Below are 57,671 nucleotides of genomic sequence, written 5' to 3'. Positions count from 1 at the left end.
CTTTGGGCTGCTCGGCGTCTACGGAGGATTGCTCGCGGCGGGTATGGAATTCAATGTCTATGGCCAGATTGGTCTGGTTACGCTGGTTGGCTTGTCTGCTAAGAACGCCATTCTGATCGTTGAGTACGCAAAGCTGCATTACGAGCAGAAGGGGTACTCGCTGGTCGACGCCGCCCTGGAGGCTGCCAGGTTGCGCCTGCGCCCAATCCTGATGACATCCTTCGCCTTTATCCTTGGCGTGATACCACTGATGATTGCGACGGGCGCCGGGAGTGCTTCGAAGAACTCCGTCGGGTTGGTGGTTTTTAGTGGTATGTTGGCTGCCACCCTGATGGGCGTGTTCTTTGTTCCGGCATTCTATGTGCTGATTCAGTCCCTGTCTGAGCGGCTTGGCGGTGGTAAGAAGGCGCAACAGAGTGAGGTAACGGAGCAATGATTCGGTTCACTATGACAGCAGTTCTGCTGGCTCTGCTCGGCGGTTGTACCCTGGGGCCAGATTACAGCCGGCCAGAGAATGAGGCACAGCGAACCGACTTTCGTGTCTCCCTGCCAGCACAGCAAGCCGAGTCTTTCGCCAACAGCGCCTGGTTTGAACTTTTCAATGACCCGTACCTGGAAACGCTGGTACACACGGCGCTGAATGGGAATCCGGACCTGGGCATTGCGCTGGCGCGCATCGAGGAGGCCAGGGCCCGTACCACCGTCACCCGATCGGCCTTTGGGCCCAACATCCGCGCCGGGATGGATACCAACCCCATGCCCGGCGGCGAAAGCAACGACGCTACCTTTAATGCAGGTCTTGGCTTTGCCTGGGAGTTGGACATCTTCGGCAAGATTCGGCGCGCCGATGAGGCGGCCCAGGCCAGGCTGCTGGCTACTGAAGACGGTGCGCGGGCGGTCATGTCCACATTGGTTGTCAGTGTGGCCAGTACCTGGTATTCGCTGCTGGAGCTGGATGAGGAGGTGCGTATTCTGGAACGGACAGCGGCCAGCCAGGAGCAGTCGCTGCAACTGGTGCGATCGCAGTTGCATAGTGGGGTCAGTTCGCGGGCTGAGGAGCAGCAGGCAATTGCCCAGCTTGCCTCGACCCGCGCCCGCTTGCCCGTCGCGCGGCAGGCGGTTGTCGACGCGGAAAATACGCTGTCTATTCTGTTGGGCCAAGGGCCTCGTGACTTTCTCGATCGCCCGCGTGGACTACCGGTGGAGCGCGTCGACGCCAGTGGACTCGCGTTGGGCCTACCGGTCGAGTTGCTCGAACAGCGCCCCGATGTGCGCCAGGCAGAGCACCAGTTGCACGCGGCAACAGCCACGGTGGGTGTGGCGGTGGCCAATCGCTTCCCTTTTCCGACGATTGGGCTTTCCGGCTTCTTCGGACGTTATGCCGTAGATTTTGGCGATATTGATAGTCGCTCAGCCTCAACTAACTTTTCCGGCTGGGGCCCCTACGTGGACATGCCCATCATTGACTGGGGCGCCGCCAGGGGTAACGAGGAGGTTGCCCGGGCGGGTATGCAGCAGGCCCTGATGGTCTATCGCAGTACTATCCTGCGGGCTTTAAAGGAAGTGTCAGATAGTGTGCATGCCTTTGAATACGCCGCCGAGGTCATCGATGCCAATACCGTGTTCAAGACCGCAGCCGGCAGCAGTCTGCAACTGCAGCGGGAGCGCTTCAGCAACGGGCTTGTGGGCTATCTGGATGTGCTGGATGCCGAGCGGCAGCTGCTGCTGGCCGAGCAGAATCTGGTCCGTTCACAGCTGCAGCGTTTGCAGGCCTACCTGGACATATACCGTGCGTTGGGTGGTGGCTGGTCGGACAGCGAACTGGCGGCCATTGCGGATGCTCGGTCGGCCAATGCTAGCTAGGGCGGGGGTATTTGCGTGTCTGTGACGCGATCTTCAGGCGCCAACGCCGGTTCCGATGGTGAGCTTGTGGCCTGCCCCGAATGCGATGCGCTGGTGCATTTATTCTCGACGGCAGCGCAATGCAAGCAGTGTTGCCCACGCTGCCATCATACGCTGAGCATCAGTGGCAAAGATCGGCTAAAGCTGGCCTTGCCGCTGGGCATTTGTGCTGCACTGTTGATGCTGCTTTCGTTGTACTTCCCTTTCATGTCGTTCGAGCGAGCCGGTGTCGCGAATCAGATGACGCTGCTGCAAACGGCGTGGGCACTGTTTACCGATGGCAGTGTATTGCTGGCCGGGCTGGTGTTGGTTTTCATTGTGATCTCGCCAATGGTGCTGGTCGCTTGCGTGTTGTTGATTTCGCTGACGCTCTATACGGGTCGCTTTGCCCAATTGTCCATGCTTGCCGCCAATCTGCTGTATTCGCTCACCAGTTGGAGCATGGTAGAAGTCTTTATCATCGGGGTTTTCGTCAGCCTGGTGAAGATCGCCGGTATGGCGACGGTGGAACTGGGTGTGTCGCTGTGGTCCTATCTCGCACTGTCATTTGCGCTGGTTGGGGCTATTTCCTCACTCGATAAGGTCAGCGTGTGGCAGCAGCTGGCCCGGCATGGACGCTTGCCCTGATGGCCATCCGAACTGCCAGAGAGGCGGGTTTGGTTGGCTGTATGACCTGTCACAAGCTCAATGACGCCGCATGCACAAACTGCAGCCGTTGTGGCCGCACTTTGATCTCGCGCACTCACAATGCGTTGCAGCGCACCTATGCCTTGACCCTTGTTGCGAGCATTCTTTATATACCGGCCAATGTGTTGCCGATCACCTATACCGTTTACCTCGGTAGCAGCGGGCCAAGTACGATTTTTGGCGGGGTTGTCACGTTGTGGCAAATGGGGTCGATTGGTATTGCACTGGTGATTGTTATTGCCAGTGTCTTTGTTCCGGTGGCCAAGCTGGGCATTATGTTTTACCTCTGTGAAATGGTGCGGCAGGGCAATGTACGTAATCCCCATCAGGCGGCTCGTCTCTATCGCCTTACGGAATTCATCGGGCGCTGGTCGATGATAGACGTCTTTGTGGTCGCCATACTGGTAGCGCTGGTTAAGCTCGGCAATATCATTTCTTTCTATCCGGGGCCCGCGGCGTTGAGCTTCGCCGGTGTGGTGATCGTTACCATGATCGCCGCAGAGCAGTTCGACCCTCGATTACTGTGGGATATCAGCAAGGAATAAGGTTGTGGATGAACTTACCGCCGAAATAAAGCCCATCCGTAAAATCAGTATGATCTGGCTGCTGCCAGTGCTGGTAGCCATCATCGGTAGCTGGGTGATGTTCCAGTACTACAGCTCCCAGGGGCCGTTGGTTGAAATTTCGCTGACGACCGCCGAAGGTCTGGAGGCTGGTCGCACGCGTGTCAGGGCGCTGAGCGTGGATATTGGGGTTGTCGAGGATATTCAGCTGGAAGAGAACCTTGAGGGGGTCCGTGTCACCGCTCGCCTTTCCCCGGATACGCAGCATTTGCTGGATGCGCAGACGCAATTCTGGGTGGTTAGACCTCGCATCAGCGCCGATGGCGTGAGCGGTTTGGGTACATTGCTATCGGGGGCCTATATCGAGTTGTATCCCGGAAAATCAGGTACGTTCAAGCGGCGTTTTCGGGGTCTGGATCAGGCACCCAATGCGCGCCCGGGTGTGGCCGGTGTTCGTGTTCAACTGCAAGGAGGCTCCGCTGCATCACTTACCGCAGGTGCGCCGGTACTGTACAAGGGCCTCAAGGTGGGCCAGGTTGAGTCCGTCGGTTTGTCTGATGACTTTGAAGAATCATTGGTCTGGGCCTTTGTCGAGCGTCCATTTGATCAGCTGCTCAACCGTAGTACGCGGTTCTGGAATGCCAGTGGTATCGATATATCGGCCACCGCGAACGGTGTGCAGATAAATACCCAGTCGCTGGCGTCGCTGGTGGCGGGTGGCATTTCATTTTCGACGCCGGAGAACCAGGCCGGCCTAGAGCCGGTTGAGCCCGGGCAGCGCTTTCGTTTGTACGGTACACAGCGCGAAGCAGAGGAACAACCCTATGAACTGGCCGCCAGCTATGTGCTGCAGTTTCATCGCTCAATCCGTGGCCTGAGTGTTGGCGCGCCGGTGGAGTACCGGGGGATTCGTATCGGCACCGTGGAAGCCATTCTTGTGGGTGAACTTGCTGAGTTGACGCCGACGCAGCATGCGGTGCCCGTGGTGATACGCATCGAGCCGGGACGTGTCGGCCTGCCGGATTCGCAGGAATCCGTGGCTCGGGTCCGTGACATGATTGAGGCAGCTGTGCGAGAGCACGGGATGCGCGCCAGCCTGCAGTCAGGTAGCTTGCTTACTGGCGAGCAATTGGTAGCGGTAGATTACTACGATACCGGCGAGGTCGCAGTGGTGGGCAGATACCAACAGTACGACACGCTGCCCACGGTGGATAGCGGATTGGAGCGTATTGAGAAGCAGGTGTCGGAGCTGCTGTCCAAGTTCAACAGCCTGCCATTGCAGGAAACCGTTGCTGAGGGTCGCCAGTCTCTGGCCTCGCTCACCGCCACCCTGGACTCCCTCAATGCACTGCTCGGCAGTGAGGCGACGGGGCGTGTGCCGCAGCAACTGGTGCAGACGCTGCAATCGATCGAAGCAGCGGCTGACACCTACGGCGCAGGCTCCGACATTGAGCGTGAAGTGGGTCGGGTATTGCAGCAGTTGGATGCGACCTTGCGCGAATATCAAGCCCTGGCGAATACCCTGGAGGAGCAGCCCAGCGCCCTGATCCTGCCGGTTAATCGTGCCAATGATCCTCAACCCAAGGCGAACCCCTGATCATGAAAACTGTCCTGGTATCCGGAATCCGCGTAATGATGCTGGCCCTTGCCTGCGTCGTAATGATTGGCTGCTCATCGGCGCCTGCACCAGAAAAGCATTACTATCTGCTGCGTACGCCTGATAGCTTGCGCACCGGCGATGGACAGGCTGGTGCGCAAGTCGGGAAGGTGGTTGTTCCCGCTTATTTGCGTTCGGCACAGCTGGCGGTAAAAGTATCCGAGACCGAGATTCGTCCTGCCAACTTTCACCTGTGGGCTGAGCCTGCCCCGGAGGCTATTGAACGCTTTTTCCGTTTGCGGCTGGCTGCGGCGCATGCCGATGTTGAGCCAACAGCGTGGCCTCGGGTCGATATTGATATTGTTGAGCTACTGGGAAACCTGCAAGGAGAGGTTCACCTGACGGCGATGTACACCTTCTATGAGGGCGCAAAGTCACTGGGCCCGCCACGGCTTTATACTGACACTGTTCGCCAGAGCCGAGACGGCTATGCAGGCCTGGTAGAGGCGCACAATCAACTTCTCGAACGGCTGGCAGTGGAAATATCAGCCAGTATTCCCGGCTCATAGCCGCCGGACGCCTCGTTGGCATTAAAAAATCGACCAGATAGTCAGGTGTGCGACATAATGTAAACTGCACAGTATAGTATATTTCTGTCTGATGAATCGCCAACACAGTATCAGGAGATATCTATGACTACTTTTCAGCAGACAGCCAGTGAAAACCGCCAATTGACCTTGGCATCTCGTCCCCAGGGTGCCCCGTCCGCCGCCAACTTCGAACTGGTGCGCGGCGATATCCCGGATATTCAGGCAGGTGAAGTACTGTTGCGAACCGTGTACCTGAGCCTTGACCCTTACATGCGCGGCCGCATGGATGCCCGGGACTCCTATGCCGAACCGGTGGCGCTGGGAGACACAATGATAGGCGGCACTGTCAATCGTGTGGTGCGCTCCAACAACCCGGGCTTTTCCGAGGGTGATTGGGTGTTGAGTTATGTCGTCGGGTGGCAGGACTACGGTGTTTCTGATGGCAGTGACCTGGTGAAGCTGGACCCCTCCGTCGCGGCTGTGTCCCATGCCCTGGGAGTGCTGGGAATGCCGGGCTTCACTGCCTATATGGGCCTGCTTGATATTGGCCAGCCCAAGGCAGGAGAAACCCTTGTGGTCGCGGCGGCAAGCGGTGCTGTCGGCGGTGTTGTTGCACAAATCGGGCGAATTCTGGGGCTGAATGTGGTGGCGATTGCAGGCGGCAGCGAGAAATGTGCGCATGTGCGCGACACGCTGAATATTCCAGTCTGCCTTGATCACACCGCGGCAGATTTTCCGCAGCAATTGGCGGCCGCCTGTCCGGCGGGGATCGACATCTATTTTGAGAACGTGGGTGGTCGGGTCTTCGATGCAGTGCTGCCGCTACTCAATACCTGTGCCCGGATTCCGCTGTGCGGCCTGATCTCACAGTACAACGACGACTCTCTTCCGCCGGGCCCCGACCGCCTGGGAGCCTTGATGATGGCCTTTCAGATCAAGCGGATCACAGTGAAGGGGTTTATCATTTTTGATGACTACGGTGATCGTTATCCTGAGTTTGCGGCCCAGATGGCCGAATGGGTGGCCGAGGGAAAGATCCAGTATCGTGAGCAAATTATCGACGGTCTGGAATCTGCTCCGAATGGACTGGCGGATCTTCTGGAGGGCAGGAATTTCGGCAAGTTGGTGGTGCAAGTGGGTAAGGAAGTGCTTCCCGGTTAACGTACCGGTGCTGGCGGCGGGGCGTGTGTCGATGCGTTTGGCGCAGCTAGGCTTGTCCTAGCCTGACCGTCGCCGAACCGATGGGGAACGAGTCAAGTTGGAAAGAGCCGAGTGGGCGGGTTATCGCCCACTTGAGCTCGTTGATGCGGGTTATTTTGCCCGTTTGTCAGCTACCCCTCAGGTAGTGCTTGCGCAGCAGCGCGATTTTCGCCTCGTCCAGACCCAACACCTCATCGTAGTAGCGCTCTAGCGTGCCGTACTGGGCGCGAATGCTGTCCAGGGTGGCCTGGATGTAGCTGGCGTTGGTGGCGCGCAGGGCCGGCTGTTCCAGCAGCTCGCGGGGATAGGCTTTGGACTTGATCGAGTCGCCCTGAAACTGCAGCGCTATCTCGCTCATGGTGTAGTCGTCGATAACGGTCTGCTCGTCGACTCCCAGCATCAGCAGCAGCAGTGCGGCGGCAACGCCGGTTCTGTCCTTGCCGGCGGTGCAGTGGAACAACGCAGGCTCGCCGGGGTTTTCCAGCAGGCTGGCGTACAGGGCCTTCAGCGGTTCGGCGTACTGAGTGGGCATGGCGCTGTAGCCCTGGGTAATCAGCTGTTCCCAATCCACATCGCCGCCCTGTTGCAGGGTCTGTATCGCCGCGGCGAAGGAGGCCATGGAGGCTTCCGAGGCGTTGGATGCGCAGCCTTCTATCGACTGCCAGTTCAAATCCGGGTCGGGCTTTTCCTGGCGCTCTGCAGTGCTGCGCAAGTCGCAGATGTGCTGAATGCCAAGGCTCTCAAGTTGCGCCTGCTTCTGCTGTGGCAGGTGGCTGAGAAAGCCGGAGCGGTACAGCAGGCCGGCTTTCACCCACTGCCCGGTGGTGGTCTGGTAGCCCCCCAGGTCGCGCACATTGCGTGCCTCCAGGCCTGGAACGTAGCGCGGCCCTGCGGTCAGTTCGCTGCCGTCTTCGTAGCGCACCCGGAACCAGGCCTGCGGGCTGGGTTCGCCATGCACCAGCAGTCCGGCGGGTGAGCTGTGCCAGTTGTCGACGGCCTGGAGGGTATCGGTCGGCCCATTGCCCCGGTACAGGGCGCGGGCGTCTTCCGGGTGCGGCACTGCCACAATGGCGCTGACAGCCTGGGTTGGCAGCACAGAGAAGGCGCTGCCGTTGGCGCCCTCTGTTGCGGCTCCGGCTGGCACGGCCGCCGCCAATGCCAGCGGCAGGGCCAGGGCGGCCCGGGTGAACAATGTGTTGAGCATGGCTTGGTTCCTTAATCAGAAGGTGTGGCTCAGGGTGACGCCGTAGGTACGCGGTTCGCCAAAGAAGCGGGCACCGGTGCCGAAGCTGTCGCCCAGGGAGTAGCCGAAGCGGTAGTAGATCTCGTCGGTAAGGTTCTTGCCCCAGAAGTGCAGTGAGGTGAGGCCGCCGTTGAAGTCGAGCACCAGGCTGGCGTTGAGCATGTCGAGGGCGTCGCGCTTGAAAGCCTCGGTGTTGTCCGCGTCGGTGAAGTAACTGCTGGTATAGGCATAGTCCAGGCGCAATCGGCTTTCGCTCAGCCAATCGTTCTGTAGTGGCAGCACCCATTCGCTGGAGATACTGGCGCTGTGCTCAGGGGTGTTGGCGAACTCCAGATAGGTGAGGTCCTGGTACTGTCCGGTCGTCGGGTCGAGGGTGTCGAAGGTATCGTATTCGGCGTCGGTGAGGCCGTAGCCGATACCCACACGCCAGTTGCTGGTCAGCAGGATGTCCAGTTCCAGTTCCAGGCCCTGGATGTGGGATTCACCGGCATTGCGGATCAGCGATACCGGGGAGCCGTTGGCCGCCACATCGGTGGTTTGCAGCTGCATGTCATCGTAGCTGGAATAGTAGGCAGCGACGTTGGCGGTGACGCGTTTGTCCAGCCAGGTGCTTTTCAGGCCCAGCTCGTAGCTGTCCACAGTCTCTTCCTGGTAGGGCTCAAGGGATTCCGGCTCCTCCAGCGACACCCGCGAATTAAAACCGCCGGATTTATAGCCCTGGGACCAGCTTGCATAGAGCATCATCGCGTCGCTTGCCTGCCAGGACAGGTTGAGCATGGGGGTGACGGCGTCGAAGGTGTCGTCCACCTCGACCACATCCCGCAATTCGCCAGTGGCGGTAACCTGCTCCCTATTGCTGAAGGACCGGTCTTCTTCGGTGTAGCGGATGCCGGCGGTCAAACTCCAGCTGTCCGTCAGGTCGAAGGTGGCCTGGCCGTAGCCGGCATAGCTGGTGGTGGCCGCTTCGCGCACGCGCTGGTAAAAGTCGCCCAGCAGGTAGAAGTCGGAGTAGGCCGGCCGGCTGACGTCCTCGTCGAAGTAGTAAAGCCCGGTGGTCCAGTTCAGGCGGCCGCCCAGGCTGTTGCCGGTCAGCTGGAATTCCTGGCTGAGCTGCTCCTGCTCGGCGTTGTCACCGCGGCTGGAGAAAATCGGCACGGGGCTGGCGTCGAAATCCTCGAACAGTTCCCACTCCAGCTTGCGATAGGCGGTGATGGATTTGAAGGCCAACTCGGGCGACAGGTCCCAGCTGACGGTGGCGGCACCGCCGATATCGTCCATGTCGTCGCGGCTCGGGCTGTCCAGCGAGAACTTGAGGTCGCCAAGCTGTTCTGCCGTGCCGCAGGCGTCGGCGTAGCCGAGCCCCATGACGTAGTCGGCCAGTAGAATCAGGGGGGCGTCTGGCTTTTGCAGCACACACTGGGCGCCGCTGGATTCTTCGCGCCGGCGCGACATATCCATGGACAGGTCGACCGTCACCGTGTCGCTGGCCAGCCAGCGAAAGTCGGCGCGGGCGCCGAAGTAGTTTTTGTCATCCCACTTGTCGCCGTTGAAGACATTGGTGGTAAACCCGTCCCGATCGGCGTAGGACACGGCAAATTTGCTGAGCAGGGTATCTTTCACCAGCGGCAGGTCAGCCGTTGCACTGGCGGCCATGAGGTCGTAGTTGCCGGCGCCGACCTTGACCCGCAGGCTGGGTTCGACATCCGGCTTCTGGGTGATGAAGTTGACCGCGCCGCCAATGGTGTTGCGGCCGTACAGGGTGCCCTGGGGCCCGCGCAGTACTTCGATGCGCTCCACGTCGAGCATTTCCAGCATGCCGCCCTGGGCCCGCGCGAGATACACCCCGTCGATATACAAGCCCACCCCGGGGTCGGTGGTAACAGCGCGGCCGACCCCGCCGATGCCGCGAATGAATACGCCGGCGGTGTTGCGGCTGATGCTGCCCTGCACACTCATGTTGGGCACCGCCGAGGGCAAATCGCCCAGTGACAGGATGTTGCGATCTTCCAGCTCCGCCGCGCCAAGGGCCTTGATGGACAGCGGCGTGTTCTGCAGGGACTCTTCGCGTTTGCGGGCGGTAACCACCACTTCTTCGAGCATTGGCCCGGCCTGGGCCAGGGCCGGTTCAACGGCCAGGCTGGCGCCGAGGGCCACGATGGCTGCGCTGAGCAGTTGGGTGTTGCGAGGGGTGTTCATAGGCGTGCTTCCGGGTGTGATTGTTGTGATCGTCGGAGGGTGACACTACTTATAAGTATTGTTACTACAATGTAGTAGAACTGAGACATTGCCATGGGGTTGTCGGGGTGTCAATATCGCCCGCTGTTGCCAACAAAGATTCCGATAGATGGTTGAACTCACCAAGGCGGAGCTCGCGGTATTGCAGGTGCTCTGGAAGCAGGCGCCGCTCACTGTGCGGGAAGTCCACGACCAGTTGGACAATGGCTGGGCCTACAACACCACCAAGACGGTGATGGATCGCATGGCACGCAAGTCCCTGCTGGAGCGCTCGCGGCTGCACGGGGTGCTGATCTATACGCCCGGGCTCAGCCGGGCGCAGGGAATGGTCAGCTGGGTACGATTTATTGCCCAGCAGGTCCTTGAGATGGACGACCGAAAGGTAGTTAATATGTTTGCCGACAGCGACCTCTATACAGAACAAGAACTTCGCGAACTGCAGCAACTCCTGGACAAGGCCGAGAAACCCGAGCCCCCCGATTGATGCCCCGATGACGTCCTTCATTGCCTATCACCTGGACAACCTGAGCTTTCTGCTGGCCAGCATGGCCAGACACCAGGCAATGACTTCGTTGCTGGGACTGGTGGTGATTGCCGGGCTCAGCGCCTACTGCCGTAAAAAACCCGCGTCGGTACTGTTTGTCATCTGGACGGTGTTTCTGGTCTGGCTGGTGGCCACCGCCCTGTTAAAGCCCGCGATGGTGGTGCCGAACTGGCTGAGTGTCCACCTGCCCTGGGCGGCGCCCCTTGCCGACCACCCCTGCGATACCCCCGCCTACAACCGCTTCAGCAATGCCCTGCACGACCAGAGCATCCTGTCCTGGCAGGGCCTGGCAGTATTGCTTTGGGCCCTGGTGTCTGGCGTTTTGGTGGCGCGACACTGGTTGCGCCGCCGGCGTTACCGGGCCGTGATGGCGCAGGCCGCGCCAGTGGCTGACGCCCGGTTGCAGGATTGCCTGGCCCGCTGGTGCCGCCGCTATGGCATTCGCCGCGGCGTGCGGCTGTGCAGTTCGGACGCCGCCGACACCGCCTTTACGCTGGGTGTGCTGCGCCCGCAGGTGTTTCTGCCGCGGCGCTTTCTGCGAGCGCTTGATGCAGGCGAGCTGGATGCCGTGCTGGCCCACGAACTCGCCCATGTAAAGCGCCTGGACGATCTGTGGATTCGCCTTCAGGCCCTGTTCCAGAGTCTGTTTTTCTTTTGCCCGCCCAGCTGGTTCATGAGCCGCAACACCTACCTCTGGCGCGAGCACAGCTGCGATGCACTGGCGGCGTCCTTCCTTGGCGCCAAACGCTACGGCAGCGCCCTGTTGCAGGTGGCAAGAATCCAGCCCGGCCGCGCGGCCGGTCACCATCACCAGCTGGCCCTGCCGGTGGGCGCGGACTTTCTGCACAGCCGAATTCGCAACCTGGCCACCCCGCGCAGCCGCGCCAGCCACTGGTTTGCCGGGGCCGTGGCACTGTTGCTGCTGCTGGTGGTTTCGCTGCTCACCGCCTTCAGGCCCCTGCAGGACAAGGTGCTGGATTTGGCGGAGAGCGAGCGGCTGCTGGCGGCCCTGCAGCCAATGAGCCCCGTGGCCGGTGCCACGCTATCGGGCGGTTACGTGCACGGCACCGTATCCCGCTGCATGCTGCCGCTAACGCGTGCCAAGGCCCATGCGGGCATGGACTTCAGTCCCGCCGCCGACCGCTCGGTACGGGTGGTGGCTGCGGGCACGGTGGAATCCGTGGTTCACGGTGTGGGCAGTTACATGGGCACCATTCTCAAGGTTCGGCATCATGGCGGGGTAACCTCCAGTTACGCCCACCTCGCCGCGGCTTCGGCGACGGTGGGGCAGAATCTTGCCGCAGGTGCCCCTGTCGGGTCGGTGGCGACGGGGGCCAATCTGCATTTTGAGTTACGCTATGGCGGCCGAGCGCTCGATACATCGGGCTGGGAGCGGCGCCTGTGGTAGCGGCGTGGACAGTTGGCAAGGCACGCGTGACGAACAGCAAAGCAAGCAAGGCGGACAAAGCCATTATCGGTCTGGCAGCTGCGCTGGCTGCGGGGCCTGGCCTGGCCGGCAGCTGACGGGCTGAACCATTGGCTACAGGTAGCGTCAAACCCCCGGTTGTTACTGCAAAGGAGCCAGGACATGAGCATGGATGTAAAAGGACTGCTGAATCAGTTACTGAATGCCGGGAATACCCCGGCGAACCCGGCCGCCGGTGCTGGCGCGAACGCCGCCGGGGGCATGTCCGACATGACCAAGGGCGCGCTGGGTGGCGCGGTGGGCGGCAGCTTGCTGACCATGCTGCTGGGCAGCAAGAAGGGACGCAAGATGGGCACCAAGGTGGCCAAGGTCGGCGGCACGGCGGCCCTGGGGCTGCTGGCCTATAAGGTCTACAATGACTGGAAGGCATCCCAGCCTTCTCAGCCTCAAGGCTCCCAACCTTCTCAAGCCCCTCAAAGCCAGAACCCTTCAGCCACCAGCCCGGCGCAGGCCATTGCCCCGCCCGATACGCCCAAGCATTCCCTGACAGTGCTGCGCGCCATGCTGGCGGCGGCGAAGGCCGATGGCCACGTGGACGATGCCGAGCAGGCGCGTATTTTCAAAGCGGTGCAATCGATGGGGGCGAACCAGGAGGTCTCTGCCTTTGTTGATGCCGAGCTGTCGAAGCCGCTGGATGCGGCCGACATCGCCCGCGGCATTGACTGCCCGGAGGAAGCGGCCGAAGTGTACCTGGCCTCGGTGCTGATGGTGGACGAGCAGAGTTTTATGGAGCGTGCCTACCTGCAGGCACTGGCGCGGGAACTGAAACTGGCGCCGGAACTGGTGGCGCGCCTGGAGGCCCAGGTGTGACGGCAGCCACCGTTTGATGCACGCGATGGACCAATAGCCCCAATACCCTCAATACGACCGACGATAACAACGAATGGAGAGCAAGCACTGTGTATACCTTTTGTGTAGAGAAAACCCTGGAAGCCCCGCTGGACAAGGTCTGGCAGGTGGTGTCTGACTTTGCCAACCTGGACTGGTTCGGCGGGGCCGAGCGGGTGGAGCAGGTGGGTGAGGGCGTGGGCCAGGTGCGGCGCATTTTCATGCCCGGCAGCGAACAGCCGGTAGAGGAAAAACTGCTGGCGCTGGATCACCAGCGGCACAGCCTGGAATACCAGGTGCTGGAAGGCGGCGTGAACGTGATGCAGGACTATCGCGTGGTGGCGAGCCTTGAGCCAGCGGGCGATGGCACCGCGGCGCGCTGGGACGCCAGCTTCAGCGGCGTGGCGGTGGAGGGCGTGGAGCCCCAGAGCATGATCGCCGTCATGCAGGATATGTACGGCGGCATGCTGGATGCCATTGCCGCCGAGGCGCGGTCCCGCTAGCGCCCTGGCCCTACATCTGGGCCAGGGTGGTTTCCAGTTCGTTCACCATGTTGCTGAAGACCTCCAGGGCCGCGTAAATCGGCTCGGGGGTCGTCATGTCCACACCGGCCCGCTTCAACAGTTCGATGGGGTAGTCGTTACTGCCGGCGTGCAGCATGGCCAGGAAGCGATCCCGCGCCGGTTTCCCTTCAGTGAGAATGCCCTGGGCGAGTGCGTTGGCCGCCACGAAAGAGGTGGCGTACTGGTACACGTAGAAGTTGTCGGTGCGCAGGAAGTGGGGAATCCGGCTCCATTCGCTGGCGTTTAGCGGGTCCACGCTAACGGCCTCGCCGTAGTAGGTGTTAAAAACATCGGCGTAGAGGGCGTTCAGGCTGTCCTTGTTCAGGGCCTCTCCGGCTTCTACTTTGGCGTGAGCCTGCATTTCAAAGTCGGCGAAGGACGCCTGGCGGAAGAAGCCGCTGCGGAACTGGTCCAGGTAGTTCTGCAGCAGGTAGGCCTTCTCCTGCGGGGTTTTGGCATCGGCCAGCATCTTCTGGAACAGAATGGCCTCGTTGGTCATCGAGGCGATTTCGGCGATGAAGGTGCGATAGCTGCCGTACACATAGGGCTGGGTGCTGCGGGTCATGTACGAGTGCAGCGAGTGGCCGTATTCGTGGGCCAGGGTGGACACATCGTTGAGCGTACCGGCGTAGTTCATCGACAGGTAGGGCTTGGAGTCGTACATGCCCCAGGAGTAGGCCCCGCCGCGCTTGCCGGCGCTCTCGAAGGCGTCCACCCAGCCCTCGTCAAAGCCCTGCCAGTACAGGGCAATGTAGTCTTCGCCCATCGGTGCCAGCGCATCGGCCACGATCTGTTTGGCGTCTTCATAGTCGATATTGTCGTAGGTGGATTCCACCATCGGGGCGTACAGGTCCCACACCTGCAACTGCTCGTAACCCAGCGTTTTGCGCCGCAGTTCCAGGTAGCGCTGCAGGGGCTCTGCGCCTTCGCGGGCCACTTTGATCATGTTGTGGTAAACCGCCTCGGGAATGGCGTTGGTGTACGTGGCGGCGTGCAGGGCGGAATCAAAACCACGGGCCTTGGCCTCGAACACCCGGCCCTTTACGTGGCCTTCGTAGTTGGCCGCCAGCATGTTGCCGTGCTTTTCGTATTCGGTGAACAGGCCCTTCCAGGCGCGCTCCCGGTAGGTGCGGTCGCGGTTGCTGAGGGCCGCATTGTAGAGGCCCTTGGTGAGGGCGACGGTCTCGCCGGCGTCGTTTTCAATGTCGCCGAAGTTCAGGTCGGCATTGTCGAGGGCGCCAAACACGCTGCTGAATTTGCCGAGTGGGTCCGACGCCATGGCCAGCAGGGTTTCCTCCTGCTCTGTGAGGGTGTAGGGCCGCATGCGCGACTGCTCGTTGAGGAAGTGGCGGTACACCTGCAGGCCCGGGGTGTTGCTGATCATGGCATCGAGCTTTTCTTCCGGGATGGCCACCAGCTCCGGGGTGAGGAAGGCGGTGGCCGTCTGCAATTCGGCGTTCAGGCCCTGGGCGCGGGAGAAGCGCGCGCTGGCCTCGCCCTCGCGCATGTCCTCGAAGGATTTCAGCCCCGCGTAAACGTAGATGCGCCCCAGCAGCCGCGACAGGGTTTCGTACTCCTGGATGGCGGCCAGCAGGGTGGCGCCGCTATCGCCCAGGTGGCCCTTGTAGGGCGCCATGGCCGGCAGCGCCTCCTGCAGGCGTTTCACGTCTGCCTCCCAGGCATCGCTGCCGGCATACATGGCGCTCAAATCCCATTTGTACTGCGACGGGATGTCCGCGCGCTCCGGCGCCTGGGCCAGGGCCGGCAATGCGGCGGCGGCCAGTGCCAGGGCCAGCAGGGATTTTCTGAAGGGAGTGATCAGCGCCATGGTGCTCTCCAGCGGGGGTGTTTGGGTTTACTGGTTCAGGTGCGGGGTGTTGCCCTTGACCAGTTCGGCCGCCCAGCTCTCCAGCAGGCGGAAGGTGGCGGTGGGGTCCTGGCGCTTCATGTCCAGCAGTTGCATTTCGGGGCCGGTGCCTACGTTGATCTCCTCAACGCCTTCGGCAAAGCCATCGGCAATTACCCGGGCGCAGTCGGCCACCGGCATGCCGGCTTCGATGGCCGGGTCTTCCACCCCGGTGGGCGCGCCGCTGCCGGTCAGGGCGTTGTGAGCGACAGGGGTGCGAATGGAGCCAGGCACGATGGTGGTTACGTTTAATCCCAGGTGGGCGATTTCCACCCGCAGGGCGTCAAAAAAGCCCATAACGCCGTGCTTGGCGGCGCAGTAGGCGGTGCGCATGGGCGAGCCCACCTTGCCGGCCACGCTGGAGGTGACCGCCAGGGTGCCGCTGCCCTGTTCCACCATCACCGGCAAAACCTGCTTGGTGAGCGCGATCTGACCCAGCAGGTCTACCTTGATGATCTTGTGGTAAACCGACATATCGGTGTCCAGGCAAACCGAGCGCTGGGACATGCCGGCGTTGTTCAGCAGCAGGTCGATACGGCCGAACTGGTCGCGCACCCGCGATACGGCGGCGGGCATGGCGGCTTCGTCTTCCAGGTCCAGCGGCAGTACCAGTACCGCCGCCGGGTCTGCGCCGGCGGCGATGCAGTCCTGCTGCACGCTTTGCAGCTGCGCCTCCCGGCGTGAAGACAGCACCAGTCTGGCGCCGCGACGGGCGGCCTCGGTGGCGAAGGCGGCGCCGATGCCGGAGGACGCCCCGGTCACCCAGACCACGGCCTGGTCAAAGTTGAATTGCTTGTTGGTATCAGACATGGCTATTCCTTGCGGCAGGGCCTCAGCCCTGGCTTTTCAGTTTCTCGGCGTGTTGCCGGGTCAGTTCCAGGTAGCGTGGGGTCAGGCCCACGTCCTCGTAGATGGGGTCGCCCTCTTCGTCGCGGGCGATGACTTTGCTGCCCTGTTCGTAGGGCAGGTGGGAGACCACGTCGTCCAGGGCGGCGGAAAGCAGCTCGGTGATGATCTGCTCCCGGGTGCGGCGCGGAAACATTTCCGCCAGGGCCTCGATGCGCGCAGCATCGCCAATCGGCAGTTGTACGCTGTAGCGTTCCTCGGACATTTCACCCAGCGCTTCGTGGGTCCACTGTGAGACCAGTTCCCTGATATCCATGGTTACCTCCTGTACCGTCCCTGCGCTGTTGCGCCTGTGTGCTTAAATCCTAGCACGGTTGCTGCGGGCGGTGGGGGCGCGGCATCGTCTATGCTTGCAGCTAGGGGCACAGCCCGGCAATCTGCTACCGTGGGGAACCCGTGGCGGGCGCAGAAGGTCTGAACCCGTGGACACCAGGAGGATGCCAATGAGCACAACCGAACCGGACGATAACAATTTGCAGGCCACGCAAGACGGCGAGGACAGCATGCGCGCCATGCCCGAGGACAAACTCGGCAACGAGGGGGCCACCCGCGGCGCGCACCGCAAGGCCGGCTTCCCGGTAAAGCCGGTGCTGGTGGTGGCGGTCATCGTGGTCGCCCTGGCCCTGATCTTCTACCCGCGTGGCGAGCCCGACGCGCCGGTGCCGCCCGAGACCGCGCAAGCGCCGGCACCGGTTGCCCCGCCAAGGCCGGTGGCAGAGGATATTCCGGCCAAGCCGGAGCCGGCGCCGACCGAGCCAACCCATGAAGAGACCGCGCCGGAGCCGGTTGAGCCGGCCCTGCCCGAGCCCCAGGACAGCGACCCGCTGGTGCGTGAAGAGCTGGCGGAAGTTGGCGCCAGCGGCCAGTTGCAGGGCTTTACCGAAGGCGAGCACCTGCTGGAGCGCATGGTGGCACTGGTGGATGGTGGCAGCCGCGGCGTATTGCTGCGCAAGATCCTGCCGATGAGTGCGCCCGAAACGCCCTTCCCGGTGGAGGAGGTCGACGGCCAGCTTTATATGGCCCCGGCGGGTTATGACCGCTACGACAGTTACGTGGATGCCGTGCTGGCGCTGGATACCGCCGCCATCGTGGACAGCTTCCACCGCCTGCGCCCTCTGTACGAAAAGGCCTACGCCCAGTTGGGCCTGCCGGCGGAGGATTTGGACAACGCGTTGATCGCCAGCCTGGATCGCATTCTGGCCACGCCTGAGATGAGTGAGCCGCTGGCGCTCAAGCACGATTCGGTGATGTACAGCTACGCCGACCCGCAGTTGGAGGCCATGAGCCCCCTGCAGAAACAACTGCTGCGCATGGGGCCGGACAATACCCGGCGCCTGAAGGAAAAAGCGCAGCAGATTCGCGCTGCGCTATTGAACCCCTGAGGGCGGCGCGGCGCTTTGAAAAGGCGTTAAAAGCACCGGGCCCCTGCCGCCGGTGAAAACGGCGGCAGGGGCCCGGCTTCGCTACTGGCCGAGCGGTATCAGCTGTAGACCGCCACGATGTCCTTGATGGCGTCGCTGATCTGCCCGGTGCGGTAGTTGCCCAGGCGCTCGCGCACCTCGGCGGGGGTGTCGTAGCTCACCGTCGCCCCGGCGCCGGCAAACATGATGGCGTTGGGCAGCAGGGGGTGGTCGATGTCGTCGCGCACCTCCAGCTCCACCGGGTTGCCCGCCGCGGCAAACCAGCGCTCCAGGTATTCCTTCCAGCTCAGGTTTTCATCGCCAATCAGGTAGGCCTTGCCGCCCTCGCCATTGTCCAGTGCGCCGGCAACCGCCTGGGCCACGGATTTTGAGGTGATGTGATTGGTGCCGCCCTTGGGGGCAAACACCGGCATATCGGGAATGTGGCCGGCGGCGTAGGCCACCAGGGCGCCAATGTGGGGGACTTCCGTGCCCGGGATGTGGCCCAGCACAAAGGGCAGGTCCAGCGTGCACACGGTGAAGCTGTCGCTGTTCAGGGCGCGCACCGCCTTGTCGGTGTTGGCGCGGGAGGTGACATAGGGGCACTCGCCAATGCGGTGGGCCGCCACCTGCGGGTAGAAGGTGCCGATGTACACCACCTTGCCGATGCCGGCATCCCGCGCTGCCGCCAGCGCGCGCGGCACCGCCACGTCGTTGGCTTCCTTGTACACGGCCTCCGGTGTTTTCGAGCCATCCATCGGCACATTGCGGATGTCTGCCGCGGCGGAAAAGACCAGCGCATCAAAGCCCTTCAGGCGGCCGTCGGCCAGGTCGTCGTTGATGTAGTCGCCAGCCAGAAAGGGCAGGGCGGCCAGGGCGGGGGCCTGGGGGGGCTTGCGCGACATGATGGTGACGTCGTGGCCCTGTTCGGCCAGGTGCAGGGCGGCGTCGCCGCCGATGAGGCCGGAGCCTCCGATAACCAGTACTTTCACGGGGTTTCTCCTTGTGGCGCCGCCGGCTCAGGGCGCGGCGCGGTGGGCGGATAATCTGGGCCACCCAGCTTAACCAGCCGCGTTGGGCGGAGGTAGGCCGTTGCGCCGCTTTTCAGTTCACCTCCTTGTACCTGTGCTGATCTTGGGCCGGCCTTGTGCCGGCCGGGGCGCCAGTTGACACCCGGGCGCGGCTGCCACACCCTTTCGCTTCCCTTGCGAATGGATGCGCTCATGCCGCCCCTCGAATTATCCCTGGCTATTGTTCTTGTGATCGGCACCCTGTGCCAGTGGCTGGCGTGGCGCATACGCCTGCCGGCGATCCTGTTCTTGCTGCTGGCGGGTCTGCTGGCGGGGCCGGTAAGCGGCTGGCTGGACCCAGACGCAGTGTTCGGCGATTTGCTGATGCCCATGGTGTCCCTGTCGGTGGCCATCATCCTGTTCGAGGGCAGCCTGACCCTCAACATCAGCGAGATACGCGGCGTGGGCCGCGTGGTGCAGCGCATGATCTCGGTCGGCGCGCTGGTCACCTGGGGCGTGGTGGCCGCCGCCACCCGCTTCCTGTTCGACTTCTCCTGGCAGGTCAGCGCCCTGTTTGGCGCGGTGGTCATCGTGACCGGGCCCACGGTGATTGTGCCCATGCTGCGCTCGGTGCGCCCCACCCGCAAAGTGGCCAACATCCTGCGCTGGGAGGGTATTGCCATCGACCCCATCGGCGCCCTGATGGCGGTGATGACCTACGAGTTCATCCTCGCCAGCGCCGAGGGCGAGGCGCTGGGGCATGTGCTGCTGCTGTTCTTCCAGACTGTCTTCGTCGGGCTCGGGGTGGGGCTGGCCACCGGCTATGTGCTTGGCAAACTGCTGTCCCGGGACTGGCTGCCCGAGTACCTGCACAACATGGCGTCGCTGGCACTGGTGCTGCTGTCCTTCAGCGCCTCCAACGCCATTGCCCACGAATCCGGCCTGCTCACCGTGACGGTGATGGGCATGTGGCTGGCCAACCAGCGCAATGTGGATATCCACCCCATCCTGAACTTCAAGGAGCACCTCAGCCTGCTGCTGATTTCGGTGCTGTTTGTGGTGCTGGCCGCGCGCATCGACCTGGACCAGCTGGCCGAAATCGGCTGGAACGCCGTGTGGCTGCTGCTAGCCCTGCAATTTCTGGCGCGCCCGGCCAAGGTGCTGGTGAGCACCCTGGGGCTGGACGTGAGCTGGCGCGAGCGTGGCCTGCTGGCCTGGATTGCGCCTCGGGGCATTGTGGCGGCGGCCATCTCCGCCCTGTTTGCCGATAACCTGGTGGCCATTGGCTACGAAGAGGCGGCCCTGCTGGTGCCGCTCACCTTCACCATTATTATTGGCACCGTGGTTCTGCAGAGCGCCACCTCCCGCTTTGTGGCGCGGGCCCTGGGGGTGACAGAACCCTCGCCGCGGGGCTTTCTGATTGTGGGGGCCAACGCCTTTTCCCGCGCCGTGGCCGAGGCGCTCAAGGAGCACGACTTCCGCTGCGTGCTGGCGGACTCCAGCCGCGAGGACATCCGCGCCGCGCGCCTGGCGGGCCTTGAGACTTATTACGGCAACCCCGTTTCCGAACACGCCGAAATACACCTGGACCTGGCCGGCGTGGGCGGCCTGCTGGCCATGTCGCGCCAGCGCTACGTGAACGTGATTGCCGCCATCCACTACCGCCAGGACTTCGGCCCCCGCCGCATCTACCGCCTGGCCTCCGACCTGTCGCGACGCCAGTCCGAGAAGCACCAGGTGACCCAGGGCTATCGCGGCAGCCAGCTGTTCGGCGAGGAAATCACCTACGGCGATGTCATTCGCCGCATCAACCGCGGCTGGGAAATCCGCAGCACCCGCCTCACCGAAGAGTTCAGCTGGGAGCAGTACCGGGTCAAACACGGGGAACACTGCCTGCCCCTGTTCGTCATCGACGGCAAGGGCTGGATTACTCCCTTCACCGCGGAAGACACCCTGGAACCCACCGCCGGCTGCACCGTACTGGCCCTGCTGCCGGATGAGCCGCCGGTGGCGTAGAGGGTGCGTAGGGGGTGCGTAGGGGCTGGCGCTTTGGGCAACGGGTTGCGGGGTGTATAGGTCAGCATTATCGGGTTCATAAATCGGAATGATTTGAGCGCGCCGATGGCCGGGATTTACGATTCAGTGTTCATGAATCGGAGATATCTACTATGTCCCAGGGTCTGAAAGCACTTTTTGCAGAACGTGCCGGTTCCGGCGAGCCCTTTGTTTTTCCAGGCCCCGACGTTCCCATCGTATTTAATTTTGATCAGGGCCTGGCTGCGCCGGAAACCTTTCCCATCGACCAGTTACTGCGGCTTTCCCGTAAAATTTTTGACGAAGATGGCAGCAGCCCGCTCGACTATTTTGACCCCCAGGTGGGTTACGAGGAGCTGGTGTACGGCAGCCGGCGCCTGCGCGAAGCGCTGGCCCGCCGTTACTGCCTGAAGCACCGCCAGGGCATGGCGGCGAGCAACTTCATCCTCACATCGGGCTCGGTACAGGGTATCGCTCTGGCTGCTGCGGCCTTCATCAACCCGGGTGACACCGTCATCGTGGAAGCGGCCAGCTTCCCTTACGCCATCAGTTACTTTGAAGCCGCTGGCGCCAACATCGTTTGCGTGCCGGTGGATGAGCACGGCATGGATGTGGACGCCGTTGAGCGCGTTGCCAGTGAAGTGACTCGCCAGGGGCAGAAGCTGAAGCTGGTCTATACCATCTCCACTTTCCAGATGCCCACGGGTGTGGTGATGTCGCTAGAGCGTCGCGAGCGTTTGCTGGCGCTGGCGGAAACCTTCGACTTCATCGTGCATGAAGATTACGTGTATGGCGAGCTGCGGTTCGAAGGGCAGGCGCTGCCCTCGTTGCTGAGCCTGGATACCCGTGGCCGGGTCATCCATGACAACTCGTTCAGCAAAACCCTGGCACCCGGGTTGCGGATCGGCTGGATGACTGGCGATGAGGCCATGATCAACGCTATGGCTTCGGTGCGCCAGGATCTCGGCGTCAGCCAGTGGATGGCGCGTCTGGCGCAGGCCTTCCTCGACGAAGGGCTGTTTGACGAGCACCTCGACAACGTCAATGCGATCTACCGACAGAAGCGCGACGTCGCCATAGAGGCGGTACAGAAGCACTGCGCAAATTACCTCAAGTTTCGAAAACCCGAGGGTTCGTTCTACCTGTGGCTGGAAGTGGACCAGCGCGTCGACTGGGAGCGGGCCGCACACCTGGCTGCGCAGGAGGGCATCTTCTTTCGGCCCGGCGAGCGGTTTGAAACCGCAGGCGATGGCCGCCGCTTTATTCGCCTGGCCTATGGCCGGGTGAGTCACGAGGTCATTGAGGGCGGTATTGCCAAACTCGGGGATATTCTGGATCGCTGCGCCAGGGATTGCGCCTGATGCCGGCATTGCTCATCGATGGACTGGCCTATCCCGAGTGCCCACGCTGGCATGAGGGCCATCTCTGGTTCTCAGACCAGCACGCGGGATACGTTTACTGCGTGACAGAGGCAGGACAGGTGGTGGAGTCCTTCTCGGTGCCGGGCGGGCCATCGGGCCTCGGCTGGCTGCCCAGTGGCGAACTACTGGTGGTTTCCATGGCCCAGAAGCGCCTGTTCCGGCGCGGGGACGACAAGCGCCTGAAGCTGCTTGCGGAACTGGGCGATGTTCACCCGGGCGAGAGCAACGACCTGGTCGCCGCGTCGAGCGGTGCAGCCTACATCGGTAACATCGGCTTTGACTTCAACGCCGGTGAAGCCATGCGAACCACCAACCTGGCCCGGGTGAGTGCGACCGGTGAGGTCAGTGTCGCCGCATCGGAGCTTATGGTGCCCAACGGCAGCGTGATTACAAGCGATGGCAAGCAGCTACTGGTTGCAGAATCCTGGGCCCACAGAATTACCGCCTTTGACATTGACGATAGCGGACAGCTCCAGGGGCGACGCACCTGGGCGGCGCTGGGCGAGCATGTGCCGGATGGCATTTGCCTGGATGCCGAGGGTTGCATCTGGTTTGCCTCGCCGTTTGCCGGAGGTGTGTTCCGGGTGCGTGCCGGTGGTGAGATCGTGGATGAGATACGCGTGGAAAATGGCAATGCCTATGCCTGCGCACTCGGGGGCAGCGACGGCCACAGCCTGTTTGTGTGTGTCGCGCCAGATCACGTCAGCGAGCGGACGCTGGCAGAGCAGTCCGGGCATATCCTGAGCCACCGGGTGGCGGTACCCGCGCCGGCAGGGGCAAGTGAGGCTGCGGCACACTAAAGCATGGGAGGTCAGCGGTGATCGAGAGCATCAATCCGCCGGGCACTGAATTTGCCGGCATGAGCCAGGCCATCCGGGCCGGGGAGTGGCTGACACTCGCCGGCCAGGTGGCATTGTGCGACGGGAAGGTGGCCGGGGTTGGCGACCCCTATGAGCAGGCCGTCCAGACCTTCAGGAATATTCAGGCCATCCTGCAGCAGGCAGCGGTGCCGGTAGAGCGCCTGGTACAGCTTCGGTGTTACCTGACAGACCGGGCGCATTATGCAGACTATGCGCGGGCCAAGCGTGAATGCTTCCCGCACATTGCCCCCGCCAGCACCGTGGTGATAGTCGATGGCTTGCTGCTGGAGGAACTGCTGCTGGAGGTGGAGGCAGTGGCTTTTGTTGGCGATCTGGCGTAGGGCGCAGAACCTGGGGAACAGCGCTTAGGAAATGGGGAAGCGAAAACAGTGAATAAGGACCTGCGATGGAAAAGGTAATCGTCCCTTTCTGGTTGGCAACAACCGCACCGTCTGACGATGACGGGCGGATGTCCCCCAGGGAATGGCTGGCGGAACTCACAGCAGAACTGGCCGCCGATAGCGCAGTGCACACCCTGAGCCTGTGCATTGTCGATGCCGCGGTTGCCCCGGCCAGCAGCTACCGCATGAACACCCTGTTGCCAGAAGCAATGGATGGTGCCTTGGTCGTCTGGCTGGACGCCGCTGACCACCTGCGCGAATACGACAGCCGCTTCAGGCGTTATTTCCGGCGCTTTCATGGCTATGTCGTCTGTGAATCGGACAGGTTGCCCCAGAGCCGCGCGCAGCGAAAAGTCGGTGAGCGCATGCCAGGCATGAATGAAATCGTGCTGCTCCAACGGCCGGACCGCCTGAGTTTCGAAGCATGGTTCAGCCTGTGGCAGGACTCGCATACCCAGGTCGCCATCGACACCCAGTCCACCTACGGCTACCGGCAGAATCTGGTGGTGCGCGCGTTGCACAATGATGCGCCGGTGGTGTCTGCCATCATCGAGGAGAACTTTCCAGAAAAGGCATTGCACGGCAGAATGGCGTTTTACGATGCCGATGACGACGAGCGCCTGTACCGGCAGCGAGAGGATGCAATGATGGAGAGCTGTGCCCGCTTCATCGATTTTGACCGGATCGACTGCATCCCCACCAGCGAGTATGTGCTGAAATAGCACCTGAGCCCGTCGGCCCGGCCTGGCGGGCGAGGTGTACGGTAAGGGCAGCCGTTCCTGTTCGGCCCGGGAGGTGAGCCCTGTTATCCAGAGACCTGCAAAAAACCGACCTTAACCTGTTCCTGGTGTTTGCCACCATTTACCAGGAGCAGAGCATCACCCGGGCGGCGGATGCCCTGCATGTATCCCAGCCGGCGGTGAGTGCAAGCCTGAGCCGGCTGCGCGAAAAATTCAACGATCCGCTTTTTGTGCGCTCCCGCAATGGCGTGTCGCCAACGTCACTGGCGCACAACCTGATTGGCCCGGTGCGAGAGGCGCTGCAGGCGCTCGACCTGACCTTCAAGGAGGCCGAGCGCTTTGACCCCGCAACGTCACAGCGCACCCTGACGGTGAGTATGGGAGACCTGGCGGAAGTGCTGTTTTTGCCGCCGCTGGTGGCCAGGCTGCATGCGCTGGAGTCGCCCATGACCGTTCACAACGTGATGGCGCCGGATCATGAAATTCATGATCGCCTGGCTTGTGGCGAGTTGGATTTCGCGGTGGAGTACTTCCACATCAATGAAAGCCACCTGAACCGCCAGTTGCTGCTCAGTGACGACTTTGTTTGCGTGGTTCGGGATGACCACCCTGTGCTTACCAGGGATTGGCACCTGGATACCTACCTGGGAATGAAACACCTGCTGATATCCAGTCGGGCCCGTGGCGAAGGCCTGGTGGATACGGCGCTGCATTTGCAGAACCGCACCCGGCACAACTCCGTCAGGGTGCAGCACTGCCTGGTGGCCCATCAGATGCTGCGCCGTAGCGAAGCCTGCCTGACGGTGCCCAAGGCCTTTGTAACGCACTGCCTGGGGCGCGAAGGTTTTGCGGTGTTGCCGCTGCCTTTCGATATGCCCCGCCTGGAGCTATGGCTGTACTGGCACGCCAACAGCGAACGCAGTGCAGCGCACCGTTGGGTGCGGGATATGATTGTGGATTCAATGAAACAATAAGCGGTGCTGATAGGGCTCATAAACGAAAAGTATTTCCGCCATGCGCAGGTGAGCCGGTAGGCTGACCGGGACACTCGAACGATATAATAAAGAGCCTGCACCCATGAAAAAATCGTGTTCCCTGTATTCACTATGCACACTGTCCAGTGCTGTTCTGCTGGCCTCACTGGGTTCAGATCCTGCCTGGTCCCAGCTGGAAGAAGTGGTGGTTACCGCGCAGAAGCGGGAGCAATCCCTGCAGGAAATCCCCATATCCGTTACCGCCTTTGATGACGTGCAAATTGAAGCCCGGGGCATTACCGATGTGCGGGACCTGGCCTACGCCGTGCCCAATGTGCAGATTGTCGAATCGCCCGCCGGCAGCTCCGGGGCGACCATCTCCATCCGGGGCGCATCAACCATCAACCCGGCGATTACCTGGGAGCCCACGGTCGGGATGTATCTTGACGGTGTATTCCTGGGCAAGAACCTCGGCGGCATTTTCGATATTGCCGAGTTGCAGCGGGTGGAGGTGCTGCGTGGGCCACAGGGTACGCTCTACGGCAAGAACACCACCGGTGGCGCCATCAACTTCATTACCCGGCCCCCCGAGTCGGAATTTGGCGGCCGGGCAGATGTTTCTGCGGGTAACTTCGACTACCAGCGCGCGCGGTTTCGCATCGACAGTGGCAAGCTGGGTATGTTCTCGGCCAGCCTCTCCTATGCGCAAACAGAACGCGATGGCTTCTATGAAAATCGCGACTTCGACCCGTTCAATGGGGCCAACCCCTTCGTCAACCCGCGCTCCAGTGACGAATTTGCCAACCTGGACAGCACCGTTTGGCGCGCCGATCTGCTGCTGGAGCCCACTGACACGGTGAGCCTCCGCTATGCCTATGATCGCAGTGAACGCGACCAGTTGACCCAGAAGGGCCAGCTGACCGATGTGAATGAAGCGGTGTTCGAACTGCAGGGGCTGGGTTTTCTGGCCGATCTGCTCAGTGCTTACGAGCGCCCGGTGAATGACAATGCCGGCTGGATCAGCAATGACCGGGCTTCCACCGAGCGCTCTGAGCTGGATGGCCATACCCTGACCATCGACTGGATGGCCGGGGACTGGGGGTTTATGGGCGATGTATCGTTGACCTCCATCACCGCCTTTCGCGACTTGGCCTACGACGATAAGCTGGATATCGACGGCTCCAACATGGACCTGTTCCACGCCGAACGCCATGTTGACTATGAGCAGTTCAGCCAGGAATTCCAGCTGAAGGGGCAAACCGCCACCCAGTCCTACGTGATCGGCCTGTACGCCTTTGGGGAGCAGGCGGATGTCGTCAATCCCATCTCGTTCTTCGGGTTGTTCGGTTCTCCCACCGATGTGAACGAGTACGGCATGGACAACAAGAGCTACGCCATCTTCGGGCAAACCGAATGGACGCCCCGCGCGGTGGAGCCGCTGACAATAACCGCTGGGCTGCGTTACACCGAGGAAGAGCGCGATCAGTACATCTTTCATCCCAACACCTCCACCGGCGGGCAAGGCAGCTTCGATGAGGACGACTCAGACACCTGGAGCAACGTGTCGGGCGCGTTGTCCGCCCGCTGGGCCTTCACCGACGATATCAGCGCCTATGTGCGTGTGGCCCAGGGCTGGAAATCCGGCGGCTTCAACGGCGAAGCACCATTCCCCGAGGCCTTCCATGCCGGCTACGACGAGGAAGAAGTGCTGTCCTATGAGGTGGGGCTGAAGTCGAGGCTGTTCGACAACAGGCTGCAGCTGAACCTGGCCGCCTTCCAGACCGAAACCACCGACATGCAGGTGTCAGTGTTCCTTGAAGGCAGTGGCGGTGCGGCGTCCAATGTACAGAATGCCGGTGAAGTAACGGCCCAGGGCCTTGAACTGGAGGTGGCATGGCAGGTGGTTGAGCCGCTGCGGCTGGCGTTCAACTATGGTTATCTCGACTCCGAGTACGACAGCTTCATGGAGCTGGGCGTGGATGTGAAAGACCAGAAAGATATTCCCTTCGCCCCCGAGAACAGTGCCAGCGTGTCGCTGGATTGGCGGGTGTTTCAACAGGGCTGGGGCAAGCTCAACTGGCACGTGGATTACAGCTATAACGACGACTATGTCCCGTACATTGAACCCAGCCAGAACCTGACCAGCCAGATTGACAGCTTCACGTTGCTAAATAGCAGTTTGATTCTCAGCGATATCCCCTTGTCGGGCGATACCAGCCTGCAGCTTTCACTGTGGGGCAAAAACCTCACCGACGAAACCTACCGCCAGACAACCAACCCCTTCGGCTTCTGGACGGTGAGCTTCTATGGCAACCCGCGCACCTATGGGCTTGAAGCGATGCTGCGTTTCTGAAGAGCGTTCTGCGACGCAAAACACGATTGGGGTTCAGCTATGCAACAAGTGCAGACAGACAGCCAGGCAAGGGAGGCACTGCTTGATGCCGCCCAGGCCATGCAGGGTACATTGCGCGCCCGCTCAGCAGCCTGCAATGCCGGTCGATCGGTGCCGGCAGAAACCATTGAAGACTTCAGGAATGCCGGTTTTTTCCGCATGCTCCAACCGCGGCGCTACGGTGGCCTTGAACTATCGCCGTCGGTGTTCTACGAGGTCAACCTGGCGCTGGCCAGGGCCTGCCCGTCGAGTGCCTGGGTTATGGCGGTGGTGGGGGTTCACAACTGGCAACTCGCCCTGTTCGATGCGCGTGCGGCCGAGGATGTGTGGGGAGACGAGCCGGCGACGTTAATATCGTCCTCCTATGCGCCGGTCGGGCGCATCCGCGCTGTGGATGGCGGCTATCGGCTAAGTGGCAAGTACAGCTTTTCCAGCGGCTGCCAGCACTGCGACTGGGTGATGCTGGGGGGGATTGTGCCCGATGCCGAGTCGGGGGCGATGGACATGAAAAACTTCAGGACCTTCCTGTTGCCCGCCGCCGACTACCGCATTGAGGAAAACTGGGATGTCATCGGCCTCAAGGGAACCGGCAGCCACGATGTGGTGGTTGAAGACGCCTTTGTACCCGCCTATCGCACCCACGGCATCATGGACGCCTTTCGCTGCGATAGCCCGGGTAATGCGGTGAACAGCCAGCCGCTGTATCGGCTACCCTGGCAGCAGGTGTTTGTGCGCGCGGTAAGCAATGCCACCCTCGGCGCCTGTGAGGCAGTGCTGGATGAGTTCATCAGCCTGTGTGACGCGCGGGTCGTGATGGGCCGCAAACTGCGGGACGATGATCACGCCAAAAACCTCATTGCCAGGGTGAGCAATGAACTGGCCAATACCCGCTGCGTGATGCATGCACATTTTGACCAGATGTTGCAGCTGGCCACTGCCGGGCAACCCATACCGGTGGCCGACCGGGTCCGCTATCGCTATGAATCCGCAGCCATTGCGCGGCGCTGCCTGGACCTGTCGACCGACATGCTGACCCTGTCCGGCTCCGCTGGCATTCGCCAGGACAGCCGATTGCTGGCACTGCACCTGGACATCCTGGCGAGTCAGGCCCATATCGCCAATTACACCGTGCCCCTTGGCATCAATATGGGTGGCACCTTGCTGGGCGGCGACACAAGCGACTATGGCATCTGAAGGATGACTGCATGATGAAAGAAGCGGTTCAGGGGTTTCTGCCCGAGGGGCAGTACATCAGCTGCGCGAACGGCCAGACCATTCACTACCTTGAATCAGGCAGCGGGCCGGCCGTGGTCTGGCTGCATGGCTCCGGGCCGGGTGCCACCGGGTACAGCAACTTCAAAGGCAACTATCTGGCGGTGGCAGAGGCTGGCTTTCGCTCTATTGTGGTGGATCATCCGGGCTTCGGGTTCTCCTCGAAGCCGCAGGACGTTGATTACACGCTGGCGTTTTTTGTCACCTGTCTGAAGCAGGCCCTGGATGGCTTGGGAGTGCAGCGTTGCGCGCTGGTCGGCAATTCCCTGGGCGGGGCGATTGCCATTGGCTTTGCCCTGGCCTATCCCGAATGCGTCGACAAACTGGTGTTAATGGCACCCGGCGCCTGCAGCCCGATGAGCGAATACCAGACCATGCCCGGCATCAAAAAACTGTTTGAGGTTTACGGCCGGGGCGCTGCGTTGACCGAAGGCGATATGGCGGAACTGATCCGTGAGGGGCTGGTGCATGATGCCAGGCATGTCACCGACGATTTGCTGGGTGAGCGTATGCAGGCGATGGCCCTGCAGAACAGCCACCTGATGGCCACCCTTTCTATTCCGGAACAGATTGACTGCCTGAAGGACATTCGCTGCCCTGTCCTCGGGTTCTGGGGCATGGACGAGCGCATGATGCCAGAGAGCGGCATCATGAACTTTGCCCGCAACTGCCAGAATATGCGACTGGTGCTGCTGTCGGAATGCGGGCATTGGGTGATGGTAGAGCATGAGGCCGTGTTTAATCGCTACTGCGTGGATTTTCTCCGCAACGGTTAGCTCAAAGCGGCCAGCCCCAGCCCGGTGTTAGCCAGTTTGGCTAGGCTACCCGGTCGTTCACCTCGCCATCGCCGTAGCAGGCCAGCAATAGCACCTTTTCCAGCGCCACCCGGAGTGCTTCGTTGATGGGCAGGTCCTGCTGGCCAAGTGCATAGTCCAACTGTCGGACCTTTTCCTTGCCATCGGACAGGCGCGGTGGCGGGCTGGCCTCAAGGTTGCTGATGGCGACAAGATGCGCAGCGGGCCGGGCCTGTTTGATGGTTCTGCAGACGGACAGGCGGGCCTTGCCTTGCTTGTCGCTGACGCCGGCGGCGCCGAACATGCGGCACAGGGCTGGGCGCCGGTGGTAGATGCCACATTCCCCCCGGCTGCCGTCCAGCGTGTGGCGCACGAAGTGAATGCAGGCAAAGCCGGAGTAGCCCTGCAGGCTGGCCAGGGTAGGTTCTGCCTGCCCGCGGTCGTAGATATCCAGGGCCAGGGGCAGCATCTCCAGCGGCGTGGCTGCCACCTCCGGGTTGTTGCAGCAGGCCCCGCAGCCGGGTGTGCAGCCAAGCCCTGCCCGGCGCTGGTAGCCGCCGTAGGTCATCTCAAGTTCTTCAAAAACAGCTTCAACAAGACGCGCAAGTTCCCGCAGCCTTTGCATACAGACTCCGCAAATAAAAACGCCAGATACACTGAAAAAGTAAAATGAAACAGTACGATAAAACAGAAAGCCGCGCCGGATGCCGGGGAGCCCCGGCCGGCGGCGAATCATAGGGCCAGTGCGGTGATGCTGGCAATAGGGCGCGCGTGGTTCTCTGATCAAGCAGCGATTGCGGTACGCAAATGACCTACGGCGGCAGGTGCTTCTGTGTCCTGCGCAGTGCCGTGGATTTGACCTGCTCGGCGCTGGCGCGCATACCCTGCGCAATGCGCTCAATGTCCGCGCCAGTCAGTGACTGTTTCAACGAGCCTGCGACCAGGCACATCGCCGGTGTGTCGTCATACAGGAAGATCGGCACAGTGAGGGTGTTGACCGGGTACGACTTGTCGCTCTGGATCTTGTCGAGAAGGTAGGGCTCGCGGCACAAGTCCTGTTGATACTGTTGGCTGTGTTCCTCCTGCTGGTTCAGCCCCCAGTGTTCGTAGGGCTCTGACAGCCGTTGGATCAGCACTTTCTCTGCCTCGGTCCGCAGGGTGACTTCATAGCCCCGCGAGCGGATGTTGATCAGCGCAATACGCAAGGACTTGTCGAGTGCCTCGCTGTAGCCGCCCGGGCCGCTGTGCGCGCGTGTCAGCCACGCCTCCATTTCGTTTGTGGGCGCGAAGGCCGCAAAGCAGGCCGCTATGGGGGCTGTGTTTGGCAGGCGCAGCCCTAGCTGGAATGCCTCTGATATCCCGGACGTGTTGCCATAGTACGCCAGCAGAACCTGTTGGCGATTGGCAATGGCTGTCACTGCCATGCCGCAGCCAATTTCACTGGACAGCTTCTCAAACACCGGGCGTGCGTATTCGAGCAATGGAAAGCGAGCCAGGGCTGAATTGGCGGCGGCGACGATGGAGGGCCCAAGCCGATAGGATTTGTTGCGTGGATGCTGAACCAGAAAGCCGTACTGCGCCATCGTCATCAAGATTGCGTGACAGGTGGCCTTGTTCAGGTTGAGGCGGCGCGTTATCTCCGTCAGGCCAAAGGGGCGATAGGGATTTGCCATGAGCAAATCCAGTATCGACAGGGCCCGAGCCGTTGGCGGTGAATACAATGTCATGCGATTGCCACTTTGGCGCCGCCCCGGGCCTGTCAGGGAATGAAGTCGCCGCCGTTGACATCCAGGCAGGCGCCGGTCACTTCCGAGGCGTAGTCCGACGCCAGCATGATCACTGCCTTGGCGCAGTTGGCGTCGGTGGGTATACGCCGCAGTGCGATGTGCTGGGCAATGCCCTCCACCACCCGTTCTTCGCTGACGCCCTGGCTGGCCGCCGCCTGGCGCACATAGCCCTGCACGTTTGGCCCCCACATCCAGCCCATGAAGGCGGAGTTGACGCGGATGCCGTATTGCCCGAGTTCCAGGGCGAGGTGGGCGGTGGCGGTTTTCAGGGCGCCCTTGGAGGCGCTATAGCCGGCGTTGTAGGCCATGGCCTTGCGCACCACCATGGTGTTCACCATCACAATGGCGCCGCCGCCGCGCTGTTTCATGCTGGGCACGGCGGCCAGGGTGAGCTGCATGGAGCCGAAGAAGTTGGTGTCCATGGTGTTGCGCCAGTCGGCCAGGTTGGCGTTTTCCACCGGGGTCATCTCGCCGCCGGTGTAGGCGCTGTTGAGCAGCACGTCCACCCCGCCAAAGTGGGCGCAGGTGGCGGCCACCAGGGCGGTGCAGGCGTCTGGGTCGGCGATGTCGGTGGGCACCTTCAATACCCGGGTGTTGAGCCCCAGGCTGGCGATGGCTGCTTCGGCGGCGTCCAGCTTGTCGGCGCTTCGCGCTGCCAGTACCACGTGGGCACCCTCCTTCGCGCAGTGGGTGGCCAGGTGCTGGCCGAGGCCGGGGCCAATGCCCGACACGATGGCTACTTTGTTGTTCAACAGCATGGCTTTGTCTCCGTCTTGTTCATGTGTGCGCCCGCGTTTGCTATACCGCCTGCCCGGCCAGGTAGCCTTCGCGCATGGCGCCTTCAATGTAGGTCACGCCGTTGCAGTCGCCGGCGGTGTGTACCGTGAAGCCCTGGTTTTCCAGCGCATCAGCCAGCGCGAGGTTGGCCGTGGTGCCGGTGGTGAGGATGATGTGGTCCGCTGCAATGGTGCGCTCCTGCTGGCTGCTGTTGCGGTAGGTGACGGTGTTGCTGTCGATGCGCAGCACCTGGGCATGGGGCAGGCACTGCACGCCCAGGGCCTCGATGTCGGCCATGTTGCGCCAGCGGCGCACCAGCATGAGTTCGCGGCCAAAGGTGCCGCCTTCTTCCAGCAGGGTCACCTGGCGCCCGCGCTGGGCCAGGAATTCCGCCAGCTCCACCGCCACCAGCCCGCCGCCAATAAACACAATGCGCTTGCCGAGTGGCATCCACAGTTTGCTGAGCTGGCGCACCAGGGCCATGTTGGCGGTCACCCGGCTCAGGGCGGCACCGGCCAGCAGTATGCGGGTGAAGCGGTCGATCTTGGATTCCAGGGCATCCAGGCCCTCGCCGGTAACCAACGAGCGAATCTGGTCGCCGTCCAGCACGTGGGGCAGATCGATGCCGGGAATATCCGGCAGGGCGCGGCCGCAACCGTTGGCCACCACCACCCGCTCCGGCGCCAGCTGCTGGATGAGGGCGGGGGTGGCTTCGGTATTCAGCCGGACATCCACCGCCAGTGTTTTCATCTGCTCGCCGAGATAGGCAACCAGTTTGCTGTTGGGGGGATAGGAGGCGCCGGAGAAAAACACCGTGCCCCCCAAACGAGGGGCCTTTTCAATCAGCGTTACCCGGTGCCCGCGCAGCGCGGCGACCCGCGCGGCTTCCATGCCGGCCGGCCCGCCACCGATGATGGCGACGTGGCGGGTGGTGGCCGCCGGTGTAATGCTGCGCTCGGTTTCAAAACCGGTTTCGGCATTCACCGCGCAGATAACGTGGCGGCGCAGGAATATCTGGCTGATACAGGTGTAGCAGTAGATGCAGGGGCGTATGTCCTGCTGGCGATTCTGCTGGATTTTGTTGGGCAGGTCCGGGTCTGCCAGCAGCTTGCGTGCCATGGTGACAAAATCGATGCTGCCCTCGCGGATCAACCGGTCGCCGGCGGCCGGCTCCACCCGCCCGGGCATGATGATGGGCACATCCACGCTGGCCTTTACCGCCGCCGCAAAGCGCGAGAAGCCCGCCGGCACATGGGTCGAGTGGCCCTCGGTATAGCAGGTGCCGGTGCTGTGGTCGCCATCGGCGCTGCAGTGTACGGCGTCGGCCCCGGCGGCCACCGCCAGGCGCGCGGTGGCACAGGCGTCTTCGTTGGTGATGCCGCCGGCGGCAAACTGGTGGGAGTCCAGGCGGAACCAGACCGGGAAGTCCTCCCCCAGTTCGGCCTTGATGGCCGCTATCACTTCCACCAGCAGCCGGGAGCGGTTTTCGATACTGCCGCCGTACGCATCGCTGCGCTTGTTGACCGAGGGGCTGAGAAAGCTGGAGATGAGATAGCCGTGGCCGGCGTGGATCTCCACCGCGTCAAAGCCGCAGCGCCGGGCGCGCTGCGCCGCTGCCACAAACTGCCCGATGACCCAGGCGATATCTTCGGCATCGGCTACCTTGTAGTGCACCTGGCAGGTCTCTGCCTGGTAGGGTTCCGACAGGGTGGCGATTTCATCCGCGGTTAAATAGCGGGTGAGGGATTCCTCGGCGTGCTCCGGCTCGCTGGGGCAGAGAAGCGGCCGGCCGGCCTGGCTGTCGTTAATGGCTTCCAGCCCGCCGTGGTGCAGTTGCACGGCGGCCAGGGCGCCGTGGTGATGGACCCGTTCTACCAGCGCCGTCAGCTCCGGTAAGTAGCGGTCGTCGGAGATCGCCACCTGGCGCCAGTTGGGCGAGCCGAGCGGCCAGCTGATACCCACCGAGCCCATGATCACCATGGCGGCGCCACCGGCGGCCCGGCGTTCGTAGTAGCGCTGGATACGCTCGCCGCAGAAGCCTTCCGACTCGGCCATGTTGGAGCCCATGGGCGACATGATGATGCGGTTGCGCAGACTGAGGCTGCCGATACGTCCGGGTGCCATCAGGTGGGGGAGGGCTGGGCTCATGGGGCGTTCCCTGTTGTCATTGCTGTATTGCAGGCAGTGAATTCACGGCGTTCAGGATACGGAGTTGCAGGGCACAGGCTGCTCACCTGAACGAATGAAAAACCCGTGACCCGCCGGTTCATTCGATCGAATGATCCTGCGCTGCCCACATGGGTCTAAGCTTTTTTCACGCATAACCACGCAGTTCGGGAGTTGACTATGGCGAATTCACTACCCACAGGCCGCGCCGCCTATGATTTCAACGGCCTGAAGGTGCTGGTAACCGGTGGCACGGCCGGTATCGGGCTGGCCACGGCACAGTACTTTGCCGATGCGGGTGCCACAGTCACCATTACCGGTACCCGCGAGGCCCCGCAACAGTACTCCGATGAGGACCTCGGCCGCTTCGACTACCGCCAGCTTTCGCTGCTGAGTCGCGACAGCATCGATGCATTGTGTGCCTCTGTGGATGCCCTGGATGTGCTGGTCAATAACGCCGGTGGCACTGGCGGCGCGCAAACACCCTATGCCTTTGAGGAATCGGTGCAGGTCAACCTGAATGCGGTATGGCAGCTCTGCCAGGGCCTGTTGCCGCGCCTGCACGAAGCCAGCGCGCCCTGTGGCGCCAGTATCGTCAACGTGGCCTCCGAGATGTCGCTGTACGCCAGCCCCTGGTTCCCCGGCTATGGCGCCGCCAAGGCGGCGGTGGTGCAGCTCACCAAGACCCTTGCCGCCCAGCACGGGGCGGCGGGGCTGCGCTGCAACGCGGTGCTGCCGGGGTCCATCCCCACGCGCATGACCCGCAGCTTTGCCGATGACGAGGCCATCCACGACGCGGTTTGCCAGCGCACCCCGCAGCAGCGCTGGGGCGACCCCGCCGAGATCGCATCGGCGGTGCTGTTTCTGGCCAGCGCCGAGGCCAGCTTCGTCAACGGCCACACCCTGGTGGTGGATGGCGGCTATTCGATCACCGATGCCTGAACCGGGCAGCAATTTCAGCAACAGGAGCAAGCAATGTACGACTTTAGCGGACAGGTAGTTCTGGTCACCGGCGCGGCGTCGGGTATCGGGCGGGCAAGTGCCGAGCGCTTTTTTGCCGAGGGCGCAAGCGTGGTGCTGGCAGACAGGAACCTGGAGGGCGTGCAGTCGGTCGCCCGGGAACTGGGCCAGGACGAGCGCCTGCACTGCCTCGGCTTTGACGCCATCGACCGCGCGTCCTGCATCGACATGGTGAATGACGCCCTGGGGCACTTCGGGCGCTTGGATGTGCTGTGCAATATCGCGGGTATTGCCGGCGGCTGGCGCCTGGAGGACATGCCGCCAGCGGACTGGCAGCGCATGATCGACATCAACCTGAACAGCCTGTTTCACATCACCCAGGCGGCCATACCGGCGCTGGTGGAAAGTCGCGGCAATGTGATCAATATGTCTTCTGCCTCGGGCAAGCAGGGCCAGCCCTATGGCACCTGCTACTGCGCGTCCAAAGCCGGGGTGATCGGGTTTTCCAAGGCGGTGGCCGCTGAGTTCGCCAGCCGCGGTGTGCGCTCCAACGCCATTTGCCCCGGCGGTGTCAAAACGCCCATCTACGACAACTACACCTTTCCCGAGAATGCCGAGATGGCGCTGATTGACCGCATGCGCTCGCTGCCAGGATTTGGCGAGGCGGAGGTGAGCGACATTACGGCCATGATCCTGTTCCTGGCTTCCAGCGAGGCGCGCTTTGTCACCGGTGTCGCCTTCGACGTCGACGGCGGGCAACTCGCGCTGTAGGCGCTCAGTTCTCTCAAACCCACGGTCCGGCTCAGGCGGCGGCGCTTGCGCCGCCGGTAACGCGCCGGGATGCCAGCAGCATGAACAGGGCCGCCGCCAGGCACATGCCCCCATAGGCCCAGAAGGCCGCGGTGTAGCTGCCGGTGTTGTCGTACAGCAGGCCGGCCAGGGGCGCGGCACCGAAGTTGAAGGGGATCACCAGCAGGGCAATCTGGCCCATCAGGGTGCCAAAGCGCTCGGCCCCGAACACCTGCCCCACCAGGGCCGACAGGGCCGGGTGGGCGCCGCCGCCACACAGTCCCAGAACCGCAATGGCGGGCACCAGCCCGGTCAACTGGTGCTGGTAGAGCAGCACCGGCCACAGCAGGGCCTGCAGGCCCAGGTTGATGCACACCGCCATCGCCGGCGACAGGCGGTCGCAAAGCCAGCCGAAGGCCATGGCGCCCACCAGGGCCGCGGTGCCGTTGACGGACAGCAGTATGGCGGCCCGGGTTGGCGCAACGCCCAAGTCCATGGCGTGCTGCACAATGTGGGTAACCAGCATGATGCCGCCGGAAAACATGACGCCAGCGATCAAGACAATGAACCAGAGCCGGCCATCGCGCAGCGACTCGCTCCAGCGCACCGTGCTGGCGGCAGGGCGGGCGCCGGCATCGGCGGCCGTCGGCTGGCGCGTTGCGGCGTTGGGCTGGTTGCGAACCAGCAACAGCAGCGGCAACACCGCCAGGTAGATAAGGCTGAAGTAGACAAACAACTGGCGCCAGCCGGTGGCGGCAATCACCGCACTGAACAGCGGGGGGCCGATGGCGATGAGAATGGGCAGGCTGACAAACCCCAGCGCCTTGCCGGTGGATTCCGGGAACCAGTTTGCCGCGAGCTTGCTGGCGGGCAGCACGCCCATGGCGGTAATGCCCATGCCCACAACCAGCCCGATACAGAGCAGGAAGCCTGCGAGCGTTGTGGTGGTGCTGGCGAGATAAAAGCCGAGCGCCGTGGTCAGCGAGCCGAACACCATCAGGTTGCGAATCGAGTAGCGATCCAGCAGGTAGCCGAGCAGGGGGGAGAATACCCCCATGACGAGGGTGATACATGCAATTCCCAGTGACACCTGGGACCGGCTGCTGCCAAAGGCCTCGGAGATTTCTCCTATCAGCAAGCCATAGCTGCCGAAGGTCAGGCCAATCGCCAGGTTTTGCATCACGGTGGCAATGGCCAGAATTACCCAGCGGTTTGGCATGCGTCGACTCCCCGTTTTCATGGTCTGTTGATGGTTCCCCCAGCGGGGAACTCCCAAGACAACAGGTTACCTCCAGGTGGCCTGGCCGGTTCATCTGTTTGGGTGAAACTGTCGCAACCGCGCCCAATGTCACCCGTTCAGATGAACTGTCGGGGGGCCCCCTGCATTAGCTTGCTACAAGAGGCTAAGAGCATTCGCGCTATCGGCCAGTGCCCGTCTAAGCAAGGTGTATGCAGTATGGCCGATCCTCCGACCCGGTAAGGCAGCGCCTGTCAAATTACGGAGTTCTTATGATTACAATAAAGTTGAAGAAACGGATCCTTCCCCTGCAATTGATGGCCGCGGCCGGCGCCTGTGTCGCCGCCACCGCCGATGTCGCGGCCCAGTCCACCAGTGCCTCCGGCGCACAGGCCAGCGGCGCGCTGGAAGAAGTGGTGGTTACCGCCCGGCGCCGCGAGGAAAGCCTGCAGAATATTCCCATCGCGGTGACCGCCCTGTCGGCGGACCAGCTTGCAGACCTGCAAATCAGCAATTTTGGCGAGGTTGGGGTAACAGTGCCCAACCTCAGTGTGGAAACCCAGTTTGGCAGCGGTTCTGCGCCGCTGTTTACCCTGCGCGGCCAGGCCACTGGTTCCACCAAGTTTCAGGTGGATTCGCGCGTGGGGTTGTACATTGACGACGTGTATCTGGGGCGCGCCATTGCTTCAGCCTTTGACCTCGCCAGCACCTGCCAGTTGGAAGTGTTGCGTGGCCCCCAGGGCACCCTGTTTGGTCGCAACTCCACCGGCGGCGCCATCAACTTCCGCAGTTGCGCACCTGCCGAGGAATTTGAAGGGCAAGTTGAGGTCACTGCGGGTGACTATGATCTCACCCGTGTCAGGGCGACGGTCGATACTGGCGAGTACAATGGTTTTTCAGCCCGCCTGACCTACCTGAACAGCAGCAACGACGGCTACGTGGACAACCGCGTGGGCGGCACTACCAAGGTGCTGTCGGCGCCGGTCGGTGAGATCGAGGCGGCGGATTCCTTTGGCGAAGAAGACAGCGAAGCCATCGGCCTGGCGCTGCGCTATACCGGTATCGACGGTTTGCAACTGGACTACCGCTTTGACTACACCGACAAGGAAAACTCGCAGTTGGGTGTGCAGTTGCTGGGTTTTGTCGATCCCGGTACTGCCGGTCTGTTCGCCGCCAGCGGGGGCATTCCCGCCAGCACCAAGCGCCTGGACTCACTGCCGCTGGATTTTACCGGCACTGGCGAACTGGAGGTGTCTGGCCACGCCTTTACCCTGCAGTATGAGTTGTCGGATAGCCTGGCCATCAAGAACATCCTGAGCTATCGCGAGTTCGAGGAACACACCGGCGGCAACGACATCGACGGCAACGCCCTCGACGGCGCCGCTCTGGGAGCCCCTGGCGTACCCTTTGCCTACATCAGTTCGTTGAATGTTCGCGACCAGGAACAGGTGTCCAACGAATTCCAGCTGATTGGCACCCACGAGAAGCTCGACTGGCTGCTTGGTCTATTCTATTTCAAGGAAGAGGGCGACTCCTACGGCCCGGTTTTCATTGGTGGCCTGTGGTTGCCGCCCGAGCCCATTCAGGTAGGGAATGTCAGTACGTTTGTTCCGAATGACTTTTTTGCCGGTGGTGAGGAGGCGGTAGAGAACGAGTCGCGCGCCATTTACGGCTCGTTGAACTACCACCTCACGGAGGCCTGGACCCTGAGCGGCGGCGTGCGCTACACCAAAGATGACCGGGAAGAGGTGATCAAGCAGGTGGCGTTTATCCCACCGGGTTCCAAGTTCGATGCAGACTTCAGCTATGTCGACTGGGACGTGTCGGCCACCTACCAGTGGAATGATGACACCAGCCTGTATGGCAAGGTGGCTACCGCCCACCTGTCGGGCGGTGTACTTGGGGGTGTGTCCTTTGACGAGGAGAAAATCATTAACTACGAGTTGGGTATCAAATCCGACTGGCTGGATAAGCGCGTGCGTTTGAACGCTGCCGTGTTCCACGCCAAAGTGGATGACCTGCAGACCAGTGAGTTTTCTCCCTCGACCGGCACCATCATTATCAATTCCGGTGAAAGTACCCAGGACGGTATCGAGCTTGAATTGACCGCTTTGCTGTGGGAAGGGTTAACCCTGAATGCCACCTACGGCTACCTCAATGATGACAAAGAGGGCGACCTGCGCTACCTGTACCCCGAGTCCAATGCTTACCTGGGCCTGCAGTACGACTTCCCGTCAACCCGCTGGGGGCTATGGAGTGCCCGGCTGGACGCCTCCTGGGAGGATGAGAGCTACGGGCTGGCCTGTCCGGTGGGCGCCAGTGTGGGTGAGGGTGGCAACTGCATCAACCTGGATCAGGTCAATCGCCAACTCGACCGGGCCATTACCAAGGGCGCCAATACCCAGCTGTCTGCCCGCCTGACCCTGGCGGAGATTCCCCTGGGTGGTAACGGCGTGCAGGGGCGCATCTCCCTGTGGGGCAAAAACCTGCTGGATACCGACGAGTTGGAGTTCCCGCGCTCGCTGGGCAACGGCACCATCGTCGGCACCTTCCAGATTCCGCGTACCTGGGGTGTCGATCTTTCGGTCAGCTTCTAGTTGCTGGCAACCGGCCTGGTTGCGCGCGCTCTCCTGCGCCCAGGCCGGTCTCAAACCGAGTTTGTTGTAAGCCCCTATACAAGGTGAGTTATGGATATCGTGATCCGCAATGGCACTATCATCGATGGTAGCGGAGGCAGCCCTTTCCAGGGAGATGTCGGCATCACTGGCCAGCATATCGCCCGGGTGGGCGAGGTACCCGAGCGAGGGCGGTACGAAATCGATGCCAGTGGTGCCATCGTTACCCCTGGCTTCGTCGACATTCATACCCATTACGATGGCCAGGTGACCTGGGGCAGCCATCTTTCGCCCTCATCCAGCCACGGCGTGACCACGGTTCTCATGGGCAACTGTGGCGTCGGTTTTGCACCGTGCCGACCCGATGACCGCGACCGCCTGATACGGCTGATGGAGGGGGTGGAGGATATTCCCCAGGTGGTGATGGCCGAGGGACTGCCATGGAACTGGGAGTCGTTCCCAGAGTACCTGGATGCGCTACAGCAGCGCCAGGCCGATGTGGATTTTGCCACCCAGGTGCCCCATGCCGCGGTGCGGGTTCACGTCATGGGCCAGCGCGGAGCGGATCGCGAAGCCGCCAGTGCCGCTGAACTGGAGCGCATGACCGAGCTGGTCGCAGAAGGTGTCCGGGCTGGTGCTTTTGGCGTAAGCACCTCGCGAACACTGGCCCACCGCACCGCGGACGGCGACCTGGCACCCACCATTGGCGCCGGCGAGGCAGAACTGATGGCGCTGGCCGCGGGCCTGAAACGTGCCGATGGTGGTGTATTCCAGCTGGTTCCCTCGTCGCAGGAGGGTGAGAACCCCGACGCTGAAATGGCTTTGTTTCGGCGCATCGTGCAGGCCTCGGGCGGGCGCCCGCTGTCCTTTTCCCTGCTGCATACGGTGCAGTTCCCCGAGCACATGCCGCGTACCCTGGCCTTGCTGGGCGAGGCTGGCGCGGCGGGCCTGCCGATCCGGGCGCAGGTGTTTACCCGCGGCATCGGCGTACTGATGGGGCTTGAGCTGTCCATGCACCCCTTTCGTTTTCACCCGAGCTACCGGGAGATCGAAGGGCTGCCCCTGGCCGAGCGCGTTGCCCGGTTGCGCGATCCGCACGTCCGGCGCCGTATCCTCTCGGAGCAGCCGGATACCAACAATGCCATCTACGCCTACTTCATGGCGCAGACCGCAGAGCTGTTCCCCTTGGGTAATCCGCCCAATTATGAGCCGGCCCCCGATGAAAGGCTGGGCCCCCAGGCCGCGCAGCGGGGGCTGAGTGTTGACGAACTCGCCTATGATTTGCTGCTGCAGGATGAAGGCCACGGGCTGCTCCTGCTGCCCGCATCCAACTATGTGGGCCACACCCTGAACCACAGCTACGACATGCTCGCGCACCCCGATACGCTGGTGGCGCTTGGCGATGGCGGGGCACACTACGGCACCATTTGTGATTCAAGCTACTCCACCCACCTACTCGCCTACTGGACCCGTGACCGCAGCAACGGCCCGCGTTTTTCCCTGCCCTGGGCGGTGCATGCGCTGAGCCAGCGCAATGCGCAGGCGGTGGGGTTCACCGATAGGGGGCTGCTGGCTGCGGGCCTACGCGCGGATATCAACATCATCGATTACGACGCACTTTGCCTGCACGCGCCGCGCATGGTGTTCGACCTGCCCGCCGGTGGTGGGCGCCTGGTGCAGGATGCCAGCGGTTACCTCATGACGATCAAGTCGGGAGAGGTCACTTATCGCGATGGGGTTGCAACGGGAGCCTTGCCCGGTCGTTTGCTGCGACGTAGATCGGAGTGATTCCACTGAACCGCCTGTTGCAAAGCCCCTGTACTCGCTTCGGGCGGCAGGTTGGCTTGTCGCTAGCGCTGGCATTGTTGGGCGCAATCGGGCTGGAGGCGGGCGCCACACCGGCGGCAACCCGTCTGTATTTTGGCGAGTTGCACCTGCACACGGCCCATTCGCTGGACAGCTATATCTTTGGCAATACCCATGGCCCGGAAGCCGCATTGCGCTTTGCCCAGGGCGAAGCGCTGACGCTGTACGGAGGCGCCACAGTGCGGCTGCAACAGCCGCTGGATTTTGTCGCGATTACCGATCATGCGGAATATATGGGCGAACTGTTCCGGTGTACGCAAGCCGGCAGCGGCAGTTACGAAAGCCAAGCCTGCCTGGCTATAAGACAGCGTGACCTGCGCGAATTCGCAGTGATGTCGGCCAGCGTCACTGACGGCGAGCGCCGCGCCGCCATTTGCGGTGACCACCCGGAGAATTGCTCGCGCGCGGCGGCGAATATCTGGCGGGATACCAGGGCCGTGGCAGAACGGCACAACCGGCCAGGGGAGTTCACCACGCTGCTGGGTTTTGAATTTTCCGACAATATCCCCCGGGCACCCAGTGCCGACGCGGTGCTTGCGTCACGTGCGCCGGGCATGCTGCATCGCAATGTGATTTTTGGGTCGGCAACGGTGCCGGACACGGTCTTCAGCGCCTATGAAGGCAGCGGCGAGGATTTGTGGCGCTGGCTGGATGCCACGTGCACCGGCGCCTGTCGGGCGCTCACCATTCCCCACAACAGCAATTATTCCTGGGGCCGCTTTTTCTGGTCGGACCGACATTCAGATGGGTCGGCATGGGATGAGCAGACACTAAAACGGCGAGCGCGACTGGAGCGCCTGGTAGAGATTTTCCAGATCAAGGGGTCGTCTGAATGCCAGGTGGGCGTGGGCCTGGCAGATGAGGACTGCAACTTCGAGCTTACTGTAGCAGCCTGCGAACCGGGGCAAAGCGAGCACTGCGCGGGGCCGGATTCGTTTCTGCGCAATGCGCTGGTGAAAGGCTTGGATATCCGCGCGAGACTCGGCTTCAACCCCTTCCAGTTCGGGTTTGTAGCCGCTACCGATAATCACAATGGAACTCCTGGGGCTGTGGTCGAGTCGCAATTCAACGGTCATCTGGGGCAACAGGACTACCGGCCGGAACAGCGCCTGGGTTTGGATGCCGGAGTTGATGCAGGCGGTGCATTTCGCCTGTTTAACCCGGGCGGGTTGACCGGTGTCTGGGCTCAAGAAAATACCCGGAGCGCGATATGGGATGCCCTGTATCGCCGCGAGGTTTTTGCCACCAGCGGGCCGAGAATAGGGGTGCGCTTTTTTGCCGGTTACGACGTTCCCGAAGATATCCACGAACGAACTGATCGCGATGCCCTGGCCTACGCGATGGGCGTGCCGATGGGCGGTGAAATGCATCCACTGGCCGAGCCCCAGCCTGGTCAGGTTTCACCCGTGTTTGCCCTGTGGGCCAACCGAGATCCGCAATCCAACCCGCTGCAGAAATTGCAGATCGTTAAAGGGTTGGTAGTAGACGGTGAACTGGCCGTGCGGGTTTATGATGTGGCCTGCTCGGATGGCCTTGAGCCGGATGCCGCTACCGCACGCTGCCCGCCCAGCGGCGCTGAGGTGGATGCCAGCAATTGCCGCCCCAGGTCGAAGCGCGGGGCGGCCGCTCTGGCAACAAGCTGGCGCGATCCTGATTTTGATCCGCGCCAGCGGGCGGTGTACTACGTGCGTGTTTTTGAAACCCCCTCCTGTCGCTGGACCCACTACGATGCCCTGCGACTGGGTCGGGAGAAAGACCTACCTCTTGAAACTGTGCAGGAGCGGGCCTGGACTTCCCCTATCTGGTTCGAGCCCCAGGCGCGCCAGCTGGAGTAGGCTCAATTGGCCGCGCTTCGTGTTGAAGTGGCATTCAGGAACCGTTGAACCTGGAACGTGCGAACACGAGGACAACCATTAAACCTGCCAATATGGTGAGGATCCAGTGTGGTGCCGTCGGAATGGCAGCAAACGAGCCCGGCCCTGTGGCCACGACAGGAATACCGATACCGCCCGGGTCACGAATGGTTCCGACAGCGGGATCAGCATCACCGGGGCCGTTATCCGTGATGGTAAAGGTGACCGTATCGCCTGAAATGTTTGCGGGAATCGTGAACCAGCCTCGACTTCCATCATACTTGTAATATTCGGAACCCGACGGGATAACGCTAGGATACTCGATGCTCGCCTCGACACTGAACCCTGGTGCGCAACCCGAGAAGGTGAATCCAAACCCCCCGTGGGGAAGAGTAATACCTTCAGGCGGCGGTGCCGGAATAGTTAAAGTCTGCGCATCGGAAACTACGCAACCTGTATCTGTGTCAGAGGGAGTCAGCGCAATGCGCACGGTGCCTGTACCCGTCGGCGAAGGTTCTTCTATTTCAATGGGGTCTTGCGGCTCCTCGTTTGGATTCGGTGCCAGCGGACCCAGCGTACCCTCAAGGATGTAGAAAACGTCGGCGCTAGCCTTCGTCACGCGTCTTTCGCCATTGCGGCGTACGTCCAATGTTACGCTCGTAGCATGCCAGGACGCGCCGAACAGGTTGTCGGGGGTACGGGTAATGCTGTGAGTGCAGGTAAGCGCTGTCGGGGCGATCTCACTCCAGACGGGGACACCACCGCCTCCAAAGGTGGCAAAGTCACTAAATGCACCGCATCCAGAGCGGGTTCCTGTTGCGCCGACCCCGATTGCCGGGCTCGTTCGGATGAGTACATCCCGGCCGCCCGCATATCCGTTAAACGGGGTTGTGCCGTCCTGATAGTTGTAGTCCCTGCAGGATTGGAACTCGTTCGTGATCTGGTCGATGTAATAACAGAACCCGAACTGGTTAAACTCGATTGCGCTGTAGCATGGCGAGGGCTCCCAAAAGCCGGTCGTTGCATTACCTCTCTCACAGGCAGGTAGGCTAGGTGTGGCTGTCAGCTGAACCGAGCCATTTCCAGACAGCGCGCCCGACGAGGAAAGGTCAACAAACTCACTATCCTCGACGCAGGCACCCCGGGGCGGGTCGAATGAACGATCACACAGCGGCAATGGTCTCACGGGCGCAGGGGTGCCCGGAGGCGCTGCCTGAATCGCGCCCGCCAAGGAACTCCCCACCAGCAGCATGAAGGAGAAGCGAATAATCGCCACGGTTACTCTAATACTATCCTTGCTTCTTTCGATAACTTTCACGTCAATGCCTCATCGAGTGGTTGTACTTCTTGTCAGCACCTGGCAGGACCTTGATGTCCCTCAGCGGTTGTAGAGAATCTGTTCGGCGCGGGCGGCAATATTGAATGCGGGTCCAAAATCCACGGGAGAAAGATCCGGGTTGTTGAGCATGATGACGACCACGTAGGTGCCCTTGTCGTCGGATTCCAGCAGCCAGCTCAGGGTAAAGACAAAGTTCCCATCCACCGTGGCCAGGGAGCCACCCTTCTGCCATACGCGATCCCAGCGCTTGCGCAGGGACAGCAGCACGGCGTCGGCGCCGGCTGCCTGATCCAGTAGTTCAAAGGCCTCGCTGCGATTGTCGTAGCTGCGCAGGCCCGCGTAGGCCTGGCATACGTCGAAAGCGCTCGCCGCCCAGCTGCTCTCCAGCAGCGCATTCCAGTTGTTGTACGAATACCGGCTTACGGGGCCCAGGGGCTCAATCTCGTTTGCCAGAATCTTGCGCTGCTGGTTGTCGTTGCGGTTGGCGTAGGCGCGGGCACGGGCCGGGGTCAGGCTCCAGAGAATGTGAAACTGCTCATTCACGCTAAGGAACGGGGTGAGTGATGACTTGTTCTTGTTCTTGAAGCGCCCGAGGATTTTTTCGAGGCGAGGGCGGGGAATCAATTCATGGATGTGATCCGTGGCGGTATTGTCGCTGACGCCCAGCATCAGGTTGGCCATCTGCGCGAGGGGAATCTGGGTGCCAGGGGTCACGTTGTTGATGGCACTACCGGGGGCGTACTCGGCGCTGCTCATCGGCACCATCGCCGAGGCGTCGATGCGGCCAGCGCGGATTTCTTCCGCCAGCGCTCCGAGCACCCAGAGCTTGAAGATCGATCCCGTGGGGTAGGGCAACTGGGCGTTGTGCCCGTACATTCCTTTGCAGCGGTCGTTCTCTATGCGGGCCACGAGCATGGCGGTTTTCGTCGCGAGTCCCTTTACGGACTGGCCCAGGGAGGCGAGATTTGCATTGGCAAATTCCGCAGTGACGTTATTGCCATTGGTAAACAGGCCGGGGGTCCAGGACAGGCTGGTGATCAGTCCGTCGTCGCTGCCATTGCCGTAGTCGGCGTTCAGGGAAAGGAACATAGCGTTGTCGACGCGCCCCCGCTGGGCAATGAGGCCCCGGGTGTACACCGGTGTGGCGGTGATCAGGTCGTCTATCACAGGGTCAGAGATTTCGGCACGCATGGCGGCGATTTCGTCACGCATCGTTGCCGCGGGAATCTGGGCGAGAAAATCCGGATGGAAGTGTGCTTTGATCTCGCTGAGGCTTGTGCTCGCGGAGCCGAGTTCCTCCAGCAGCCAGCGCAGCTGGTTTGTGGCGCTGCCATCGGGGAGTTCGAAGTTGCCGTTAACGTCGCGGAACAGGGGCTCGATGGGTCGCCGGAAGCGGGCGACGGCGGAGGGTACCTCCGCACCCTCCTGTTCAGCGACCACATCCGCAGCGATGTCGAAGCTGCAGCGATTGCCCTGGGGAGTCTGGCAGTTCTCCCAGGCGTCAAACAGCCAGCCTGCTTTTGGCGTGGCGGTGTAGGTCTCGAGGTAGCGACCCTCGATGTCGAAGCGGCACTCCCCCGAGGCGCAGTCCCGGGTGCCCGTAGCCGAGCTGACACTGCCCTGGCCAGTGATGAGTATGCCGTGACGACAGGCGCCCAGGAGCGCTCCCAGGGCGATGACGCCGATGGTTCGCACGAGGCGTGTTGATGAAGTGGTCATGGGGCTTCCCCGCTTCGAAGGTTGGTGTGGGCACGGTGCCGGATGCCTCTGTATCTCTTACGCGCGGTGGCGGTGTGAAAAGGCTCACAATCACGTGCTTTCTGGTCGCGAGGACAATCGGTTCGTCGATGCCCACCACTCGTTTCGGGTTATACTTTTGCCATGGCAGCGCCCGGGAACAAGTCGCGTGATGTGACCACTCTGCTCCGTGCCTGGTCCTCTGGGGATCAGGCGGCGGAACACGAAGTATTGCCGCTCATCTATGAGGAGCTACGGCGCATTGCACGCACCGGGCTCAATGGTGAAGCGGGATCCATCACGCTCCAGGCGACGGATCTGGTGAACGAAGCCTATCTGCGCCTGTCGCAGCAATGCGAAACCAACTGGCAGGATCGGCAACATTTTTTCGCGGTGACCGCGACCGTGGTGCGTCGTATTCTCCTCGACGCCGCGCGGCGACGCCTGGCGGACAAACGCGATCGGCGCCGCGAAGTGATGTCCCTGGACGCGGATCCCGATGCGCCGATTCCAGCCCAGGCCATGACCCCTGCACGAGCTGCCGAACTCATTGATCTGGACAGCGCCCTGGATGACCTGTCGGCGGTCTACCCGCGCCAGGCACATCTGGTGGAGCTGCGCTATTTTTCGGGTCTGTCCGTGGATGAGAGCGCGGCCTACCTGTCCGTTTCACCGGCGACGGTAAAGCGCGACTGGGTGATGGCTAAGGCCTGGCTGCTACGGCGCCTGTCGGAATCGGGTAGCGCGCCCATTGGACCCTGACCGCCTCGCGCAACTTTTCGACGAGACGGTGGCGCTGTCCACCTCCGCCCAGCGCGAGGCCGTGCTGGAGCATCTGGACAAACAAGACCCCGCCATGGCGGCGGAGCTGCGCGCGCTCCTTGCGGCGCACGACGCCAGCGGCGATTTTCTCGAGGATTCGGCGCTCAATGAGGCGGCGGCGCTGGTTCCGGATCTGCTTGGCTCCTCGCTGATTGGCTCTTCCATCGGCCCCTGGCGCATCGATGCCCTGATACAGAGCGGCGGCATGGGCAGCGTCTTCGAGGCCGTGCGCCTGGGTGAGGGTTTTGCCCAGCGTGCCGCACTGAAGCTGGTGCGGTTGGGCTTTGAGTCGCCGGAACTGATTGCCCGCTTCGCCCGCGAACGCCAGCTGCTGGCGCGCGTGGATCATCCCAATATCGCCCGCCTGCTCGACGGTGGAACCACGGACGATGGCCTGCCCTGGCTGGCGATGGACTATGTGGATGGCCTGCCCATCGACACCTATGCGGATCACCGTCGCCTGAGCCTGGTGCAGCGCCTGGCGCTGTTCGACCAGGTGGCGGATGCGATCGCCTCCCTGCATCAGATACTGATTACGCACCGGGACATCAAGATGTCCAACGTACTGGTGGACAAACAGGGGCGGGCCAAGGTGCTGGACTTCGGCATCGCCAGCCTGCTGGATGAAACCGCCTCGCCGGAGGCGACGGTGGAGCGGCGCATCAGCTTTGGCAGCGCAGCACCGGAGCAGCTGCGCGGGGAAGGCATAAGCACGGCGACGGATGTCTATGGCCTGGGGGTGCTGCTCTACACGCTGCTTGCGGGGGTGCCGCCCTACCGGATCACCACGGAGATGTCCGCGGCCGAGATCGAGGCGCTCATCTGCGATGTGGATCCCCTGCCGGCGAGCATAGCGCTGCGCAAAGCCGGGCAAGTGGCGGACATCGCTGCCATGCGGCGAAGCTCCGTGGCGCGCCTCGCCCAGGCGCTGCGCGGCGATCTGGATACGATTCTCGCCAAAGCCCTGCACAAGGATCCGTTGCGTCGCTATGGCTCCGTGGCGGATCTGCGCGCGGATCTGCAGCGTTACCAGCAGCGACGGCCCATTGTCGCCCGCGGTGATTCCCGAGCCTATCGCGTGAACCGGTTCATCCGCCGTCACTGGAAGGGGCTGCTGGCGACTGCCGCGGTGATCTCGTCCCTGGCCGTGGGGCTGGGCGTGGCGCTGTGGCAGGCGGATGAGGCGCGCCAGCAGCGGGATCGGGCCCAGGCCATGAACAGTTTCATGCAGGAAGTGCTCGCCGAGGCGGACCCCTACGCGGCGGATCAGGATCGTACAGTACGGGAGGTGCTCACGGACGCGAGCGCGCTGCTGGATGAGCGCTTCGTTTCCCAGCCACTGCTGGAGGCCTCCCTGCGCCAGAGCGTGGGGGGAGTGCAGCTCACGCTGCTGGATCTCGATGGCGGTGAGCGCAATCTGCGCCGTGCGCAGGCGTTGCTGGAAGAGACCGTCGCTGCGGATGCCGAAGTTCTGCTGCGCACGCGGGCGCACCTGGCGTGGCTCGAGTACGAGCGGGAGAACTACGACCGCTCCCGCGCGGCGTACCTGGACGTCATCGCCGATTTCACCCCCGCCCACAATGCGGAGTTCCGGGCCCTGATCCACAATGACCTGGGTGTGGTGCTGGTGGGCATGGAGCTTTGGCAGGAGGCCATTGATCACCAAACGGCGGCGATGCGCCTCAGCCCCGAGTCGCCGGATCGCACGGCCACGTTGATCAATCTGGGCCATGCCTACGATGGTCTGGGAGAGCTGGAACAGGCCAGGCGCTATTATCTGCAGGCCATCGAGCGCCTGCGGGCGCTGGGAGAGCGGGGAGTGATTGCGGATCTTGCGCACGCGCTGAACAACTATGGCAATGTGCTGAGCCAGAAGGGCCGGAATGACGAAGCGCTGCCGCTCTATCTGGAGTCGCTGGAGGTGCGACGCCAGGTATTTGGTCCAGACTCGGATTCCGTGGCGTCCCAGCACCTGAACGTCGGGCGCCTGCTCCTCGATATGCACAGGCCGCAAGACGCGGTGGGGCATCTGGCTGCGGCGGTGCGAATTTTTCCCCGCTACCGTGACGAAAGTTCGATCTACCTGCGGGTGGGTCGCATGTCCCAGGCCCGGGCGGTGCTCCTGGTCAGTGAGGATCCGCAGGAACGGGCTGCGGCCATCGCGACGCTGGAGACAGTGGTCGCTGCTTTTGACGAGGATGGGGACATGCGCGAGTCACGTTTCATGGACCAGGCCCGCGCCTGGCTGGCCGATGCGCGGCGCTGATCCACAGCCCTGGCGGTGGTAGATCCAATTCCCCCGACGGTCACGTTGGTGATGTTCATCAAACAGGTATTGGACAAAGGCGGGTTCATTGCTCTCGCCGGTGAAATTCCAAAAGAGCAGTGTGCTATTGATACACCGCCTTGTCCGCATGCCAGCTGGACCACACGCCATTGTTGGGCATCTGGTAGGCGTTGATGTCCCGGTCAATCACAATCTGCACCAGTGCCGGCTTTTGCGCCGCCAGCGCGCGTTGCATAGCCGGGCCAATTTCGTCGCTGCGCGTGCAGAACTCACCGTGGGCGCCGAGGGTGCGGGCCATTTCATCCAGGCGTACAAACTCGTGGTCCACTTCAAAGGTGCGCCCGCACACCTGCATGTAGTAGGGCACCTCCAGCGACCAGCCCGCGTCGTAGCCCACCACAATCACCACCGGCAGGTTGTGGCGCACGGCGGTCTCCAGCTCCATGGGGTAAAAGCCAAAGGCGCCATCGCCGGTGATCACACAGACGCGGCGCCCGTCGTCGCGGGCGGCCAGCGCCGCGCCCAGCCCGTAGGGCACACCGCTGCCCAGCATGCCCTGCTTGATGGCGGCCAGGTTCTCGCTGATGGGATGGTGCAGTAGATTCATGGCCCAGATTTTGAAAGCGCCGCCATCGCGCACGATGATGGCCTGCTCCGGCAGGGCCCGCTGCACTTCCACGATGGCGCGGCCCGGGTGTATGGGCTGGCTGTCGGTGGTGGCGCTGTAGAGCGAACGGTAGTGGGCCTCGCGCGCTTGTTGCCAGGTGCCAAGGCGTTTGGCGTTGCGCTCGGGCTCGGCGCCGGCGCGCTGCACTGCATCCACCAGGCGCGGCATTACCCGGCGCAAATCGCCGGCCAGGGCCACATCCACCGGCCGGTTGCGGCCGAGGGCCGCCGGGTCGCGATCAATGTGTATCCAGCGCTGTGTGGCGGGATCGCCAAAAAAGTTCGGAAAGCCCTGCTGGCTGCGGGCGTAGGGCTGGCCACCAAAGGCCACCTGCTCGCTGATGGATGAGCCCAGCACCAGCACTGTGTCTGCCTGGGCGGCAATGTCCGAGCCCGGCGCCACGCCCAGGTCAAACAGCTGGGGGTGGGTGTCTGGCAGCACGCCGCGCCCGGCGGGGGTGGTGATGACCGGGCACCCCAGCGCCCGCGCCAGCTGTTCCAGGGCTGCTTGCATCCGCGACAGGCGCAGCCCGGCCCCGGCCAGAATCAGCGGCAGCGGCGAGGCCACCAGCTCTTCGGCCAGCGCGGCGAGGTCGGCGTCGCAGACGGTGTCGACGAAGCTCGCCGGACGATAGCGCTGCGGCGGGGCCAGCGGCCCAAAGTCGTGCTCTTCCAGCAGCAGGTCGAAGGGCAGCCCGATGTACACCGGGCCGGGGGTGCCGGTGTGCAGTTGCCGAAAGGCCTCCTGGAAAATGGCGTCGGCCTCCAGCGGGTTTTCGATCATGGCGCAGTATTTGGTGATGGGCTTTACCACCTCAAGGTTGGGTGGGCACTGGAACTGGCTGCGGCGCGGTGAGTTGCGTGCCAGCACGGTGCGCTCCGAGCCCAGGTAGAGTATGGGCAGGTTCTCGCTCCAGGAGTTGGCGATCACCGGGTAGAGATTAATCGCGCCCGGCCCCACGCTGCCGCCAACCACCGCCATGCGCCCGGTGAGCTGCGCGTAGGCCTCGGCCATATAGCCCGCCGCCGCTTCGTGGTGGGGTGCGATCAGCGGCGCCCCTCGGCGGTCCAGGGCGTCGTGCAATTTGCCGAAGGTGACCTCCGGCAGCGAGAAAAAACGGTCCACGCCCTCGCCCAGCAGCAGATCCGCGATGCGCTCCCCCAGTGCCTGTGTACTCATAAGCCGCTCCAGTATGCCAGTGAGTCTTGCAGTCTATTGGCGCGGGATGGGCCGGCATCATTCCTTCGAATGAAATTGCCAGCCCAGGGGCGGGCGCGTGCTCGCGCGTCATTCAAAGGAATGAGGTGCAAACCTTTGGTGGGGGTATGTTGACGATTCCACAGATACGGAGACGACAGGATGCCCAAGCCCACTTTGCTGGGTGCCGCCGGCATGGCACTGGCGTTGTTGACCCTGCCGGCGAGCGCCGCCGTGCAAGGCCAGAACGAAGATGTGGTGCAGCTGCCCTCGGGGCGCGTGCACGGTAGCACCCGTGACGGGGTGCGCACCTTTTTTGGCCTGCCCTATGCGGCGCCGCCAGTGGGCGAGAGGCGCTGGCGGCCGCCGGCGGCGCCTGTTGCCTGGCAGGGCATTCGCAGTGCCCGCCACTTCGGCCCGGCCTGCCCGCAATCCCGGGAAACCGAAACCCAACTGGCGGTGCGCGAGGCCTTCAGCGAAGACTGCCTGTACCTGAACGTGTGGGCGCCAGCGGCACTTGCGCCCGGCGCGTCGGCGCCGGTGATGGTGTGGCTGCACGGCGGCGGGTTTATTGCCGGTGCCGGCAGCGATGCAGTGTTTGATGGCCGGGGCCTGGCCCGGCGCGGGGTGATTCTGGTCAGCCTGAACTATCGCCTGGGGCGCCTGGGCTTTTTTGCCCACCCGGCCCTGGGGCAGGCCACGGCCAATTTTGCCCTGCTGGATCAGCTCGCCGCCCTGCGCTGGGTGCAGGATCATATCGCCGCCTTTGGCGGCGACCCGCACAACGTCACCCTGTTTGGCGAATCCGCCGGTGGCATCGCCGCCCTTGCGCTGCTGGCGTCGCCCGCTGCAGAAGGACTGTTCAATCGGTTGATTGTGCAGTCCGGGGCGATTTTGCGGCCCATGCGCCGGCTGCGACAGAGCGCTAGTGGGAACGAAGACGGGGGCGAAGACCGGGATGAGCTGCCCTCAGCCGAGGCCCTGGGGTTGGCCTTTGCCGCGGCGCAGGGTCTGTCGGGCAGCGATAGCGGCGTGGCACAGGCCCTGCGCAATCTGCCGCTTGATGCGGTGGCACCGGCGCATCCGTCCTACGAAGCGGTGATGGAGATTGCCGTCACCACTGCCCCCAGCCTGGATGACACCGTTCTGCCCGAGCACCCGCTGGCTTACCTGCGCGCGCTGCCACCGGCTAAGCGCCCGCCGATACTGCTTGGCAGCAACACGCTGGAAGCGCAGGTGTGGCAGTTTGCGCTCGAGCGGCCATCGCTGCTGCCGCTGCTGGAGGTACCGTCCCGGGGCGTGGCCGGGGCGGCGGTCTCCGCCCTGCTGGCTCTGGGCTATCGTGACGAGAACCCCGACGAGAAGACTGACGAGACGCCCGGCCAGAAGCCAGGCGAGAATGCCGGCGCCGCCGCGCCCCGCGACCTGCTGGCCAGTGACCTGTTCCTGGGGGCGGGCACCCTGCACCTGGCAGCGTTATGGGCGCATGACGGAGCCGACACAAATGCAAACAAAAGCACCAATGCAGCAACTGCCAATGCCTACCTCTACCGCTTCAATGCCGTGCCAGAAGCGCTGCGGGGCTATGCCGCGGGCGCTCCCCACGGCATGGAGCTGTTCTATGTGTTTGAGTCCCTCGCCCAATTCCCGGGGCTTGGCGATGAGGTGCCCGCGCGCGATGCCGCACTGGCCAGCACCGTGGCGGATTACTGGGCCGGCTTTGCACACAACGGGCGCTCCGGCGGCCCGGGCCTGCCCGACTGGCCGGCCTTTGACGCCAGCCAGCCCCGGTTGATGGCGTTTGAGAATGACGGTGCGGCGTTGGCACCGGTGCCGCGCATCGGTGTGCTGCGCTGGCTGTGGCGGCTGATGGCCTGGACCGGTGTGGCCGGGCCGTCGTAGATGGCTCAGCCAACCTCCAGCGAATAGGCTCCCTTGCGCGCCAGCGACTGCTCCATCACCCGCTGGTAGCCGGTGCGGCAGATGCGCCAGGTGCCGTCTTCCTTGCGGTACTCGTCCTCGTAGTAGCAGAACATTTCCAGCTGCTGGTCGACGGTTTTGTCCAGGTAGTAGTGGTACATGCCCCAGATGCCGCGCGCCGTGGTGGCCGACAGCAGGGTGATTTCCGGCATGCCCACCTGCCAGTAGCCCAGCGAGGTGGGCTCGTCGCCACCGTGCTGGTTGCGCAAAAAGCCCATTAGCGCGTCCCGGCCCTCGAACACGTATTTGCCGTCGGAGTAGGCGCTGTAGGCGTCTGCGGTCAGCAGCGTCTCCAACTCGTCCCACAGGCTCAGCGTCATGCAGCGGATGTAGCGGTATTTCAGGGCCTTGATCGCCTCCAGGTTGAGCAACTCGTCCAGGGTGGATGGCGGCGTTGACAGTGTGCTGGTTGTATCGGCTGACATGGTAATCGTCCAGTGGCTTGTAACAGTCGCTTGATTGTAGGTGCGGAAGGCGCCGCGGCCTCACCCTCATGGATGAATCCTCATCAATGAAGCACCGCACAGCATTCTTCATTCGAGCAAATGAAGCCGGCCGGCCCAGCGGGTGGGACACTGCCTGCCCAACGACTGTACGGGAGTGCGCCACCATGGAATTCGGCCTGTCTATTGCTTTTCATCCCCTTGAGAACTATCTGCCGCTGGCCCAGGCCGCCGAAGAAAACGGCTTTGGCGCGGTGTCTCTTGCGGACCACCTGATTTACCCGGGGGCCTTTTCGGTGCCGTACCCCTACACCGACGACGGTGTGCCGCGCTTTGGCGAGTTCGACCCCTTCCCGGACCCCTGGGTTGCCATTACCGCGATGGCGGCCCAGACCCGTCGCATCGCGTTCTATACCAACGTTTTTGTACTGCCAACCCGCAACCCGGTGCAGGTGGCCAAGATACTGGCCACGGCGGACCTGTTTTCCAACGAGCGCGTGGGCCTGGGGATTGGCATGGGCTGGATGCCGGAGGAGTTTGCCGCCGCGGGCCAGCCCTTTGCGGCGCGGGGCAAGCGGGCGGATGAAATGATCGAGATTCTGCGCCTGCTGTGGAGCGGCGAGCAGGTGAGCTTCCAGGGTGAGCACTACCAACTGGATGCCATGCGGCAGGTGCCACCACCACGGCGCCAGATTCCCATTTACGTGGGCGGCTTTTCCGCCCCGGCGCTGCGCCGGGCGGCGCACAACGACGGCTGGATTGCCGATTTGCACTCGCTGGCGGAACTGGAAGGTTTGATCGGCAAGCTCAATGCCCAGCGCGAACAGGCGGGCACCGCCGGGCGGGACGATTACCGCATCATGGCCTTTGGCTGCACCGATGCCTACGACAGCGCTGGTTACCGCGCCATGGCGGCAATGGGCGTGTCGGTGGCCACCACCATGCCCTGGGTGCTGCATGGCCACCCGATGACGCCGCCGCTGGCGGTGGCGATAGACAGCATCAAGCGCTTTGCCGATGAAGTCATCAGCCAGTGCTAGCTGCGCAGTATCGCCCAAGCCCCTTCATAGGTAGCGCCGTCGTAGATAGCTCTTCACAAAAAACCTTCACCCAGCTTGAGGATACCGCGGCATGAAAATCGGTTTCAGCTCCATGAATACGCACTTCGACCCCCTGCCGGCAGAACTGGCGGTGGCCCTTGAAGCGCGCGGGTTTGAATCGCTGTGGATGGGCGAGCACAGCCACATTCCCGTCAGCCGGCAATCGGCCTACCCCGCCGGGGGCGAGATGCCGGAGCCCTACAAGCACATGCGCGACCCCTACGTTTCGCTGATGTCGGCCGCCGCTGTCACCTCCGAGCTGCGCCTTGCCACCGGTATCGCCCTGTTAATGGAGCGGGATGTATTTTCCCTGGCCAAGTCCATCGCCACCCTGGATACCCTGTCGGGCGGCCGGGTGTTGATTGGCACCGGCGTGGGCTGGAACCGGGAGGAGTTCGAGAACGTCAACCTGGCGCCCTGGGGCAAGCGCTACGGCGTGATGCGTGAAACCGTCGCCGCCCTGCGACAACTGTGGACACAGGAAGCCGCCGGCTTTACCGGCGAGTACATACAGTTCGAGCCGGTGTGGAGCTACCCCAAGCCGGCCCAGGCCGGCGGGCCGCCAATACTGTTTGGCGCCATGGGCGCGCTGGGCGTGCGCCACAGTGCCCAGTGGGCGGACGGCTGGCTGCCGGTGGACATCGCACTGCCCGACGTGGCCGAAAGCGTTGCCGGCTACCGCGCCTTGCTGGCCGACTTCGGCCGTACCCTGGAGGATGCGCCCATCACCCTTCAGTGCATGCAGCGCCCCAGCCGGGACGACCTGCTGCGCTACCGCGACTTAGGCATCGAGCGCGTGGTGGTGGGGGTTGAGATCGACAAGTGGGGGCAGGCCGAGCACCTGTTCCCTATGATTGATGAGATCGGCGCCATCATTGCCTCACAGTTCTAGGGTGAGGCAATGCGGCCCGCCGCCCCGGCGGCTACAGCAGCTTCACCGAACTGTTGCTGAGCAGTGCCACCACCTGCGATTGGCGGTGAAAGCCGGTTTTTTCGTAGATGCCGCGCAGGTGGGTTTTGACCGTGTTGACGCTGACCGAGAGGTCGTCGGCCACCTGGTTCAGGCTGTGGCCTGCGCCGATCAGGGCGGCAACGGCCGCTTCCTTGCGGGTAAAGCCGTACACATCGGTCAGGATTTCGCTGTCCACCGGAGCGCCGCTGGGCTGGTTGGCATGTAAAAACACCGCCACGCTGGGCCGGTTGCCCCGGGTGGCAAATTCCTCGCCGAGGTAGGGTTTTACCACTGCTTCGATCACGCTGCCATCGTCGCCATTGCGCAGGCCGATACACACGCCCGGCTGGGCCCGACATTGGGTTTTGCTGGCCGAGGCGGCGAGGTTGAAGGCGTCCCGCAGGCGCCCGCAATCCGAAGGTTCGACAGTCACCAGCCGGCCATTGGCGATTTTCAGGCAGCTGCCCTGCTTCAGCAATGCCCGCGCCGAGCCGTTGCTGGATATGACTTTGCCCTGCTCATCCAGCAGCAGCACGCCCACTTCCATTTTGTCGAGAATGTGCTCGTAAAAGGTTTGCAGCTGCAGGCCACCGTCCACTTCCGAGCGAAAGCGCAGCGCCCGTTGCAGGTGGGGGGCGATCATGCGAAAGATGGCCTTGTCGTCCTCCGAGAAGGCCTCCTGGCTGCCACTGCGCTCCACCGACAGCTTGATGCACAGCGAATCGGAGCGATAGATATCCATGCCCATCAGGTGCTTGATATCCACCGGTTCGAGAAAGTCCTGGTACAGCCGCGAGCCAAGGAACAGCTCATCTGGCAGGATGTCGCGAATCGTCGTCGGTTGGGGCTGGGGCAGGGCCATGACGATGTTGGCTTCCATCACCGAGTCGAGGTATTCCCGCGTGAGGTGGGGCGAGGTGTCGGAAGTTACCAGCAGGTAGCGATTTTCCCGCGGCAGGGCATTGTCGCCGGGAACCTGCTGGATCACGATGGAGGCGTCCCGTGCTTCCAGTACGTCGCGGAAGCACTCGACGAAGGCCTTCCAGGGCTCCGGGCCGCTGGAACCGTCATAGGCGAGCTGCAGCAGCTCGTCATACTTTTTAAGGGTAGTGCCCAGTCTCATTATTATGTACCTCTTGCGGTGGAGGCTCATGGGTCGACCAGCCAGGGCCGCGCTTCAGTATACGCCAATGCCTGTTCGGAAACAGCCGCCGGTGGCGGGGCCATGTTGGTTGTGAACACATAAAAAAACGGGCGGAATCCCGCCCGTGAATGGACCGACGTGCAGTCACGGTTCAGAAATCAACGGCCACATCCACCCCATAGGTGCGCGGGCGCACGAAGGTGTTGGCAATGGTTGGCCCGCCCAGGGTGAAGTTGAATTCGATTTCGTCTTCATCCAGCAGGTTGCGGCCCCACAGGGTGGCCTTCAGGCGGGTGTCACGGCCCAGCGGAATATTGGCAAACACCAGGTTGGCGCTGACCATGTCCACCTCGCCAATGGTTGCCGCCTCATCCAGGGCATAGTCCGGCGTGCCGGCGCAGATAT

At 62.6% G+C, this 57,671-nt stretch carries 48 protein-coding genes (2 of these 48 running past the window's edge); 31 read left to right on the top strand and 17 right to left on the bottom strand.

Going from position 1 to position 57,671, the window contains the following annotated elements; all coding sequences use genetic code 11:
* The 7 genes from DDZ17_RS10405 to DDZ17_RS10375 form a co-directional block, all read left to right on the top strand.
* Positions 1-436 carry the 3' end of an efflux RND transporter permease subunit gene (locus tag DDZ17_RS10405; protein WP_116366571.1) on the top strand. It extends 2,720 nt beyond the left edge of the window, so the window shows 436 of its 3,156 coding nt (coding positions 2,721-3,156); the start codon falls outside the window, past its left edge; its stop codon occupies positions 434-436.
* Between the two features lie 11 nt (positions 437-447).
* The gene (locus DDZ17_RS10400; protein WP_157976572.1) at positions 448-1,863 is read left to right on the top strand and encodes an efflux transporter outer membrane subunit; all 1,416 of its coding nucleotides are present in this window, start codon (positions 448-450) and stop codon (positions 1,861-1,863) included.
* Positions 1,864-1,878: 15 nt separating this feature from the next.
* Positions 1,879-2,529: a paraquat-inducible protein A gene (locus tag DDZ17_RS10395; RefSeq protein WP_157976571.1), complete on the top strand. Its 651-nt coding sequence runs from the start codon at positions 1,879-1,881 to the stop codon at positions 2,527-2,529.
* Complete coding sequence (locus tag DDZ17_RS10390; RefSeq protein WP_116366565.1) at positions 2,529-3,134, top strand: paraquat-inducible protein A; 606 nt, start codon at positions 2,529-2,531, stop codon at positions 3,132-3,134. Before DDZ17_RS10395 ends, DDZ17_RS10390 begins: the two co-directional genes overlap by 1 nt.
* Before the next feature lie 4 nt (positions 3,135-3,138).
* Positions 3,139-4,749 (top strand): intermembrane transport protein PqiB, encoded by a 1,611-nt coding sequence (gene pqiB / locus DDZ17_RS10385; protein WP_116366563.1) that lies wholly within the window; start codon positions 3,139-3,141, stop codon positions 4,747-4,749.
* A 2-nt stretch (positions 4,750-4,751) separates the two neighbouring features.
* Positions 4,752-5,318 carry a PqiC family protein gene (locus tag DDZ17_RS10380; RefSeq protein ID WP_116366561.1) on the top strand — a complete coding sequence of 189 codons (567 nt, stop codon included), beginning with the start codon at positions 4,752-4,754 and terminating at the stop codon, positions 5,316-5,318.
* A 123-nt stretch (positions 5,319-5,441) separates the two neighbouring features.
* Positions 5,442-6,500, top strand: a complete 1,059-nt coding sequence (locus DDZ17_RS10375) for an NADP-dependent oxidoreductase (RefSeq protein ID WP_116366559.1) — start codon at positions 5,442-5,444, stop codon at positions 6,498-6,500.
* Between the two features lie 166 nt (positions 6,501-6,666).
* Here DDZ17_RS10375 and DDZ17_RS10370 read toward each other — a convergent pair whose 3' ends face one another.
* Entirely contained in the window at positions 6,667-7,743 is a 1,077-nt protein-coding gene (locus DDZ17_RS10370) for a tyrosine-protein phosphatase (protein WP_116366557.1), read from the bottom strand.
* 15 nt (positions 7,744-7,758) lie between these two features.
* Entirely contained in the window at positions 7,759-9,978 is a 2,220-nt protein-coding gene (locus DDZ17_RS10365; protein WP_116366555.1) for a TonB-dependent receptor, read from the bottom strand.
* Between the two features lie 148 nt (positions 9,979-10,126).
* Between DDZ17_RS10365 and DDZ17_RS10360 the strand changes: the two genes are divergently transcribed.
* From DDZ17_RS10360 to DDZ17_RS10345, 4 genes are all read left to right on the top strand, one after another.
* Positions 10,127-10,501, top strand: coding sequence for a BlaI/MecI/CopY family transcriptional regulator (locus DDZ17_RS10360; RefSeq protein ID WP_116366553.1), 375 nt, complete (start codon positions 10,127-10,129; stop codon positions 10,499-10,501).
* Between the two features lie 7 nt (positions 10,502-10,508).
* A complete protein-coding gene (locus tag DDZ17_RS10355; protein ID WP_116366551.1) occupies positions 10,509-11,969 on the top strand; it encodes a M23/M56 family metallopeptidase in 1,461 nt (486 codons plus the stop codon).
* A 180-nt stretch (positions 11,970-12,149) separates the two neighbouring features.
* Positions 12,150-12,857 carry a tellurite resistance TerB family protein gene (locus DDZ17_RS10350; RefSeq protein ID WP_206613517.1) on the top strand — a complete coding sequence of 236 codons (708 nt, stop codon included), beginning with the start codon at positions 12,150-12,152 and terminating at the stop codon, positions 12,855-12,857.
* A gap of 89 nt (positions 12,858-12,946) precedes the next feature.
* Entirely contained in the window at positions 12,947-13,378 is a 432-nt protein-coding gene (locus DDZ17_RS10345) for an SRPBCC family protein (protein ID WP_116366549.1), read from the top strand.
* A gap of 10 nt (positions 13,379-13,388) precedes the next feature.
* Here DDZ17_RS10345 and pepF read toward each other — a convergent pair whose 3' ends face one another.
* From pepF to DDZ17_RS10330, 3 genes are read right to left on the bottom strand one after another with little or no spacing between them, the layout of a single operon-like run.
* Positions 13,389-15,266, bottom strand: coding sequence for an oligoendopeptidase F (gene pepF / locus DDZ17_RS10340; protein ID WP_116366546.1), 1,878 nt, complete (start codon positions 15,264-15,266; stop codon positions 13,389-13,391).
* A gap of 27 nt (positions 15,267-15,293) precedes the next feature.
* Positions 15,294-16,154, bottom strand: coding sequence for an SDR family NAD(P)-dependent oxidoreductase (locus DDZ17_RS10335; RefSeq protein WP_116366544.1), 861 nt, complete (start codon positions 16,152-16,154; stop codon positions 15,294-15,296).
* A 22-nt stretch (positions 16,155-16,176) separates the two neighbouring features.
* Complete coding sequence (locus tag DDZ17_RS10330) at positions 16,177-16,506, bottom strand: type 1 pili tip component (protein WP_116366542.1); 330 nt, start codon at positions 16,504-16,506, stop codon at positions 16,177-16,179.
* Positions 16,507-16,693: 187 nt separating this feature from the next.
* Here DDZ17_RS10330 and DDZ17_RS10325 point away from each other — a divergent pair, with 187 nt between their 5' ends.
* Complete coding sequence (locus tag DDZ17_RS10325) at positions 16,694-17,632, top strand: DUF3014 domain-containing protein (protein WP_116366540.1); 939 nt, start codon at positions 16,694-16,696, stop codon at positions 17,630-17,632.
* Between the two features lie 98 nt (positions 17,633-17,730).
* On the opposite strand, the gene DDZ17_RS10320 is transcribed toward DDZ17_RS10325, so the two are convergent.
* Complete coding sequence (locus DDZ17_RS10320; RefSeq protein ID WP_116366538.1) at positions 17,731-18,642, bottom strand: NAD-dependent epimerase/dehydratase family protein; 912 nt, start codon at positions 18,640-18,642, stop codon at positions 17,731-17,733.
* A 231-nt stretch (positions 18,643-18,873) separates the two neighbouring features.
* On the opposite strand from DDZ17_RS10320, the gene DDZ17_RS10315 reads away from it, so the two are divergent.
* The 9 genes from DDZ17_RS10315 to DDZ17_RS10275 all read left to right on the top strand — a co-directional run bounded on the left by DDZ17_RS10315 (position 18,874) and on the right by DDZ17_RS10275 (position 29,530).
* On the top strand, positions 18,874-20,676 hold the full coding sequence (locus DDZ17_RS10315; RefSeq protein ID WP_116367251.1) for a cation:proton antiporter: 1,803 nt from the start codon (positions 18,874-18,876) through the stop codon (positions 20,674-20,676).
* Positions 20,677-20,828: 152 nt separating this feature from the next.
* Positions 20,829-22,055 carry an aminotransferase-like domain-containing protein gene (locus DDZ17_RS10310; protein WP_116366535.1) on the top strand — a complete coding sequence of 409 codons (1,227 nt, stop codon included), beginning with the start codon at positions 20,829-20,831 and terminating at the stop codon, positions 22,053-22,055.
* A complete protein-coding gene (locus DDZ17_RS10305; protein ID WP_116366533.1) occupies positions 22,055-22,915 on the top strand; it encodes an SMP-30/gluconolactonase/LRE family protein in 861 nt (286 codons plus the stop codon). The genes DDZ17_RS10310 and DDZ17_RS10305 overlap by 1 nt, the downstream gene beginning before the upstream one ends.
* Positions 22,916-22,932: 17 nt before the next feature.
* The gene (locus DDZ17_RS10300) at positions 22,933-23,316 is read left to right on the top strand and encodes a RidA family protein (protein ID WP_116366532.1); all 384 of its coding nucleotides are present in this window, start codon (positions 22,933-22,935) and stop codon (positions 23,314-23,316) included.
* A gap of 128 nt (positions 23,317-23,444) precedes the next feature.
* Positions 23,445-24,098 (top strand): hypothetical protein, encoded by a 654-nt coding sequence (locus tag DDZ17_RS10295; RefSeq protein ID WP_116366530.1) that lies wholly within the window; start codon positions 23,445-23,447, stop codon positions 24,096-24,098.
* A gap of 80 nt (positions 24,099-24,178) precedes the next feature.
* Complete coding sequence (locus DDZ17_RS10290; RefSeq protein WP_338322794.1) at positions 24,179-25,090, top strand: LysR family transcriptional regulator; 912 nt, start codon at positions 24,179-24,181, stop codon at positions 25,088-25,090.
* A 103-nt stretch (positions 25,091-25,193) separates the two neighbouring features.
* Positions 25,194-27,443 carry a TonB-dependent receptor gene (locus DDZ17_RS10285; protein WP_116366526.1) on the top strand — a complete coding sequence of 750 codons (2,250 nt, stop codon included), beginning with the start codon at positions 25,194-25,196 and terminating at the stop codon, positions 27,441-27,443.
* A 39-nt stretch (positions 27,444-27,482) separates the two neighbouring features.
* Complete coding sequence (locus DDZ17_RS10280; protein WP_116366524.1) at positions 27,483-28,676, top strand: acyl-CoA dehydrogenase family protein; 1,194 nt, start codon at positions 27,483-27,485, stop codon at positions 28,674-28,676.
* Positions 28,677-28,690: 14 nt separating this feature from the next.
* Positions 28,691-29,530, top strand: coding sequence for an alpha/beta fold hydrolase (locus DDZ17_RS10275; RefSeq protein WP_116367250.1), 840 nt, complete (start codon positions 28,691-28,693; stop codon positions 29,528-29,530).
* Between the two features lie 40 nt (positions 29,531-29,570).
* Here the strand turns inward: DDZ17_RS10275 and DDZ17_RS10270 are convergent, their stop codons facing one another.
* The 4 genes from DDZ17_RS10270 to DDZ17_RS10255 form a co-directional block, all read right to left on the bottom strand.
* Positions 29,571-30,173 carry a YkgJ family cysteine cluster protein gene (locus tag DDZ17_RS10270; protein ID WP_116366522.1) on the bottom strand — a complete coding sequence of 201 codons (603 nt, stop codon included), beginning with the start codon at positions 30,171-30,173 and terminating at the stop codon, positions 29,571-29,573.
* A 187-nt stretch (positions 30,174-30,360) separates the two neighbouring features.
* Entirely contained in the window at positions 30,361-31,275 is a 915-nt protein-coding gene (locus DDZ17_RS10265; protein WP_116366520.1) for an IclR family transcriptional regulator, read from the bottom strand.
* A 32-nt stretch (positions 31,276-31,307) separates the two neighbouring features.
* Positions 31,308-32,093, bottom strand: a complete 786-nt coding sequence (locus DDZ17_RS10260; protein WP_116366518.1) for an SDR family oxidoreductase — start codon at positions 32,091-32,093, stop codon at positions 31,308-31,310.
* Positions 32,094-32,133: 40 nt separating this feature from the next.
* Complete coding sequence (locus tag DDZ17_RS10255) at positions 32,134-34,260, bottom strand: FAD-dependent oxidoreductase (protein ID WP_116366516.1); 2,127 nt, start codon at positions 34,258-34,260, stop codon at positions 32,134-32,136.
* Between the two features lie 198 nt (positions 34,261-34,458).
* Here DDZ17_RS10255 and DDZ17_RS10250 point away from each other — a divergent pair, with 198 nt between their 5' ends.
* Both DDZ17_RS10250 and DDZ17_RS10245 read left to right on the top strand, forming a co-directional pair.
* Complete coding sequence (locus DDZ17_RS10250; protein WP_116366514.1) at positions 34,459-35,220, top strand: SDR family NAD(P)-dependent oxidoreductase; 762 nt, start codon at positions 34,459-34,461, stop codon at positions 35,218-35,220.
* A 33-nt stretch (positions 35,221-35,253) separates the two neighbouring features.
* A complete protein-coding gene (locus tag DDZ17_RS10245) occupies positions 35,254-36,009 on the top strand; it encodes an SDR family NAD(P)-dependent oxidoreductase (RefSeq protein WP_116366512.1) in 756 nt (251 codons plus the stop codon).
* A 31-nt stretch (positions 36,010-36,040) separates the two neighbouring features.
* Here the strand turns inward: DDZ17_RS10245 and DDZ17_RS10240 are convergent, their stop codons facing one another.
* Positions 36,041-37,246, bottom strand: coding sequence for an MFS transporter (locus DDZ17_RS10240; RefSeq protein ID WP_157976569.1), 1,206 nt, complete (start codon positions 37,244-37,246; stop codon positions 36,041-36,043).
* Positions 37,247-37,536: 290 nt separating this feature from the next.
* On the opposite strand from DDZ17_RS10240, the gene DDZ17_RS10235 reads away from it, so the two are divergent.
* The 3 genes from DDZ17_RS10235 (at position 37,537) to DDZ17_RS10225 (ending at position 43,580) form a co-directional block, all read left to right on the top strand.
* Positions 37,537-39,861, top strand: coding sequence for a TonB-dependent receptor (locus DDZ17_RS10235; RefSeq protein WP_170150200.1), 2,325 nt, complete (start codon positions 37,537-37,539; stop codon positions 39,859-39,861).
* Between the two features lie 90 nt (positions 39,862-39,951).
* Positions 39,952-41,667 carry an N-acyl-D-amino-acid deacylase family protein gene (locus DDZ17_RS10230; protein WP_116366507.1) on the top strand — a complete coding sequence of 572 codons (1,716 nt, stop codon included), beginning with the start codon at positions 39,952-39,954 and terminating at the stop codon, positions 41,665-41,667.
* Positions 41,664-43,580, top strand: coding sequence for a DUF3604 domain-containing protein (locus DDZ17_RS10225; protein ID WP_277749311.1), 1,917 nt, complete (start codon positions 41,664-41,666; stop codon positions 43,578-43,580). Before DDZ17_RS10230 ends, DDZ17_RS10225 begins: the two co-directional genes overlap by 4 nt.
* A gap of 34 nt (positions 43,581-43,614) precedes the next feature.
* Here DDZ17_RS10225 and DDZ17_RS22385 read toward each other — a convergent pair whose 3' ends face one another.
* On the bottom strand, positions 43,615-44,916 hold the full coding sequence (locus DDZ17_RS22385; RefSeq protein WP_157976567.1) for a choice-of-anchor U domain-containing protein: 1,302 nt from the start codon (positions 44,914-44,916) through the stop codon (positions 43,615-43,617).
* Positions 44,917-44,976: 60 nt separating this feature from the next.
* Complete coding sequence (locus tag DDZ17_RS10220; protein WP_116366502.1) at positions 44,977-46,656, bottom strand: serine hydrolase; 1,680 nt, start codon at positions 46,654-46,656, stop codon at positions 44,977-44,979.
* A 192-nt stretch (positions 46,657-46,848) separates the two neighbouring features.
* Between DDZ17_RS10220 and DDZ17_RS10215 the strand changes: the two genes are divergently transcribed.
* Both DDZ17_RS10215 and DDZ17_RS10210 read left to right on the top strand, forming a co-directional pair.
* Positions 46,849-47,436 carry a sigma-70 family RNA polymerase sigma factor gene (locus tag DDZ17_RS10215; protein ID WP_206613516.1) on the top strand — a complete coding sequence of 196 codons (588 nt, stop codon included), beginning with the start codon at positions 46,849-46,851 and terminating at the stop codon, positions 47,434-47,436.
* A complete protein-coding gene (locus tag DDZ17_RS10210) occupies positions 47,426-49,762 on the top strand; it encodes a serine/threonine-protein kinase (RefSeq protein ID WP_116366498.1) in 2,337 nt (778 codons plus the stop codon). Before DDZ17_RS10215 ends, DDZ17_RS10210 begins: the two co-directional genes overlap by 11 nt.
* Positions 49,763-49,886: 124 nt before the next feature.
* Here the strand turns inward: DDZ17_RS10210 and DDZ17_RS10205 are convergent, their stop codons facing one another.
* Positions 49,887-51,629 (bottom strand): thiamine pyrophosphate-binding protein, encoded by a 1,743-nt coding sequence (locus DDZ17_RS10205; protein WP_116366496.1) that lies wholly within the window; start codon positions 51,627-51,629, stop codon positions 49,887-49,889.
* A 180-nt stretch (positions 51,630-51,809) separates the two neighbouring features.
* Between DDZ17_RS10205 and DDZ17_RS10200 the strand changes: the two genes are divergently transcribed.
* Positions 51,810-53,549: a carboxylesterase/lipase family protein gene (locus DDZ17_RS10200; RefSeq protein ID WP_116366494.1), complete on the top strand. Its 1,740-nt coding sequence runs from the start codon at positions 51,810-51,812 to the stop codon at positions 53,547-53,549.
* A gap of 5 nt (positions 53,550-53,554) precedes the next feature.
* Here the strand turns inward: DDZ17_RS10200 and DDZ17_RS10195 are convergent, their stop codons facing one another.
* Complete coding sequence (locus DDZ17_RS10195; protein WP_116366493.1) at positions 53,555-54,052, bottom strand: nuclear transport factor 2 family protein; 498 nt, start codon at positions 54,050-54,052, stop codon at positions 53,555-53,557.
* A gap of 185 nt (positions 54,053-54,237) precedes the next feature.
* On the opposite strand from DDZ17_RS10195, the gene DDZ17_RS10190 reads away from it, so the two are divergent.
* Entirely contained in the window at positions 54,238-55,110 is an 873-nt protein-coding gene (locus DDZ17_RS10190; protein WP_157976566.1) for a TIGR03619 family F420-dependent LLM class oxidoreductase, read from the top strand.
* Between the two features lie 91 nt (positions 55,111-55,201).
* Positions 55,202-56,062, top strand: coding sequence for an LLM class F420-dependent oxidoreductase (locus DDZ17_RS10185; protein ID WP_116366489.1), 861 nt, complete (start codon positions 55,202-55,204; stop codon positions 56,060-56,062).
* 31 nt (positions 56,063-56,093) lie between these two features.
* Here the strand turns inward: DDZ17_RS10185 and DDZ17_RS10180 are convergent, their stop codons facing one another.
* Positions 56,094-57,245, bottom strand: a complete 1,152-nt coding sequence (locus DDZ17_RS10180; protein ID WP_157976565.1) for a helix-turn-helix transcriptional regulator — start codon at positions 57,243-57,245, stop codon at positions 56,094-56,096.
* Between the two features lie 172 nt (positions 57,246-57,417).
* Positions 57,418-57,671, bottom strand: the 3' end of a protein-coding gene (locus DDZ17_RS10175) for a TonB-dependent receptor (protein ID WP_116366485.1). 2,104 nt of this gene lie beyond the right edge of the window; only the last 254 of its 2,358 coding nucleotides appear in the window; the start codon falls outside the window, past its right edge — the gene reads right to left on this strand; it ends in the stop codon at positions 57,418-57,420.

The organism is Parahaliea mediterranea (assembly GCF_003402235.1).
GTDB classification, from domain to species: Bacteria; Pseudomonadota; Gammaproteobacteria; order Pseudomonadales; family Halieaceae; genus Parahaliea; species Parahaliea mediterranea.
Note: the sequence above shows the minus strand (reverse complement) of the source record. Positions and strands in the feature narration are given on the sequence as shown.

What these genes read in the sequence shown, in the direction of transcription:
- DDZ17_RS10400 (WP_157976572.1), top strand. Translation starts at nt 448, where the DNA reads ATGACAGCAGTTCTGCTGGCTCTGCTCGGCGGTTGTACCCTGGGGCCA.
- DDZ17_RS10390 (WP_116366565.1), top strand. Translation starts at nt 2,529, where the DNA reads ATGGCCATCCGAACTGCCAGAGAGGCGGGTTTGGTTGGCTGTATGACC.
- DDZ17_RS10380 (WP_116366561.1), top strand. Translation starts at nt 4,752, where the DNA reads ATGAAAACTGTCCTGGTATCCGGAATCCGCGTAATGATGCTGGCCCTT.
- DDZ17_RS10375 (WP_116366559.1), top strand. Translation starts at nt 5,442, where the DNA reads ATGACTACTTTTCAGCAGACAGCCAGTGAAAACCGCCAATTGACCTTG.
- DDZ17_RS10370 (WP_116366557.1), bottom strand. Translation starts at nt 7,743, where the DNA reads ATGCTCAACACATTGTTCACCCGGGCCGCCCTGGCCCTGCCGCTGGCA.
- DDZ17_RS10365 (WP_116366555.1), bottom strand. Translation starts at nt 9,978, where the DNA reads ATGAACACCCCTCGCAACACCCAACTGCTCAGCGCAGCCATCGTGGCC.
- DDZ17_RS10360 (WP_116366553.1), top strand. Translation starts at nt 10,127, where the DNA reads ATGGTTGAACTCACCAAGGCGGAGCTCGCGGTATTGCAGGTGCTCTGG.
- DDZ17_RS10355 (WP_116366551.1), top strand. Translation starts at nt 10,509, where the DNA reads ATGACGTCCTTCATTGCCTATCACCTGGACAACCTGAGCTTTCTGCTG.
- DDZ17_RS10350 (WP_206613517.1), top strand. Translation starts at nt 12,150, where the DNA reads ATGAGCATGGATGTAAAAGGACTGCTGAATCAGTTACTGAATGCCGGG.
- pepF (WP_116366546.1), bottom strand. Translation starts at nt 15,266, where the DNA reads ATGGCGCTGATCACTCCCTTCAGAAAATCCCTGCTGGCCCTGGCACTG.
- DDZ17_RS10335 (WP_116366544.1), bottom strand. Translation starts at nt 16,154, where the DNA reads ATGTCTGATACCAACAAGCAATTCAACTTTGACCAGGCCGTGGTCTGG.
- DDZ17_RS10330 (WP_116366542.1), bottom strand. Translation starts at nt 16,506, where the DNA reads ATGGATATCAGGGAACTGGTCTCACAGTGGACCCACGAAGCGCTGGGT.
- DDZ17_RS10325 (WP_116366540.1), top strand. Translation starts at nt 16,694, where the DNA reads ATGAGCACAACCGAACCGGACGATAACAATTTGCAGGCCACGCAAGAC.
- DDZ17_RS10315 (WP_116367251.1), top strand. Translation starts at nt 18,874, where the DNA reads ATGCCGCCCCTCGAATTATCCCTGGCTATTGTTCTTGTGATCGGCACC.
- DDZ17_RS10310 (WP_116366535.1), top strand. Translation starts at nt 20,829, where the DNA reads ATGTCCCAGGGTCTGAAAGCACTTTTTGCAGAACGTGCCGGTTCCGGC.
- DDZ17_RS10305 (WP_116366533.1), top strand. Translation starts at nt 22,055, where the DNA reads ATGCCGGCATTGCTCATCGATGGACTGGCCTATCCCGAGTGCCCACGC.
- DDZ17_RS10295 (WP_116366530.1), top strand. Translation starts at nt 23,445, where the DNA reads ATGTCCCCCAGGGAATGGCTGGCGGAACTCACAGCAGAACTGGCCGCC.
- DDZ17_RS10285 (WP_116366526.1), top strand. Translation starts at nt 25,194, where the DNA reads ATGAAAAAATCGTGTTCCCTGTATTCACTATGCACACTGTCCAGTGCT.
- DDZ17_RS10280 (WP_116366524.1), top strand. Translation starts at nt 27,483, where the DNA reads ATGCAACAAGTGCAGACAGACAGCCAGGCAAGGGAGGCACTGCTTGAT.
- DDZ17_RS10275 (WP_116367250.1), top strand. Translation starts at nt 28,691, where the DNA reads ATGAAAGAAGCGGTTCAGGGGTTTCTGCCCGAGGGGCAGTACATCAGC.
- DDZ17_RS10270 (WP_116366522.1), bottom strand. Translation starts at nt 30,173, where the DNA reads ATGCAAAGGCTGCGGGAACTTGCGCGTCTTGTTGAAGCTGTTTTTGAA.
- DDZ17_RS10265 (WP_116366520.1), bottom strand. Translation starts at nt 31,275, where the DNA reads ATGACATTGTATTCACCGCCAACGGCTCGGGCCCTGTCGATACTGGAT.
- DDZ17_RS10260 (WP_116366518.1), bottom strand. Translation starts at nt 32,093, where the DNA reads ATGCTGTTGAACAACAAAGTAGCCATCGTGTCGGGCATTGGCCCCGGC.
- DDZ17_RS10255 (WP_116366516.1), bottom strand. Translation starts at nt 34,260, where the DNA reads ATGAGCCCAGCCCTCCCCCACCTGATGGCACCCGGACGTATCGGCAGC.
- DDZ17_RS10250 (WP_116366514.1), top strand. Translation starts at nt 34,459, where the DNA reads ATGGCGAATTCACTACCCACAGGCCGCGCCGCCTATGATTTCAACGGC.
- DDZ17_RS10245 (WP_116366512.1), top strand. Translation starts at nt 35,254, where the DNA reads ATGTACGACTTTAGCGGACAGGTAGTTCTGGTCACCGGCGCGGCGTCG.
- DDZ17_RS10240 (WP_157976569.1), bottom strand. Translation starts at nt 37,246, where the DNA reads ATGCCAAACCGCTGGGTAATTCTGGCCATTGCCACCGTGATGCAAAAC.
- DDZ17_RS10235 (WP_170150200.1), top strand. Translation starts at nt 37,537, where the DNA reads ATGATTACAATAAAGTTGAAGAAACGGATCCTTCCCCTGCAATTGATG.
- DDZ17_RS10230 (WP_116366507.1), top strand. Translation starts at nt 39,952, where the DNA reads ATGGATATCGTGATCCGCAATGGCACTATCATCGATGGTAGCGGAGGC.
- DDZ17_RS10220 (WP_116366502.1), bottom strand. Translation starts at nt 46,656, where the DNA reads ATGACCACTTCATCAACACGCCTCGTGCGAACCATCGGCGTCATCGCC.
- DDZ17_RS10205 (WP_116366496.1), bottom strand. Translation starts at nt 51,629, where the DNA reads ATGAGTACACAGGCACTGGGGGAGCGCATCGCGGATCTGCTGCTGGGC.
- DDZ17_RS10200 (WP_116366494.1), top strand. Translation starts at nt 51,810, where the DNA reads ATGCCCAAGCCCACTTTGCTGGGTGCCGCCGGCATGGCACTGGCGTTG.
- DDZ17_RS10195 (WP_116366493.1), bottom strand. Translation starts at nt 54,052, where the DNA reads ATGTCAGCCGATACAACCAGCACACTGTCAACGCCGCCATCCACCCTG.
- DDZ17_RS10190 (WP_157976566.1), top strand. Translation starts at nt 54,238, where the DNA reads ATGGAATTCGGCCTGTCTATTGCTTTTCATCCCCTTGAGAACTATCTG.
- DDZ17_RS10185 (WP_116366489.1), top strand. Translation starts at nt 55,202, where the DNA reads ATGAAAATCGGTTTCAGCTCCATGAATACGCACTTCGACCCCCTGCCG.
- DDZ17_RS10180 (WP_157976565.1), bottom strand. Translation starts at nt 57,245, where the DNA reads ATGAGACTGGGCACTACCCTTAAAAAGTATGACGAGCTGCTGCAGCTC.